At 45.1% G+C, this 57,671-nt stretch carries 49 protein-coding genes and 1 tRNA gene (1 of these 50 running past the window's edge); 42 read left to right on the top strand and 8 right to left on the bottom strand.

The features are described from left to right. Nucleotides 1–151 precede the first annotated feature (151 nt). The 17 genes from glnA to LGT40_RS10670 all read left to right on the top strand — a co-directional run bounded on the left by glnA (nucleotide 152) and on the right by LGT40_RS10670 (nucleotide 17,472). Entirely contained in the window at nucleotides 152–1,561 is a 1,410-nt protein-coding gene (gene glnA / locus LGT40_RS10590) for a glutamate--ammonia ligase (protein ID WP_226074125.1), read from the top strand. A 96-nt stretch (nucleotides 1,562–1,657) separates the two neighbouring features. Continuing rightward, nucleotides 1,658–2,296: a DUF4124 domain-containing protein gene (locus LGT40_RS10595; RefSeq protein ID WP_226074117.1), complete on the top strand. Its 639-nt coding sequence runs from the start codon at nucleotides 1,658–1,660 to the stop codon at nucleotides 2,294–2,296. A gap of 191 nt (nucleotides 2,297–2,487) precedes the next feature. Next, on the top strand, nucleotides 2,488–3,561 hold the full coding sequence (glnL, locus tag LGT40_RS10600) for a nitrogen regulation protein NR(II) (RefSeq protein ID WP_226074115.1): 1,074 nt from the start codon (nucleotides 2,488–2,490) through the stop codon (nucleotides 3,559–3,561). Further along, nucleotides 3,551–4,954 carry a nitrogen regulation protein NR(I) gene (gene ntrC / locus LGT40_RS10605; protein WP_226074113.1) on the top strand — a complete coding sequence of 468 codons (1,404 nt, stop codon included), beginning with the start codon at nucleotides 3,551–3,553 and terminating at the stop codon, nucleotides 4,952–4,954. Before glnL ends, ntrC begins: the two co-directional genes overlap by 11 nt. 54 nt (nucleotides 4,955–5,008) lie before the next feature. Then, a tRNA-Met gene (locus tag LGT40_RS10610) sits at nucleotides 5,009–5,085 on the top strand. A gap of 92 nt (nucleotides 5,086–5,177) precedes the next feature. Next, the gene (rimP, locus tag LGT40_RS10615) at nucleotides 5,178–5,624 is read left to right on the top strand and encodes a ribosome maturation factor RimP (protein WP_226074111.1); all 447 of its coding nucleotides are present in this window, start codon (nucleotides 5,178–5,180) and stop codon (nucleotides 5,622–5,624) included. A gap of 75 nt (nucleotides 5,625–5,699) precedes the next feature. Next, a complete protein-coding gene (gene nusA / locus LGT40_RS10620; protein WP_226074109.1) occupies nucleotides 5,700–7,214 on the top strand; it encodes a transcription termination factor NusA in 1,515 nt (504 codons plus the stop codon). 3 nt (nucleotides 7,215–7,217) lie between these two features. Then, nucleotides 7,218–10,019, top strand: coding sequence for a translation initiation factor IF-2 (infB, locus tag LGT40_RS10625; protein WP_226074107.1), 2,802 nt, complete (start codon nucleotides 7,218–7,220; stop codon nucleotides 10,017–10,019). Next, nucleotides 10,019–10,420 carry a 30S ribosome-binding factor RbfA gene (gene rbfA / locus LGT40_RS10630; protein WP_226074105.1) on the top strand — a complete coding sequence of 134 codons (402 nt, stop codon included), beginning with the start codon at nucleotides 10,019–10,021 and terminating at the stop codon, nucleotides 10,418–10,420. Before infB ends, rbfA begins: the two co-directional genes overlap by 1 nt. Nucleotides 10,421–10,429: 9 nt before the next feature. Then, nucleotides 10,430–11,359, top strand: a complete 930-nt coding sequence (gene truB / locus LGT40_RS10635) for a tRNA pseudouridine(55) synthase TruB (RefSeq protein WP_226074102.1) — start codon at nucleotides 10,430–10,432, stop codon at nucleotides 11,357–11,359. Between the two features lie 129 nt (nucleotides 11,360–11,488). Then, on the top strand, nucleotides 11,489–11,758 hold the full coding sequence (gene rpsO, locus LGT40_RS10640; protein WP_226074100.1) for a 30S ribosomal protein S15: 270 nt from the start codon (nucleotides 11,489–11,491) through the stop codon (nucleotides 11,756–11,758). A gap of 191 nt (nucleotides 11,759–11,949) precedes the next feature. Continuing rightward, nucleotides 11,950–14,043 carry a polyribonucleotide nucleotidyltransferase gene (gene pnp, locus LGT40_RS10645; protein WP_226074098.1) on the top strand — a complete coding sequence of 698 codons (2,094 nt, stop codon included), beginning with the start codon at nucleotides 11,950–11,952 and terminating at the stop codon, nucleotides 14,041–14,043. Nucleotides 14,044–14,321: 278 nt separating this feature from the next. Beyond that, a complete protein-coding gene (locus LGT40_RS10650) occupies nucleotides 14,322–15,014 on the top strand; it encodes a MotA/TolQ/ExbB proton channel family protein (RefSeq protein ID WP_226074097.1) in 693 nt (230 codons plus the stop codon). 7 nt (nucleotides 15,015–15,021) lie between these two features. Then, nucleotides 15,022–15,402 carry an ExbD/TolR family protein gene (locus tag LGT40_RS10655; protein ID WP_226074095.1) on the top strand — a complete coding sequence of 127 codons (381 nt, stop codon included), beginning with the start codon at nucleotides 15,022–15,024 and terminating at the stop codon, nucleotides 15,400–15,402. Then, nucleotides 15,399–15,830, top strand: coding sequence for an ExbD/TolR family protein (locus LGT40_RS10660; RefSeq protein ID WP_226074093.1), 432 nt, complete (start codon nucleotides 15,399–15,401; stop codon nucleotides 15,828–15,830). Before LGT40_RS10655 ends, LGT40_RS10660 begins: the two co-directional genes overlap by 4 nt. After that, nucleotides 15,823–16,644 carry an energy transducer TonB family protein gene (locus tag LGT40_RS10665; protein ID WP_226074091.1) on the top strand — a complete coding sequence of 274 codons (822 nt, stop codon included), beginning with the start codon at nucleotides 15,823–15,825 and terminating at the stop codon, nucleotides 16,642–16,644. Before LGT40_RS10660 ends, LGT40_RS10665 begins: the two co-directional genes overlap by 8 nt. Nucleotides 16,645–16,704: 60 nt before the next feature. Then, the gene (locus LGT40_RS10670) at nucleotides 16,705–17,472 is read left to right on the top strand and encodes an ATP-binding protein (RefSeq protein ID WP_226074090.1); all 768 of its coding nucleotides are present in this window, start codon (nucleotides 16,705–16,707) and stop codon (nucleotides 17,470–17,472) included. Here the strand turns inward: LGT40_RS10670 and LGT40_RS10675 are convergent. From LGT40_RS10675 to LGT40_RS10705, 7 genes are all read right to left on the bottom strand, one after another. Then, nucleotides 17,469–18,764: a sensor histidine kinase gene (locus tag LGT40_RS10675; RefSeq protein ID WP_226074088.1), complete on the bottom strand. Its 1,296-nt coding sequence runs from the start codon at nucleotides 18,762–18,764 to the stop codon at nucleotides 17,469–17,471. The genes LGT40_RS10670 and LGT40_RS10675 overlap by 4 nt on opposite strands. Next, nucleotides 18,754–19,431: a response regulator transcription factor gene (locus tag LGT40_RS10680; RefSeq protein WP_226074080.1), complete on the bottom strand. Its 678-nt coding sequence runs from the start codon at nucleotides 19,429–19,431 to the stop codon at nucleotides 18,754–18,756. Before LGT40_RS10680 ends, LGT40_RS10675 begins: the two co-directional genes overlap by 11 nt. Continuing rightward, complete coding sequence (locus LGT40_RS10685) at nucleotides 19,428–22,583, bottom strand: efflux RND transporter permease subunit (protein ID WP_226074078.1); 3,156 nt, start codon at nucleotides 22,581–22,583, stop codon at nucleotides 19,428–19,430. Before LGT40_RS10685 ends, LGT40_RS10680 begins: the two co-directional genes overlap by 4 nt. Further along, on the bottom strand, nucleotides 22,576–23,745 hold the full coding sequence (locus LGT40_RS10690; RefSeq protein WP_226074076.1) for an efflux RND transporter periplasmic adaptor subunit: 1,170 nt from the start codon (nucleotides 23,743–23,745) through the stop codon (nucleotides 22,576–22,578). The genes LGT40_RS10685 and LGT40_RS10690 overlap by 8 nt, the downstream gene beginning before the upstream one ends. Beyond that, on the bottom strand, nucleotides 23,742–25,112 hold the full coding sequence (locus LGT40_RS10695; RefSeq protein WP_226074074.1) for a TolC family protein: 1,371 nt from the start codon (nucleotides 25,110–25,112) through the stop codon (nucleotides 23,742–23,744). The genes LGT40_RS10690 and LGT40_RS10695 overlap by 4 nt, the downstream gene beginning before the upstream one ends. A 72-nt stretch (nucleotides 25,113–25,184) precedes the next feature. Continuing rightward, the gene (locus LGT40_RS10700) at nucleotides 25,185–26,417 is read right to left on the bottom strand and encodes a multidrug effflux MFS transporter (protein WP_226074072.1); all 1,233 of its coding nucleotides are present in this window, start codon (nucleotides 26,415–26,417) and stop codon (nucleotides 25,185–25,187) included. Between the two features lie 47 nt (nucleotides 26,418–26,464). Next, nucleotides 26,465–27,760, bottom strand: coding sequence for a mechanosensitive ion channel family protein (locus LGT40_RS10705; protein WP_226074064.1), 1,296 nt, complete (start codon nucleotides 27,758–27,760; stop codon nucleotides 26,465–26,467). A gap of 357 nt (nucleotides 27,761–28,117) precedes the next feature. On the opposite strand from LGT40_RS10705, the gene LGT40_RS10710 reads away from it, so the two are divergent. The 6 genes from LGT40_RS10710 (at nucleotide 28,118) to LGT40_RS10735 (ending at nucleotide 35,177) form a co-directional block, all read left to right on the top strand. Beyond that, nucleotides 28,118–29,608 (top strand): SulP family inorganic anion transporter, encoded by a 1,491-nt coding sequence (locus LGT40_RS10710; RefSeq protein ID WP_226074062.1) that lies wholly within the window; start codon nucleotides 28,118–28,120, stop codon nucleotides 29,606–29,608. A gap of 48 nt (nucleotides 29,609–29,656) precedes the next feature. Then, the gene (locus LGT40_RS10715) at nucleotides 29,657–30,517 is read left to right on the top strand and encodes a universal stress protein (protein ID WP_226074060.1); all 861 of its coding nucleotides are present in this window, start codon (nucleotides 29,657–29,659) and stop codon (nucleotides 30,515–30,517) included. Between the two features lie 23 nt (nucleotides 30,518–30,540). After that, entirely contained in the window at nucleotides 30,541–30,870 is a 330-nt protein-coding gene (locus LGT40_RS10720; protein WP_432758077.1) for a TraR/DksA family transcriptional regulator, read from the top strand. A 73-nt stretch (nucleotides 30,871–30,943) separates the two neighbouring features. After that, nucleotides 30,944–33,001, top strand: a complete 2,058-nt coding sequence (locus tag LGT40_RS10725; protein WP_226074056.1) for a sensor domain-containing diguanylate cyclase — start codon at nucleotides 30,944–30,946, stop codon at nucleotides 32,999–33,001. A 77-nt stretch (nucleotides 33,002–33,078) separates the two neighbouring features. After that, nucleotides 33,079–34,662 (top strand): peptide chain release factor 3, encoded by a 1,584-nt coding sequence (locus LGT40_RS10730; protein WP_226074054.1) that lies wholly within the window; start codon nucleotides 33,079–33,081, stop codon nucleotides 34,660–34,662. A gap of 65 nt (nucleotides 34,663–34,727) precedes the next feature. Beyond that, nucleotides 34,728–35,177, top strand: a complete 450-nt coding sequence (locus LGT40_RS10735) for a CBS domain-containing protein (RefSeq protein ID WP_226074045.1) — start codon at nucleotides 34,728–34,730, stop codon at nucleotides 35,175–35,177. A gap of 71 nt (nucleotides 35,178–35,248) precedes the next feature. Here LGT40_RS10735 and LGT40_RS10740 read toward each other — a convergent pair whose 3' ends face one another. Next, the gene (locus LGT40_RS10740) at nucleotides 35,249–35,536 is read right to left on the bottom strand and encodes a DUF3579 domain-containing protein (RefSeq protein ID WP_226074044.1); all 288 of its coding nucleotides are present in this window, start codon (nucleotides 35,534–35,536) and stop codon (nucleotides 35,249–35,251) included. 170 nt (nucleotides 35,537–35,706) lie between these two features. Between LGT40_RS10740 and ileS the strand changes: the two genes are divergently transcribed. The 19 genes from ileS to LGT40_RS16380 all read left to right on the top strand — a co-directional run. Further along, nucleotides 35,707–38,508, top strand: a complete 2,802-nt coding sequence (ileS, locus tag LGT40_RS10745) for an isoleucine--tRNA ligase (protein WP_226074042.1) — start codon at nucleotides 35,707–35,709, stop codon at nucleotides 38,506–38,508. Between the two features lie 10 nt (nucleotides 38,509–38,518). After that, a complete protein-coding gene (lspA, locus tag LGT40_RS10750; RefSeq protein WP_226074040.1) occupies nucleotides 38,519–38,986 on the top strand; it encodes a signal peptidase II in 468 nt (155 codons plus the stop codon). Further along, nucleotides 38,983–40,080, top strand: a complete 1,098-nt coding sequence (gene hisC, locus LGT40_RS10755; RefSeq protein ID WP_226074038.1) for a histidinol-phosphate transaminase — start codon at nucleotides 38,983–38,985, stop codon at nucleotides 40,078–40,080. Before lspA ends, hisC begins: the two co-directional genes overlap by 4 nt. Continuing rightward, entirely contained in the window at nucleotides 40,077–40,964 is an 888-nt protein-coding gene (locus LGT40_RS10760) for a prephenate dehydrogenase (RefSeq protein ID WP_226074036.1), read from the top strand. The genes hisC and LGT40_RS10760 overlap by 4 nt, the downstream gene beginning before the upstream one ends. Continuing rightward, the gene (gene aroA, locus LGT40_RS10765) at nucleotides 40,965–42,302 is read left to right on the top strand and encodes a 3-phosphoshikimate 1-carboxyvinyltransferase (protein WP_264177878.1); all 1,338 of its coding nucleotides are present in this window, start codon (nucleotides 40,965–40,967) and stop codon (nucleotides 42,300–42,302) included. After that, the gene (cmk, locus tag LGT40_RS10770; RefSeq protein WP_226074032.1) at nucleotides 42,295–42,957 is read left to right on the top strand and encodes a (d)CMP kinase; all 663 of its coding nucleotides are present in this window, start codon (nucleotides 42,295–42,297) and stop codon (nucleotides 42,955–42,957) included. Before aroA ends, cmk begins: the two co-directional genes overlap by 8 nt. Nucleotides 42,958–43,066: 109 nt before the next feature. Then, nucleotides 43,067–44,740, top strand: coding sequence for a 30S ribosomal protein S1 (rpsA, locus tag LGT40_RS10775; RefSeq protein WP_226074023.1), 1,674 nt, complete (start codon nucleotides 43,067–43,069; stop codon nucleotides 44,738–44,740). Between the two features lie 113 nt (nucleotides 44,741–44,853). Further along, nucleotides 44,854–45,144, top strand: a complete 291-nt coding sequence (locus LGT40_RS10780) for an integration host factor subunit beta (RefSeq protein WP_069296502.1) — start codon at nucleotides 44,854–44,856, stop codon at nucleotides 45,142–45,144. Between the two features lie 6 nt (nucleotides 45,145–45,150). Next, a complete protein-coding gene (locus tag LGT40_RS10785) occupies nucleotides 45,151–45,537 on the top strand; it encodes an Mth938-like domain-containing protein (protein WP_226074021.1) in 387 nt (128 codons plus the stop codon). A gap of 396 nt (nucleotides 45,538–45,933) precedes the next feature. Beyond that, on the top strand, nucleotides 45,934–47,355 hold the full coding sequence (gene ccoN / locus LGT40_RS10790; RefSeq protein WP_226074019.1) for a cytochrome-c oxidase, cbb3-type subunit I: 1,422 nt from the start codon (nucleotides 45,934–45,936) through the stop codon (nucleotides 47,353–47,355). A 10-nt stretch (nucleotides 47,356–47,365) separates the two neighbouring features. Further along, nucleotides 47,366–48,043, top strand: a complete 678-nt coding sequence (gene ccoO / locus LGT40_RS10795) for a cytochrome-c oxidase, cbb3-type subunit II (RefSeq protein WP_226074016.1) — start codon at nucleotides 47,366–47,368, stop codon at nucleotides 48,041–48,043. Nucleotides 48,044–48,077: 34 nt separating this feature from the next. Beyond that, nucleotides 48,078–48,245 carry a cbb3-type cytochrome oxidase subunit 3 gene (locus LGT40_RS10800; RefSeq protein ID WP_226074138.1) on the top strand — a complete coding sequence of 56 codons (168 nt, stop codon included), beginning with the start codon at nucleotides 48,078–48,080 and terminating at the stop codon, nucleotides 48,243–48,245. Beyond that, complete coding sequence (ccoP, locus tag LGT40_RS10805) at nucleotides 48,235–49,170, top strand: cytochrome-c oxidase, cbb3-type subunit III (protein WP_226074009.1); 936 nt, start codon at nucleotides 48,235–48,237, stop codon at nucleotides 49,168–49,170. Before LGT40_RS10800 ends, ccoP begins: the two co-directional genes overlap by 11 nt. A gap of 297 nt (nucleotides 49,171–49,467) precedes the next feature. Continuing rightward, entirely contained in the window at nucleotides 49,468–50,889 is a 1,422-nt protein-coding gene (ccoG, locus tag LGT40_RS10810) for a cytochrome c oxidase accessory protein CcoG (RefSeq protein WP_226074007.1), read from the top strand. Continuing rightward, nucleotides 50,886–51,392, top strand: coding sequence for a FixH family protein (locus tag LGT40_RS10815; RefSeq protein ID WP_226074005.1), 507 nt, complete (start codon nucleotides 50,886–50,888; stop codon nucleotides 51,390–51,392). The genes ccoG and LGT40_RS10815 overlap by 4 nt, the downstream gene beginning before the upstream one ends. Before the next feature lie 29 nt (nucleotides 51,393–51,421). After that, complete coding sequence (locus LGT40_RS10820; protein ID WP_226074003.1) at nucleotides 51,422–53,878, top strand: heavy metal translocating P-type ATPase; 2,457 nt, start codon at nucleotides 51,422–51,424, stop codon at nucleotides 53,876–53,878. Between the two features lie 3 nt (nucleotides 53,879–53,881). Beyond that, nucleotides 53,882–54,094: a cbb3-type cytochrome oxidase assembly protein CcoS gene (gene ccoS, locus LGT40_RS10825; protein WP_226074002.1), complete on the top strand. Its 213-nt coding sequence runs from the start codon at nucleotides 53,882–53,884 to the stop codon at nucleotides 54,092–54,094. After that, entirely contained in the window at nucleotides 54,075–55,250 is a 1,176-nt protein-coding gene (locus LGT40_RS10830; protein WP_226074001.1) for an ABC transporter substrate-binding protein, read from the top strand. The genes ccoS and LGT40_RS10830 overlap by 20 nt, the downstream gene beginning before the upstream one ends. Before the next feature lie 23 nt (nucleotides 55,251–55,273). Next, nucleotides 55,274–57,671: the 5' portion of an EAL domain-containing protein gene (locus tag LGT40_RS16380; RefSeq protein ID WP_319000266.1), read on the top strand. 959 nt of this gene lie beyond the right edge of the window; 2,398 of the gene's 3,357 nt are visible here — the first part of the coding sequence; it begins with the start codon at nucleotides 55,274–55,276; the stop codon falls past the right edge of the window.

Below are 57,671 nucleotides of genomic sequence, written 5' to 3' on the forward strand. Positions count from 1 at the left end.
TTTTTTTTGCACCAAAATGTTACGTTGGATATTTATGCCTGCACTCAAATGGTTGATTTTACGGGGTCAATGAGTTGGCAAGGTTTGTGCTGTAAATGCGAGTGAGTTTTTTTGCACCAAGGTGTGCAGTTTTTTAATTTGGAGATTATAAATGTCAGTCGAAAATGTGCTTCAGATAATTAAGGACGAGGACGTTAAATTCCTTGATTTCCGTTTCACCGACACGCGTGGTAAAGAGCAGCACGTTTCTTACCCTGCCCATTCAATTGATGAAGATACCTTCTCTGAAGGCGTCATGTTTGATGGTTCATCTGTTGCAGGCTGGAAAGGTATTAACGAATCAGACATGATTCTGATGCCTGATGCATCGACTGCTGTTTTAGATCCATTTATGGACGATACAACATTAATCGTTCGTTGCGACATCGTTGAACCTGCAACCATGCAAGGTTATGAACGTGACCCTCGCAGCGTTGCAAAACGTGCAGAAGCTTATCTCGCTTCTACCGGTCTGGCCGATACCGCTTTTTTTGGTCCTGAGCCAGAATTCTTCATTTTGGATGATGTCCGTTGGGGTAGTGATATCTCGGGTTCGTTCTACAAAATCGATTCCAATGAATCTTCATGGAATACTGAAAAAGTCTTCCCAGATGGTAACAAAGGTCACCGTCCTAGTGTAAAAGGCGGTTATTTCCCAGTACCACCTGTCGATTCCCTGCAGGATATTCGTTCTGCAATGTGTTTAACCATGGAAGAAATGGGCTTGGTAACTGAAGTTCATCACCATGAAGTTGCCACTGCGGGTCAGTGCGAAATTGGTACTAAATTTAATACCCTGGTCAAAAAAGCTGACGAAGTTCAAATCCTGAAGTATGTCGTACAAAACGTGGCGCATGCCTATGGTAAAACGGCGACCTTCATGCCAAAACCATTAGTTGGTGATAACGGTAGCGGTATGCATGTTCACCAATCATTAGCGAAAGATGGTGAAAACCTGTTCTCTGGTAATAAATACGGTGGCCTGTCTGAAACAGCTTTGTTTTACATCGGCGGCATTATCAAACATGCCAAAGCATTGAACGCATTTACTAACCCGGGCACCAACAGCTACAAACGTCTGGTCCCTGGCTTTGAAGCTCCTGTTATGTTGGCTTATTCAGCACGTAACCGTAGTGCCTCTATCCGTATTCCTTTTGTCAGTAATCCAAAAGGTCGTCGTATTGAAGTACGTTTCCCTGATCCATCAGCCAACCCATACCTGGCATTTAGTGCCATGATGATGGCGGGTCTGGATGGTATTAAAAACAAAATTCATCCCGGTGATGCGATGGATAAAGATTTATATGATTTACCTCCAGAAGAAGATGCAGCGATTCCAAAAGTATGTCATGCACTTGATCAAGCATTGGCTGAACTGGACAAAGATCGTGCCTTCTTAACCGAAGGTGGTGTATTTACTGATGATATGATCGATGGATATATAGCGTTGAAAATGGAAGAAGTCACTCGTCTGCGTATGGAAACACATCCTGCTGAGTTTGATTTGTACTACAGTCTGTAATTTTTTTGATTGCAGTCACAAAACGCCTCCCTTGTGGAGGCGTTTTTTTATCTTTGGCTGTTGCACATTAGTGAGGCCTAACCTATATTCATAGGCATGAAATTCATTCTTATCATGTTGCTTGGTCTCGGCACAGCTGTTGCAGCTGATATCTATCGCTGGGTTGATAAGAATGGCAATCCGGTTTATTCCGATCAGCCTACCGAAAATGCTGAAAAGATAGAATTACTTCAGCCAATGACCTACACACCTGTACAAGTTCCCGAAGATACCAGTTCTAATGATGCTGAAGACGAACAACAAACAACTGACGAGGAGTCAGTGGCGATACCGAATTATCGGGTGACTATTGTCTCACCGGAGAATGACGCGGGGATTCGGGTTAATAACGGCAATGTCACGGTGAATCTGCAAGTTATCCCTGCCTTGGTTGCCGAGCGCGGTGATTTGGTACAGCTGTATCTGAATGGTTTACCGGCGGGTGTACCAATGCCTCAGTTGAGCTTCACGCTGGAAAATCTGGATAGAGGGACGCATACTTTATCAGCCAACGTCATTAATGCTTCTGGAGAAGTCTTGGCGCAAAGTGAAACGATTACTTTCCACCTGCAACGAACCAGTCTGCAACAACCCGCACGCCAAAATGATCAGACGGGGGCTGGAGCACCAAGCATTCAAGGTTTTCCAACTACTCCCGGCATACCTACCTTTCCCAACACACCGAGTCCTGATTAATTTTATCGACTCGCTACGTGCACCAAAATGAAGCTTACAATAGCTTAATTTGCTGTTATCCAGAGTCAAAACCGTTGTTAATAGTTAAGTAAAGCTAAGCGAAAATATTTTAATTCTATTGTAATCAGAATGTTAAATTGAATGTTTCATTCAATGCATACAAATGGAGCGTTTTTTGCAAATGGCATGCCATGAACCTAAATGACAAACTCATTAATATAGAACAGTTATCCAGTAATGATGTGCTGGAGAGTTTAACGACAGCGATATTGGTACTCGACACTAATTTACGTGTTTGTTACATCAATACCGCGACCGAGGTCATGTTCGAAATCAGTCAACGTCAAGCGGAGCATATTCCGTTTCAAACCCTGTTACCAGGCGAAACCCATTTACTCAGCTCATTGCATCGGGTCATCAGCAATGGACAAGCCTTAATTGAGCGTGAAATTCAATTATTTCTTCCTGCTGCTGGAGAAATCATCGTCGATTGTTCGATCAAAATGCTGGATGTGTCAGAACCCCACCTGTTAGTGGAACTGGCGCAGTTGGATTATCAACAACGTGTTAATCGAGATGAGAATTTACACACTCAGCAACAGGTGGTTCGAGGGTTAGCCCATGAAATTAAAAATCCACTTGGCGGATTGAGAGGGGCGGCTCAATTACTGGAGCGGCAACTGGATTCAGACGATTTGAAAGAGTATACCCGCATCATTATTAACGAAGCTGACAGGCTGCAAAACCTGATGACACGAATGCTGGGCCCTTATCAGCAGTCTGAGAAACATTATTTGAATATCCACGAGGTGTTACAGCGGGTACGTCAGTTGGTGGATATTGAGGTCGACGAGAGGCTTAAGTTTATTGCCGATTATGATCCAAGCATTCCTGATTTAAATGCAGATTTTGATCAGTTGATTCAGATTTTTTTAAATATTGTCCGTAACGCCGTTCAGGCCATGCATGGGACTGGCGTCATTCGTTTAAGAACTCGAATCCAACGTAATTTAACTATTGAAAAACGGTTTTATAAGTTAGGCGTGCTGATTGAGATCGAAGACAATGGCCCAGGTATCCCCAAGCAACTGCAGGACAGCCTGTTTTATCCATTAGTGACTGGGCGTGCTGATGGAACCGGACTGGGACTTTATCTGGTGCAAAACCTGGTACAGCGAAATGCGGGCACAGTCAGTTGCACCAGCCATGCCGGGCAAACCATATTTTCAATTATTTTCCCTTTGGAGTTAAATCGTGAGCGCTAAAGCGATAGCATGGATTGTTGATGATGACCGATCGATTCGATGGGTATTACAGAAGGCATTGGAAGCCGTAGACATCACTGTCAAAGCATTTGAGAGTGGAGATTTGGTTTTAGAACAGTTAAAACGAGGTACGGATAATCCGCCCGATGTTCTGGTAAGTGATATTCGTATGCCAGGTCTAGATGGTCTGCAACTGCTTTCGGAGATCCAGCGAACACAACCGGATTTGCCGGTTATTATCATGACAGCCTATTCAGACTTGGACAGTGCTGTTTCTGTTTATGAAGGGGGTGCTTTTGAATATCTGCCAAAACCCTTTGATGTGGATGAAGCAGTTGATTTAGTTCAGCGAGCTATAACGCACCATCACCAACAACATAACAATCCGGCAGGTGAAATTAACATTGGCAGTGAAATTATTGGTGAAGCCCCTGCTATGCAGGAAGTGTTTCGTGCTATTGGACGCTTGGCGCGTTCCAATATTACCGTGCTGATCAATGGTGAATCCGGGACAGGTAAAGAGTTGGTGGCTCATGCTTTACATAAACACAGCCCACGTCGGCAAAATCCTTTTATTGCATTGAACATGGCGGCCATTCCACGAGAATTGCTGGAATCTGAATTATTTGGTCATGAAAAAGGCGCCTTTACCGGTGCGCATGTGCAACGTAAAGGACGTTTTGAGCAAGCCGATGGTGGTACGTTATTCCTTGATGAAATTGGGGATATGCCGCTGGAACTGCAAACGCGTCTTTTAAGAGTCTTATCGGATGGTGAGTTTTTCAGGGTTGGCGGACATAGTGCTGTAAAGGCGGATGTGAGAATTATCGCTGCGACCCACCAGAACCTTGAACAACAGGTTGAGCGGGGCGATTTTCGTGAAGATTTGTTTCATCGCTTGAATGTGATACGTATTCATATCCCATCACTGCGAGAAAGACGGGAGGATATTCCTGCGTTAGTGGGTTATTTTCTGAATAAAGCTGCCCGAGAGCTGAATATGGGGGTGAAAAGTGTATCCCCCGAAGTTGAGCGCTATTTGTCACAGCTACCCTGGCCGGGAAATGTCAGGCAACTAGAGAATACATCTCGTTGGCTTACAGTGATGTCTCCGGGGCAGGTTGTGCAAATGGATGATTTGCCAATGGAGCTGACAGCTGAAGCAGGGAGCGATTCGATTCGTAATGGAGGGGATTGGCAACAACAGTTTCGTCAGTGGGCTGCAAACAAAGCATTAAGCGGTCAGGAAGGTGTATTAGCCGATGTCGTACCAATGATTGAACACCTGCTCATGGAGGTAGCTTTGGAGAAAACAGCGGGCAAACGTCAGGAAGCAGCGAAATTATTGGGTTGGGGGCGTAATACGCTCACTCGTAAACTGAAAGAGAATTAATAAACAGGCTTGCGACAAAGCGGCTATCCGTGTATAGTATGCCACTTAGTCAGGTGCGGGGTGGAGCAGCCTGGTAGCTCGTCGGGCTCATAACCCGAAGGTCGTTGGTTCAAATCCAGCCCCCGCTACCAATAATAATGTTAAGACAGGACCCCTAATTGGGGTTTTTGTTTTTGTGGAGTTAAAATTGGGCCAATGGCCCTTTTTTTTTATTTGTTAGCCTATGGCCGTATCTGATCAAATTGAAAAACTAATTGAAGCACCGATTGAGTCGCTGGGTTACCAGCTGGTCGGTGTGGAATACATTCAGGGGGGGCAAAACCCACTCCTTAGAATCTATATTGATGCAGATCAAGGCATTGGTATTGAAGACTGTGAGCGTGTCAGTCATCAGGTCAGCGGCATTCTCGATGTTGAAGACCCCATCAAAAAAGCCTATTCACTTGAAATTTCCTCTCCTGGATTCGATCGTCCTTTATTTAAAGAGCGTGACTTCATCCGTTTTACTGGCTCGCCAGCAAAAATTACCACTAAATTACCTGTGGAAGGTCGACGGAACTTTACCGGTGTGCTGCAGGGCTTTGAAAATGGTGAAATATTAATTGAAGTAGATGGCGAGGTTTACGCCTTACCATTGGCAAAGTTGTCAAAAGCACGACTGGTTGCCTGAAAAAGCGTATTATTTGCTGTTAATGAAAAAACTTAGTTTTGGATCAATCGCTTGCATCGATCCACTGGGGGCGTGATGAATAATAAAGAAATTTTGCTGGTTGTTGATGCCATGTCTAATGAAAAAGGCGTGGGGAAAGAAGTTATATTTCAGGCGATTGAAGCGGCGTTGGCTATGGCCACTCGCAAACGTTATGAAATGGAAATTGATGCACATGTGGCGATTGATCGTCTTACTGGCAACTACGAAACTTTCCGTCAATGGTTAATTGTTGACGACAATGACGACGCCTTTGAGTCTCCGGAAACCCAGATCAAATTATCCGATGCATTAGAAAAACAGGCTGATGCCAAGGTAGGCGGTTATATCCGTGAACCAATGGAATCAGTTGAGTTTGGCCGTATCGCCGCGCAAACAGCTAAACAGGTTATTGTGCAAAAAGTCCGCGAAGCCGAGCGTGCTCAAGTCGTCGATATGTATCGTGAAAAACTGGGTCAGATGATTCATGGCACAGTGAAGCGTGTAGAACGTGGCAATGTGACTTTGGACCTTGGTGGTAATGCAGAGGCGTTATTGCCTCGCGAGGAGATGATTCCACGGGAGAACTTCCGTAGTGGTGACCGGGTTCGTGGTTATTTAAAAGAAATTCGTTCAGAAACACGGGGACCTCAACTAATTGTGAGCCGTGTTGCTCCCGAGTTATTAATTGAGCTCTTCAGTCTTGAAGTACCGGAAATCGGTGATGGCATGATTGAAATCAAAGGCGCAGCCCGCGACCCTGGTTTGCGAGCCAAGATTGCTGTGCTGGCGCATGAACCAAGAATTGACCCAGTTGGCGCTTGTGTGGGTATGCGTGGTTCACGGGTGCAAGCTGTCACAAATGAATTGGCCGGTGAACGAGTGGATATCATCCTCTGGGATGAAGAGCCAGCCCGATTTGCCATTAATGCGATGGCCCCTGCAGAAGTATTATCCATCGTCGTTGACGAAGATGCTCATAGCATGGATATCGCTGTAGAAGATGGACAGTTATCTCAGGCTATTGGCCGTGGTGGCCAAAATGTACGTTTAGCCAGCCAGTTAACCGGTTGGGAGTTAAATGTCATGTCTGCTTCGGATGCCGATCAAAAAGCGGAAACAGAAATCAGCTCTTTGATTCAGACATTTATGGCTGATTTGGATGTAGATGAGGATGTCGCATTAATTCTGGCTCAGGAAGGCTTTTCTTCACTGGAAGAAGTGGCTTATGTTCCTGAACAGGAGATGCTTGATATCGAAGAGTTCGATGCGGATATCGTTAATGAATTACGTTCGCGCGCCAGAGATGTATTGTTAACACGTGCCATTGCAAGTGAAGAACAAATTGAAAATGCATCTCCTGCAGAAACAATACAAGATTTGCCTGGTATGACCGCTGAATTAGCTGCGAAGTTGACAAGTCAGGGTGTTATCACCATCGATGACCTTGCAGATCAGTCCGTGGATGAATTGGTTGAAGCCGGTGGTATTGATGAAAAACAAGCCGCCGCATTTATCATGAAAGCACGTGAATCATGGTTTGCCGACGAACAAACTGAAACAGGGGAGTAACCAATGAGTGACATGAAGGTTAAGGACCTGGCCGACACAGTCGGTATCACACCTGAACGATTAGTAGATCAGCTCAATGAAGCTGGTATTAAAGTGTCGAAGCCTGACGATCTGATTACTGAGGATCAAAAGCAAAGCCTGTTAAAGTTTTTGCAACAAAGACATGGCAAAATGGCAAGCGAAAATGATGCGTCACCAAAAAAAATCACATTGAAACGTAAATCGGTCAGTGAGATTAAATTAGGTGGTGGCACCTCGCGCCAAGCGGGAAAAAGTGTCAGCGTTGAAGTTCGCAAAAAACGCACTTTTGTTAAACGAAGTGATGCTGAAACGGCAGCACCGCCAACCCCTGAAGCTCCAGCGGCAGCCCCTACCCAAGCTCAGATCCTTGCAGAAGAAGTGTCGCGTCAAGAACAACTTCGGTTGCAGGAAATGGCTCGTAAGCAGCAGGAACAAGCCAGTCTTGAGCAGGAAGAGTCCGCTAGAGAAGCTGCTGCAGTAGCCGCGGCAATCGAAGCCGAGAGATTGGCGGATGAAGAAGCTCGATTAGCGGCTGAAGAAGAACAAAAAGCGTTGGCCGAGGAAGCTAAGATTAAAGAGCAAAAACAAGCTGAACCGGTTAAAAAACAACAGGCAAAACCTGAATTGACCGCTTCTCAACTAGCCCATAAAAAACTTGAAGAAGCTGATGCCAAGCGCCGCGCGGCTAATTTAGCTCGAATTGATGCTGAAAAAGCGCTGGAAGCTCGTAAAAAAGCGCGTGAAGAAGAAGAAGCTTTAGAAAAAGCGAAAGAGGAAGCCCGTTTAGCAGCCGCTGAAGCGCAAGCTAAAGAACAAAAACCGGATCGTAAAGAGGCTGATGCAAAACATGTAGCCAATAAGGATAAGCCAGCACGTCGTGGCCGTTTCCAACGCGACGATGAATTTGAACGTAAAGAACTTCATGTAAGCGAAGGCAAAGGTCGTCGCAAGAAGAAAAAAGGCGTTTCACAAAAATCAGCAACCGTTGAAACCACTACAGAACATGGTTTCTCCCGACCTACTGCTCCAGTAGTTCGTGAAGTGAGTGTGCCAGATACTATTTCGGTTTCCGATTTAGCTCAGCGTATGTCAGTTAAAGCGGCTGAAGTAATTAAAACATTGATGGGTATGGGTACGATGGCCACCATCAATCAAGTTCTGGATCAAGATACTGCTGTTATTTTGGTTGAAGAAATGGGCCACGTTGCCAAACCGGTTCAAGAAAATGAAGTTGAACAAGCTTTGGAAACCTCAATTGAAATTACGGGTGAAGCACTTCCTCGTGCTCCGGTTGTGACGGTAATGGGTCATGTCGATCATGGTAAAACGTCGCTGTTGGATTATATTCGTCGTACCAAAGTGACTTCTGGTGAAGCCGGTGGTATCACCCAGCATATCGGTGCCTATAAAGTTGAAACCAGTCGTGGCGAAGTTACATTCCTTGATACCCCTGGCCATGCTGCGTTCACTGAAATGCGTTCACGTGGCGCCAAGGTTACCGATATCGTGGTATTGGTGGTTGCAGCTGATGATGGCGTGATGCCGCAGACGATAGAAGCTGTTCAACATGCCAAGGCTGCAGGATCCACATTGATTGTCGCTGTGAATAAAATGGATAAACCCGATGCTAGTCCTGATCGGGTCAAGCAAGAACTAACCAATCATGAGGTTGTTCCGGAAGATTGGGGTGGTGATGTACAGTTTGTCCCGGTATCTGCATTAACGGGTATGGGCGTAGATGACTTGTTGGATGCTATTTCTCTGCAAGCCGAAGTCATGGAATTAACCGCACCGGTTAAAGGTCCTGCTCACGGTACAGTAGTTGAATCACGTCTAGATAAAGGTCGCGGTACGGTGGTTACTGTACTGGTACAACGTGGCACATTGAGAAAAGGTGACATCGTTGTAGTAGGTCAGGAATTTGGACGTGTCCGAGCTTTGTTTAACGAAAACGGCCAGCAGATGGATGAAGCAGGTCCCTCAACTCCCGTTGAATTATTGGGACTGTCAGGTACCCCTGCCTCAGGTGATGAATTACAAGTTGCCCCAGATGATCGCACGGCAAGAGAGATTGCCAACTTCCGTCAGACCAAAGCACGTGAACTGAAGATGGCTCAACAGCAAGCAGCCAAGTTGGATGATATGTTCAACAAAATGGAAGCGGGCGATCTGAAGACCTTGAATGTAGTTATCAAAGGCGACGTTCATGGTTCAGTCGAAGCGGTAAGCCAGGGTCTGCAGAAATTATCGACAGATATGGTACAGGTTCGGGTTGTCGGTTCAGGTGTCGGTGGTATTAACGAAACTGATGCACAATTAGCTGCCGCTTCTGATGCAATTTTGATCGGCTTTAATGTTCGTGCTGATAATACTGCCCGTAAAGTTATCGCTGAGAAAGGTCTTGATGTTCAATATTTCAGCATCATTTACGATTTGCTGGATGTGGTCACCAAAGCCATGACGGGTATGCTTGAACCTGTATACAAAGACGAAATCATTGGTCTGGCACGTGTTGATGATGTCTTTAGCTCACCGAAATTCGGTGATATTGCGGGTTGTTTGGTACTTGAAGGTAGTGTTAAACGCAACAATCCGATTCGTGTTTTACGTGATAACGTTGTTATTTACGAAGGTGAACTTGAATCGTTACGTCGTTTCAAAGATGATGTGAATGAAGTCAATGCCGGTACTGAATGTGGTATTGGTGTGAAAAACTACAAAGACGTCAAGCCAGGCGATCAAATTGAAGTATTTGAACGTGTTCTGATGAAACCGAGTCTTTAATGGCAAGAGAATTTAGTCGCACAAATCGAATCAGCGAGGTCATGATGCGTGAATTGGCTTTGCTGATTCAGCATGATCTGGCTGATCCGCGTGTCAGTATGGTAACGGTGTCACATGTTGATGTGACATCTGATCTGAAGTATGCGCGTATTTATGTCACTCGGCTTAGTGGTTTTGACTCCGCAGAAGCGGCCAAAGAATGTCTGGCAGGGTTAAACAACGCGGCAGGTTTTCTTCGCCGTGCGCTGGCGAAACGTGTGAAGCTGCGGATCATGCCTGAATTACAATTCCGCTATGACACCACACTGGAACATGGCTTTTATATGGATGAGTTAATATCTAAAGCCAACGCCGATATCAAAGACGATCAGGATCCCGATCCAGAAACTGATAAAGATTGAGTTTCGCCAATGGCAAAACGCAATAAAAAAGGTCGTGATATTACCGGTATCGTGATTGTCGATAAACCGACCGGGATGAGTTCAAATCATGTCCTGCAGCGTGTAAAGCGTCTATACAATGCGAATAAGGCGGGTCACACTGGCAGTCTTGATCCACTGGCAACCGGGGTTTTACCCATTTGTCTGGGCGAAGCCACGAAACTTTCCACTTATTTACTGGATGCTGACAAACAATATCAAGTTCGTTGTCAGTTGGGCATTCTGACCGATAGTGGCGATAGTGACGGCGCAGTCATCGCTCAGCAAGACATTCCGGAGTTTACAGCTGAACAACTGCAAAATATTTTGCTGAACTTTACCGGTGAACAGCAACAGATCCCTCCCATGTTTTCTGCTTTGAAACATCAGGGACAGCCACTTTATAAGTTGGCGCGCCAAGGAATTGAAATTGAACGAAAATCCCGCCTTATTACCATCTATAGCATTGAGCTATTGGCTTACGATATCGATAGTTTTACGTTGCAGGTTGCCTGTAGCAAAGGTACTTATATTCGGACTTTAGTACAGGATATTGCGGCGGAGCTGGGTGGTTATGGACATGTCACCATGCTACGGCGGACCAATGCCGCCGGATATACACTGGAGCAAGCGTTTTCACTTGATGATCTGCAACATTCTGTTGAAGTGAATGGGGTGGAGGCTCTTGATGCCCAACTATTACCAGCACATGAAGCCTTACCTGACTGGCCATTAATCAAACTGGATTCTGTGATGTCGGATGATATGCGATACGGTAGAGCGGTCAAAACCGATGTGTTGGGTAAAAGCGCAAAAATTCGTTTATTTGATTATCAGGATCAATTTATTGGTCTTGGCGAATTGGCGCTGGATGGCACTGTTTCAGCAAAACGTTTGTTTGTTACCGGCGATGCGGTTTAACTCGCTTGTGAATAGCGGATAAAACCGGTAAAATTCGCCACTCTTAAAAGGTTGGGTAATCTGGTTTTGTTGGCTGGGTTATTGCAGAATTTAACTCATAGCCAGAGGCTATAAAAAGTTGGAGTTTTTATGTCAATTAGTGCAGAACAAAAGCAAGAAATCATCAAAAAATACGCTCGCACAGAAGGCGACACCGGATCTGCTGAAGTTCAGGTGGCTTTACTGACTGCGCGTATTACGAATCTTTCAGACCATTTTAAAAATAACATTCATGACCACCATTCGCGTCAAGGGTTGTTAAAAATGGTTAGTGGTCGTCGTAAAATGCTCGACTACCTGAAAAAAACTGACATTACCCGTTACCGTGATTTGATTGCTGACTTAGGTCTGCGTCGCTAAATTACCATACGTGGTCTGTAAAACATCTCATCGAGCCTACGCCAATAGCATTGGCAGAAGGTTGATGCGTTGACTGATATGCCCCTGAAATCCCCTGCGATTTCAGGGGCATATTCATTTATACGTTTATCGTTTTTTAAATCAGTCATGAAAAGGTTTGTGACTGGTGTAGTCAAGAGAAGGAAATACTAGTGAATTCAGTAAAAAAGACAGTTCAGTTCGGTGAGCATATCCTCAGCCTGGAAACCGGAAAAATTGCACGTCAGGCCGGTGGTTCCATTATTGCCAGTCTGGGTGAAACATCAGTTCTGGTAACTGTAGTGGGCAAGAAAAATGTTAATCCAGGACAGGATTTCTTTCCATTAACCGTCAATTATCAAGAACGTACCTATGCGGCAGGTAAAATTCCGGGTGGTTTTTTCAAGCGAGAAGGTCGTCCCTCAGAGAAAGAAACCCTGACCTCACGACTGATCGATCGTCCGCTGCGTCCATTGTTTCCTAAAGGTTTTATCAACGAAGTTCAGGTCATTGCCACGGTTATGGCATTGGATCCTGAAATCGATCCGGATATTCCGGCGATGATTGGTGCTTCTGCTGCTTTGGCTGTCTCTGGTATTCCATTTAATGGTCCCTTAGGCGCGGCTCGGGTAGGTTATGTTGATGGTAACTACCTTTTGAATCCATCAAAGAAACAATTGGCCAACAGCTCATTGGATTTGGTCGTAGCCGGTACCGTCAGTGCGGTATTGATGGTCGAATCAGAGGCCTCCGAATTACCTGAAGAAGTGATGCTAGGTTCTGTCATGTATGGTCATCAGCAAATGCAGACAGCCATAAAATTGATTGAAGAACTGAAAGCTGAAGCAGGTAAACCAGCCTGGGAATGGACTGCTCCTGAAAAAGATGATCGTTTGTACAATGCTGTCAAAGAGCAAGCATTTGAAGGTATCAAGAACGCCTATGCGATTAGCGACAAAATGCAGCGCCAGGATCAATTGGCTGAAATTCGTCTAGCCGCTGTTGAAGCCTTAGTCAGTGAAGATGGCGAATGGTCTGAAGATGAAGTCAAAGGTTTATTTGGCAAATTGGAAAAAGAACTGGTTCGTGGCCGTATTATTGCCGGTGAGCCACGTATCGATGGCCGTGATACCAAAACTGTCCGTCCCGTGTTTGTTGAAACCACTGTATTGCCACGCGTTCATGGTTCTGCCTTGTTTACCCGTGGTGAAACGCAGGCAATCGTTGTTGCAACCTTGGGCGCTGAGCGTGATGCACAGATGATTGATGCGGTAGAAGGTGAGTACCGTGATCGTTTTATGCTGCATTACAATTTTCCGCCATTCTGTGTCGGTGAAACCGGTTTTGTTGGTTCGCCGAAGCGCCGTGAAATTGGTCATGGCAAGTTAGCCAAACGTGGTATTCAGGCTGTTATGCCAAGTGCTGAAGAATTCCCGTATGTGGTTCGTGTGGTATCAGAAATCACTGAATCCAATGGGTCGAGCTCCATGGCTTCTGTATGTGGTACGTCATTGGCATTAATGGATGCCGGTGTACCAATTAAAGCACCTGTTGCCGGTATTGCGATGGGGCTGATTAAAGAACCGGATGCCTATGCGGTATTGACTGATATTTTAGGTGACGAAGATCACCTGGGCGATATGGACTTTAAAGTAGCGGGTACCGAAAAAGGTGTGACCGCATTGCAGATGGATATCAAGATTGAAGGCATCAACGAAGAAATCATGCGTACTGCACTGGCGCAAGCCCGTGATGGTCGTCTGCATATTCTGGAAAAAATGAATGCTGTGATTTCGACTCATCGTCAGGAAATGTCCGAATTTGCCCCACGCATTATCACTGTGAAAATTCATGCTGATAAGATCCGTGATGTAATCGGTAAAGGTGGTGCCACCATTCGTGCAATTACCGAAGAAACCGGTGCAACCATTGATATTCAGGATGATGGCACCGTGATGATTTTCTCGTCGGATTATAATGCGGGTCAGGATGCCCTGCACCGTATAGAGCAAATCACCGCTGAAGTCGAAGTTGGCAAAGTTTATCAGGGCCGTGTTGCCAAACTGATGGATTTCGGCGCATTTGTTACTATCCTGCCGGGTAAAGATGGTCTGGTGCATATTTCACAAATTTCAGATGAGCGCGTGGAAAATGTCAGCGATAAATTATCTGAAGGCGATATGATTGAAGTGAAAGTTCTGGAGGTTGATCGTCAGGGCCGTATTCGTTTGAGTATGAAAGCTGTTCATGAAACGGCTGCCGAATAAAAAGTCGATATAACTACAAGTTTAAGCCCCGCAATGCGGGGCTTTTTTTTGCGTATGACAAGTAACCATTGCCATAGTGATAGATCGCATTTTTAAGTTTTTATCTGCATTTAATTTCTGATCACTATGCAACTGATTATCAAATAAAAAAATGCGTTAACGAAGAAGATTTCTTTGCAAAGCTTAATGATAACCATTATCATTAATGTGGATAGATTAAGGAGCTTTCATGGTTAACGCATGCATTTGGATAATGTCAATTCGGGCATGGCCTACTTATGAATGATGTTGAAGCCTCTACATTTTTAACTCTTTTAGAAGAATTGATTGAGATTGGTGGTCCCGTTGTATGGATATTACTGGGATTTTCGATCATTGCCGTCAGTATCGTGTTAATCAAAATATGGCAAATAGTGTTGTTAGCACCAGAATCGGCAAGCAACGCGAAAAAAGCACTCGCACTATGGAAATTAAATGAACCGGAGAGAGCACTTGCTGTATTGAAAATAACCAAACCCGTGGATGAATTACTGGCCATCAGTATGGAAGGACTCAGACAGGCAGAGATTTCTCAAGATTTGCTCAAGGAAGAGCTACAGCGAGTGGCCACATTACGCATCAATCAATTGCGAAGTTATTTACGTCCTCTTGAAGTTATCGCTAGTTTAAGTCCTTTACTGGGGTTATTTGGCACGGTGCTGGGGATGATCCTGGCGTTTCAGCAGATGGAACTGGCTGGCAATCAGGTAGACCCTTCAGTGCTCTCAGGCGGAATATGGCAAGCGTTATTAACTACTGCTGTGGGACTTGGCGTTGCGATACCTGCAGTTTTGGCACATAACTGGTTAGAACGTAAAACAGAACGTGTCGCAGCGCTCATCAATGATAGTGTCACCCAGGTTTTTACCCATGCGCCTATGAAGGAAAACACAGTAAATAAATCTGTTGATCACTTTAAAAATGTTGCTTGAACAACCCATGGCAGCAAAACGACGGTACATTAGCCTGACACCATTAATTGATGTGGTGTTTATTCTATTATTGTTTTTTATGTTGTCTTCGGGATTTACTCAATGGCGACAAATGGATATTACCGCGGCTAGTGAATCCTATAACGCGGATAAAATACAGACTCAACATACGCTGATATTAAATGCGGCGGATGAGTACGAATTTGAACACAGGCATTATCCTGTTACAAAGCTTATGCCCATAAAACAGAAATTGACCAAGAGCTCTCCGGGAATTTTTGTGGTAGCCGTTGCTGAAGGAGTTACAACACAGCAACTGATTGATTTTATTGATCAATTAAAAACCATTGGTGTTGTAAACGTCAGTCTGGCCGGACTAGCCTTATGATAGTGGTCTCTTCGCATACGTCACGAAAAAACCAACTTGATGACAATATGATTCCATTAATCAATATTGTTTTTTTAATGCTGATTTTCTTTATGATTGCTGGTCAGATAAGCTCCAGTGAGTTACTAAAAATTCAACCACCAACATCAGAACAGCGATTAGCCTTGGAAGAACATGATGCCATTTTGCTGGTGTCTGAAGATGGAAAGCTGGCATTTAATAATCAATGGATAAAATCCGATACCTTGACCGAGAGCTTGCAGCAGTCAATAACCGAGAGTAAAGACGTCCAGGCTTTCAAACTTTTGGTAAAAACGGATGCTATCTTACCCGCTAACGAGCTAATGGATTTACTCCAACAAGTCCGTGCTGCCGGTATATTGAAGGTTTCACTGGCAACTCAAACCAAAACCAAACGCCATGATTAAATTTCGTTATTGGTTTTTAGCTATTTTAAGCGCCATGTCTATCCATGTGTTTGCCTTTGGTATGTATACTTTAAAACACCCACATCAACTAAAGCCGGTTCCTGCAGTTGATGAAGCCGGTATCGAAATTGATATCAGTATGTTGGATGCTACTACGCTAGAGAAACAACAAGCTTCTTCAGCCGCAGAGCCTTTGGCCAAGATGGATGATGAATCCACAGTTACAGCGGTGCGTCATCCCAATAATGATCCCATTGATGTTGACTCCACAACCACACCCAGTGAAATGGTCACACCATTACAGCAAACAAAAATAAAAAAGGCTGTGCATAATGCTCCCGTTGTTGATGCACTGGAACCGGAGACCCGCTCTTCAGAGGACCTTGCGGCCACTGCAGAACCGGCGGCAAAAGATGCAACAAATGCTGTAGCGCAGTTGGAAAACACACAGATAGCCGAGCAGGGGGAAGCGACAGAGAACGCTTCCTCCTCCAGTCAAGCCGCGGCGGCTCTGCAACAGACAGCACAACAAAACTATTTCAATTTACTGGCCAGAACACTGGCTGAAAAGAAACGTTATCCGGGTATCTCCAGACGGCGGGGTGAACAAGGAACAGTACAGTTATTTTTTATTATTACCCGTGAAGGCAAAATCAGCGAGTCACGCATAGAAATCAGTTCGGGCTACCAGCGGTTGGATCAGGCGGTCATGGAAATGCTGGAAAACGCTCAACCATTACCTGCTTTTCCTGAGGAAATGTCGCAGCAAAAACTGGAAGTGAAAGTACCCATTGCCTTTGAATTAAGCAGTTGACAATCTTCAAAGTCGAACACCATGATAGGGGCTTTTTCTGAGCTCTCGGGAGTACAGCAGATGAACAATCTGGACTGGCATCAAATCCATGCCGCCGTATGGCGGGCGCATAGCCAAAAACTCAAAGCAATCAGCCGACTGGATCCGGTCCGGCTGGATCAACTGATTGGTATTGATACTCAAAAGCAGCAGCTGGTTGAAAATACCCGTCGATTTGTGGCGGGCGAAACCAGTAATCATGCGTTGTTATGGGGCGCAAGGGGAACCGGGAAATCGTCACTAATTAAAGCCGTATTAAATGAGTTTGCAGATCAGGGATTACGTATTTTACAGATTGATAAGGCTGAACTGGGTTGGTTACCGGAAATTCTGGATGATCTGGAAGATAGACCATTTCGGTTTGTAATTTTTTGTGATGATTTATCGTTTGAGCCGGGGGATGATGGTTTTAAACCGCTTAAAAGTCTGCTTGAAGGCGGTCTGGAATTACCGCCGGAGCATGTGCGGATTTACGCCACATCCAACCGACGACATTTGATGCCGGAGCAGCAATCAGAAAATCAGGCAAGCCGGGTAGTTGATGGGGAAGTACACTACACCGACAGTCTGGAAGATAAATTGTCACTATCTGATCGTTTTGGTCTGTGGCTGTCGTTTTACCCACCCAGCTGGGATACCTATCTGAATATGGTCGATACTTTGTTTGTGAATGTCGCCGTTGATCGGGATTTTTTACATGAACAAGCCAAACAATTTGCCATGCGTCGAGCCAGTCATAGTGGCCGTACCGCTGAACAATTTTATCGGCAGTTTTTGAACAGCCCCTAATCTGATTGTTCAGGCTGGAGGTCAATAATCACATCATGACCATTATCGTTGGCAATATTCTGATAAGACCACCCGAGTTTATCAGTCAGTTGCGCGGTCAGTTGTAGGCCGAGACCAAAGCCAAGCTCGGTAGGTGAAACATCCATATCATTGCTGTACTGTCGATTTATAATACTGATACGGGAGCCCTGCTGGTTAATAATGACCTGACCTTCCCACGTATGTTGGAAGGCATTACGAATCAGGTTGCCTAGAACGATTTTTGCTGCCACAACACTTATCGCGCAGGTGTACGGATGAGTTTGCATAACCAGCTCAACCGTTTTATCACGCAGCAAATAACGTAATTCTTCAGTAATCTCAAATAGTAACTGCGCTATATCAACGTTTGATTCAGGCAGTTTTTCGTTATCCTCACGACTTAACCATAGTAGCGTTTCAGTCAGGTGTTGCATGGTAAGACTGGCACGATCAATTCTATCGGCAATGTCCTGTTGCATTGGATTCAAAGTCGAAGCAGTCTGCTGTAAGACTTTATATTGCAATTCAATATTGTTACGAATGACACTGATAGGTGTCCTGAGTTCATGACTGGTATAACGCAGGAAACGGTGTTCACGATCCAGACTGCGTTGCACAGATGACAGACTGTTCTGGATAAGTTTTGCCATCTCATTCAGTTCCGGGTACATAAAATCCGGTGCTGGCTGAGAGAGATTTTCGGGAGTCAGGGATTGCGTCCAACTATGTAAACGACCAACTGGAGCTGAGATACTGCGCATTAACCCCCAGGTTATCAGCATTAACGAGACGGCGATTAACGCACTGACACCTAATAGTAGACGCATGCTGTCGGCCATATTACGGCTCATCAAGCTGGAAACATTTTCTCGAGACAGAACCCGGCTGATGTAGACCGACTGATCTGCCAAATCTACTTTAAGCGCAAAATATACTTTATCGGGTCGTTCTAACCAATGTGAATCATCTTGTTTTACCAGTGTGCCGCTTTGTAATGGCGGTCCATTAAAAACCTGACGAATCTCCAAGGGTTGTGCGTCCCATTGTCTGGAAAGCTGACTGCCACGGAAATTGACCAGCTCATCCTCTGCCAATGGTTGGTTGCTGGCCAGATAGGTCAACGCTGCATTTTCCATTCCGCCCGTAACAATATTATCCATACCCCGAAAAAACAGATGGGCACTGAGCAGGGAATAGCCCAGTACAATGGTACCGCCGAATGCTAAAAAGCTAACAGTAATAAGGCGTTTAAGCGTTATATTAACTTTCATTGTCAGCTCTTATGGCAATACCCACCCCTGGCAAGGTGTGTAATAGTGTTGTTTCAAAACCACCATCAATGGTTTTACGCAAATGATGCAGATGCACTTTCAAACTGTCGCTGTCTGGTACTTCCTCGCCCCAGATAGCTATCTCCAGACGTTGGCGGCTAACCACATTGGGGGATTCGCGTAAAAGCAATTCCAACATTCGCCAGCCGATAGGGGATAAATGCAAATTTATATCTGCCCGGCTTAATTGACGTTGTTGCAGATTCATTTGCAGATCACCGCAACGTAACAGTTGCGTCTGACCACTGCGTCTTCGCGATAATGCATCAATGCGCATCACCAATTCTTTCAGCTCAAAAGGCTTTACCAGATAATCATCTGTACCAGCAGCAAAACCAGCTTGTTTATCAGTCAATTGATCTCGTGCGGTCAGCATTAATACCGGGATATCGGAACCGTCATTACGCAAACGCTCACATACGGTTAACCCGTCAATACGGGGCAGATTCAGATCCAGCAGTAACACATCATAATAATTCTGCTGTAACAAATTTAATCCCGCGGCACCATTACTGGCATGATCACAGCTGATCGCTTCCAGTTGCAGATAATCCATCACGGTTTGTGCAAGATCGAGATCATCTTCAATCAGTAATACACTAATCATCGGGATGGTCCTTGTTCGGTTGCCGGAAGGATCACTTTGCTTCCTCGATGAAAATACTGCATCACATCATGTTGAATCATTAACAACAACGGAATCAATATCAGTGTTATAAATGTTGCAAACATAATGCCGTAAGCCAATGACACAGCCGCCGGAATCAGAAACTGTGCCTGTCTTGAAGTTTCACCTAACAGCGGCATCAATCCAGCAAAAGTGGTGAAGGATGTCAGCAAAACTGCCCTCAACCGATCTCTGGCCGACAACAGGATAGCTTGCTTCACATCTGTATATTCCTGTTTTAAATCATTAAATCTCGATACCAGTAGTAAACTGTCATTCACCACCACACCACTCAGCGCAATGATGCCATTGAGTGAAAGAATACCCAACGACAGATCATTCATCCAGTGACCCAGCAAGGCGCCGACAATACCAAAGGGGATAGCCGTCATAATCAATACCGGTTGAATATACGATTTCAACGGAATGGCCAGCAGCATATAAATACCCAGCATGGCCAACAAAAAGAGCTTTAGCATGGAAGATTGAGTTTCTTCCTGTTCGGCCGCCTCACCGGCAAAATATATTGTCAGACCGGGATATTTGGCTTCCAGTTGGGGCACCACATCACGTTTTAACTGAGCGACAAATTCTGTGACGGACAGTAAGTCCTTATCCACATCGGCGGATAGGTAAATGGCTCGTTTGGCATCTATCCGGGTAATACTGTCACGGGTAAAACCATAGCTGACATCGGCGACACTGGATAGCGGGATAACCGTGCCATCTTCAAGGCGAACTCTGGAGTTCAATACATCCGCAGGGTTTTGTCGATCGGCTTCAGGATATCGAACCTTCACCTCGATCTCATCACTGTTACGTTGGTAGCGCTGCACAACTTGTCCTGAAAAGCCCTGCAGGATTTGCCTGGCAAGCTCATCCGTGCTCAATCCCAATGCGCGTCCCTGTTGATTAAGCTTAAGTTGTAATTGTGGCTGACCCGGTTGCAAATTATCTTCTAAGCCAATGATGCCCGGCATCGGTTCCAGTAATTTGTATAGTTCGGCACCTGCCAGAGTCAGCACATCATCATCGTTAGAGCGTAGCTCCACTCGCAAAGCATCATCTGCCTGACGTCCACTTTGAATGCGCAAGCTGCGAACGGCTTCCGGCATGCCAACACGCTTTTCCCATTCGCGACGGAATTCCACCAAATCATAGGGAGAATCTGCAGCTAATTCTACGGTTACCCCACCACTATGATCCGCTTGCGAAAGCAATTGAAGATTGGCGATACCGCTTTTTTGAGAATCAGTTTCTGTCCGCAAAGCTTTATCAGTTTCATAGGCAGTACTTTCAAGCAGCATCAGCGTTTCATGGGTACGACCAAAGCTGACATCTTTATGCATGGCGATGTTGGCTCGTACGGTATCTCCTGGAATGGACGGAAAAAAGCTCATCCGAATACTGCCATTAAATGGCATGGAGAAAACGATGATAAATATCATGATAAATACCATCACCAAGCCATAACGAAACCGTAAACCAAATTCTATGGCTGGCTGATAAATTTTTTCAGCAAACCACTGCAATCCGTTATCCGCTCCATACTGTACTTTTCGCCATCCACTGGCGAGAATATTTTGTGATGGTGTTTTATGAGTATTTAAATGCGCTAAATGCGCCGGTAGAATCAGCTTGGATTCAATCAGCGACATTATTAGTGCTATCGCTACGACTGCTGCAAACTGCGAATAGAGCTCACCCAGTCGACCTTCAATTTGTGACAGGGCAAAAAAAGCTACCACGGTGGTAAATACGCCAAACATGGTCGGTACAGCGACTCGCATAGTGCCTTTGATAGTATTACGTAAAGTATCCCCTTCGCTGGAGCGGACACTGTAGATACTTTCTCCCACCACCACGGCATCATCAACAATAATGCCCAGCGCCATCAGAAACCCGAAAGTGGTAAACGAGTTGAGTGATAAACCTGCATAGGAATCACCCATAAAAAATAACGTCCCGAGAAACACAAAAGGCAGTCCCATAGCGACCCAGAATGCCACCGTCAGATTTAAAAACACTGCAAGTAATACAAAAACCAGCACGATGCCGGTCAGAGCATTTTTAATCAATAAGTTCAAGCGATCCATGATGCTGGTACTGCGGTCATACCAGGTTGCCAGTTCAACTTGATCTGGCAGTCTATGGCTGTTTTGCCAGACTTCCACAACGTCATAGGCATCTGCCACAGAATCAGCGATATCATCGAGGCCAGTGGTCACCACCTGCACTCCGATACTTTCTTTCGCCTGAAATCTTGACAATATGGACGTGTCATCATCAAAGCTGTCAAGAATTGTCGCCACATCACCCAGTAAGATCTGTTGCCCGTTAGCACCTGTAACTAAAGGGATCTTTGCAAAATCTTCTTTCAGATAGGCTTGTTCGGATGCATTGAGTTGCAGATAAATATTTTCATTGCGTAGTACCGCAGTTAACGGTGTCGAGGAATTGGTGTTAATGGCATTTTCAACGTCCGTTAATGACAGGCCATAGGATTGCAAACGGCCGTCATCAATTTCGATCATCATCATCGGATCCAGCCAACCGGAAATGGTGACTCGGTTAATAGTTGACTTGGTCAGTAAATCTGCTTTCAATGATTCGGCAAGTTGCTGAAGTGTATGGCGATCTGTGTCACCATAAAGTTGCAACCAGATGGCATGCTCTTCACGTTCAGCTTTACTGATGACCGGGTTTTTTGCTTCGGTTGGAAAGGTGGAAATCGCGTCTACCTGTGCTTTTACATCGCGCATCAAGGTATCAAGATCATAACCGCTTTGCATTTCAACTGTGACGGTCACCCCACTGCGAGTCGACTCACTGGTAATGGTTTTGATGCCAATGATGCCTTCCAACTGCTCTTCAATTTTGATTGCCAGACCTTCCTCTGATAATTTTGCCGAGCCGCTATCATAAGAAACTGAAATGGTCAGGCTGTCTGGCTCACTGCTTGGAAAGGCTTCTTTACGTAGATCTCCCACGGACATTAATCCAAGGATAATCACCACCAGCATTAATAAGTTTGCTGCGACCGGGTTGGTGGCAAACCAGCCAATCACTCCGCTACGACCAGTCTTACTCATCGTTGCCCACCTCAATAGGGGTCACAGTCATGCCTTCTACATAGCTGCTGATAGGTTGTAACAAAATTTGTTGCGGCAGATCACTCAGTTCTTCCGGTGGATTAATATAGATGTGGTTTTCGTCACTGAAGACCGGTGAGGCTGAAAATTTCGCCAGATTATTTTCACCGCTGACATACCATATCTCACCGCGTTGACTGAGACTGGTGGGGGGAACCTGCCAGAGATTATCCATCTCACGCCCGCCCAGACTGACTTTGACAAAGACACCAGGATAAATAGCAGGCTGCTTATCTAACGGTTTTTCCACCCCGACGATTAATGAACGTTGGCGTGTTGTGCCATCAAGATGTTGCTCAACACGCAAGACTTCACCTTGCCAAGAGGCAGAGCCTTCAACTGCAGATAAACTGACTGGCCATTCACCCGTTAACAACACGTTGGCATCAGGAAGGCTCTGCCACTCACGATCTGACAGCGAGACTTTTACTTCAACCCAGTCCGTGCTGTACAACGAAGCAACCTGGGTTCCGGTTTGCAGATAACTGCCAGGCGATACATCACGGGTAATAACTAATGCGTCAAAAGGTGCACTGATAATGCTTTGTTGCAGATCTTTTTCAGCACTTGCTAATAGCGCCTCAGCGTTTGCAACACTGGCTTCGGCGCTGGCCAGTTGTGGCACACGTAATACCAGTTCCGAGTCAGGCTCTCCATCCAGACCAGAGGCAAGCCATTCTGCTTGCGCCTGCAAGCCCTGACGTTCTTCTTGCATCAAGGCAAGTCTCGCCTCTGCCAATTGCTGTTTGGCCGCCGCGACGGCGGCACGATAATCGCTGTTTTCCAGCCGCAGCATTTGTTCACCTTTTTTGAGGCGAAAGCCTGTTTCAAACTGTGGTGATATTTGTTCGACTTGTCCTGCTACCTGGGTTGTCAGAGCTATCGAGTAATGAGGTTCTGTAGCACCGAACGCACTAATGCGGGATTGATAGCGACCAGGGGTGACCGTTTTTACGGAAACTTCCGGACTGATGATCTGGACTTGTTTGATGGGCAATGGTCTGTTGGCATAAGTGTCGATCATCTGTTGTATTATCAGATAAACAGCTATTAATCCAATCACCGAGCAAATAAAGACAATCCATTGAAAACGCTTGGTCATGCTTTTGCCTCCAGCCCCAATGCCAGACCTAAGGAAATTCGATTGAGCAAACGTTGATAAATCAGATCATCTAACTGTGCTTGCAAATCGTAGGTCTGTTGTTGAACGGTTAACAGGTCAAGAATATTCAGCAGCCCACTTCGATAATTGGCCTGATATTGCTGCAAATTATTTTCAGCGCTGGCAAGTGCCGTTTCAATATGTTGCTGACGTTTCACCAGGGCCTGCTCTTGACTGATTGCCTGCTCAACTTCCGTCACCGCGTTGAGTAACGTGTCACGATATTGCTGATAGAGAATAGCGGTGTCCAATTCACTGATTTCTGCTGCAGCGCGTAATTGTCCGCCCTGATACAACGGTGCTGTTAATTGTCCCAGTAAACTCCAGACAGGAGCGGTAAATAAACTTGCGCGAGGAGAGCTGCCCACATCTTCCAGAACCGCTTGTAAACTCAGACTGGGTAACAAATCTTTGTAGGCGACCTCGGTTCGTGCACTGGAAGCTTCAATAGCTGCATACGCAGCGAGCAGATCCGGACGACGATTTAAAGTTTGCAGGGGCAGATCAATTTCGGGAATAGCGACCTCTGGATATTCTGTTGGTAGCTCAAATTCCGGATTATCAACCTGTCCAATCAGAGTTTTGAGCTGGATATATTGTTGACGATAAACTTCCTTCAAACTTTCAATGCTGGCCGACGAGGTCGCGACAGCACTTCGGGCACTGTCAAGGTCCTCTAACGTCCCCAAGCCTTGCCGATAACGTTGCACAATAAAGCTTTCAGTTTGCTGCAAACTGGCATTACGCTGTTGTTCTATGTCAATGGCTCTCTGTTGGGCGATGAGGGTTAACCATACTTGCATCACTTCAGCAGCCAAGGTATCACGGGCAGATTGATACAAAAGGCTTTGTTCAGTGATATCCAGATCTGCAGCTCGTTCGTTATCTGCCAGTTTTCCCCATAAATCAGCTTGCCAGCTGACACTGACATCAGCCCCAAAACTGGCTTCATTGTCACGGCTATTGAGTGCTGAAATGCCGGCACTGATAAAAGGCCGTTTTTCGCCCGCAGCTTGTACCAGCTGAGATTGACGAATTTGCAGGGTTAACAGTGTTTGCTGCAAGCCGGGGTTGGATTGCATGGCGATCTGCAGCAAGTCCTCAAACATATCGCTATCTACCAGATCATTTAGATATGCCACATTAGTTTGTTGTGAGAGTGTTTGCCATTCTGGCACCTGCTGTTGTTCAGCAGTTATCAATCTATCGTAATCGGGTTGCTCTGGCGTCATGCTGCATGCCGTAAGCAACAGTAATGGCAGAATCGTCAGTGTTTTGAGGCTTCTATCTGGCTTGGTCACGTTCACCTGGTATCACGCTCCCTAATAAATGGGTGTCTATGTGACAGCCAATTTAGTGACCAGAGGGTTAAAACAAGGTTAACAGCCAGTTTTATTTGCTGGAAAGTGTTTGCAGCTATGCAAAATAAGTGTTTTTAATGTCAGGCCGGCAATTGCACAGCCAGTCATTACAGTGATCATTGGCCATAAACTGCCATCGCCAAGAGAACTGACCAGTAGACCACTGGCGGCACCGGATAAAAATCCAAAAGAACCAAGCACTGCGGTGGCGGTGGCACTGCTGCGTGGAAAGAACTCCACGGTGCTGGCGATGGCGTTCGATACGATAAGTGCTTGTGAACTAATAAATACCATGATGCCCATCACAATCATACTTAATGCCGGAGCGGGGCTGATCACAATATAAAACAGCATCATCAATCCGGTAACTACCTGCAGGATTTGTCCCAGTCTTAACAAACAAGGCGGATCGTAATAATGTAAAAGCCGAACATTAATACGATTCACCACAATCATCATTAATACATTAATGCCAAACAAAAATGGATAAACCGACGCAGACACATCAAAATACACCATATATACCGAGGGTGAAGCTGTAATAAAGCTGAACAAGCCACCATAAGTGAAACTCTGTGCCGCGAGATAGGCCAACGCTTTACGATGTGAAAGAACTTCATAGTAGCGCCGTAGTGCAGAGGTCTTATGTGTCGATATTTGTCGCGTTTCTGGTAATAAGCGATGCAGCAGTAGCCCAATCAGTAAAGCATAGACGAACAAAACAATAAAAATGGAATGCCAACCGGCGAGGTATAAACAAAGTGTTCCGATAAGCGGAGCGATTAGTGGGGCAATCATCATGATAATTGCCATATGCGACAGATAGCGGGCACTGTCACGGCCGCTGCTAATATCCCGAATTACCGCTGAGGAATTCACTATTGCCATACCCCCACCAATAGCCTGAACTACTCGCCATCCCCACAAACCATGCAATGTATGACTGAGCACAATGCCCATACTGGCAATACAAAATAAGATCAGACCCACAAAGATGATACGTCTGCGCCCGAAGTGATCGGACAAAGGGCCACCGGTTAACTGTCCAACGGCAAAACCGGCTAAAAATAAACTTAGTGATAATTCAATATCATGAATGCTGACAGCAAACTCCGAGGCCATTAATGGCATGGCCGGCAAGTAAGCATCAATAGCCAAGGGGGCAATCGCCGTTAATCCTGCCAGTAACAGGATAAGCTGTGCCACATTATGGCTGATGGTAGCTGCTTGTTTCTCTATATTTTCAGCCAATATTTTTCCTTTGGTTGTAAGCCAATCAGAGATATCGCCTTATGACTTTAGGGGGTATCTTTGCTTGTGTCACCAAGTGCCGGACTAATCGAAACGTCAGGCTTGGGTAAAGGCTGGGGTCTCAATTCACGCATATCAAACCCATTTGGTTGTTGGAACACTCTTAAACCAAACTCCGGCAAGATGGCCAGCAGGTGATCAAAAATATCTGAGGCTATGCCTTCGTATTCAATCCAATTAGTGGTATTGGTAAAACAATAAATCTCTAAAGGCAGACCATTTGCTGTCGGCTCTAGTTGCCGTGACATCAAAGTATAGTTCTGATGAATGCTGGGATGATTTTTCAGATAGTTATTCACATAAGCACGGAAACTTCCAATATTCGTGATACGACGGGTGTTCACCGGCTCTTTGCCCCATTCGGCTAATTGTTGGTTCCACTCATCAATATCTTTTTGCTTCTGCTTTAAATAATCATCCATCAAACTGAAACGGTGCAGTTTTTTCCGTTCATCATCTGCTAAAAAATGAATACTTTGCTGGTCGATTAAAATACTGCGTTTAATCCGGCGTCCCCCCGATTCCTGCATACCGCGCCAATTCTTGAAAGGATCAGTCAGAAAACGTTTGGTGGGGATCACACTGATAGTTTTGTCCCAGTTTTGTACTTTAACGGTATGCAATGCAATATCAATGACATCCCCATCAGCATTAAGCGGGGGCATTTCAATCCAGTCGCCGACACGAATCAGATCATTTGAGCTGATTTGCACACTGGCTACCAGTGATAGCAAAGTGTCCTGAAAAATCAGCAATAACACGGCGGCCATTGCACCCAATCCAGATAAGAGGATTAAGGGAGATCGATCAATAAGTGAGGCAATCATCAGGATGGTGGCAATCGCAAATATCGCAATCTTGATAACCTGAATATAGCCTTTGATAGGTTTCAGATGAGCATCGGGACGTTTACTGTATGCATCGTTAACAATGGTTAACAAGCTGCCAAGACCCAATGCAATGGTCAATACAATAAAAGCTGAAGTGACATTCTGGACCACCGCAATAGCCGTATCCGAGATGTTCGGGATAATGACGATTCCCGTCGACAGGATTATGGCTGGAACAATGTTTGCCATCCGTCTGATAAACGGCGAGTCTGCTAAGGATGAATAACGGCCCAGCTGGCTGGTTTTGAGTATTCGATAGACCCCACGAACCAGAATACGTTTGACCACCCAGTTTGCGACCCAGGAAACCAGTAATAATATGCTCAGGCCAATGAGCGTATAGAGATGAGGATAATTCTCCAACCAGTCGGTTATAAGGTAGTAGCTTTCCACAGTGCGCTCCACAGCTTTGTATCAGGTGGCAGATTGTAGCATTCAAACGATTATGAAATCTGACTGATAATGCGGTGTTTTACAGGCGAATATTTCCGTAAAGTTTTGAAGATAGAGCAAATTCCTGTATATTGGCCGGTTTTTCAAATAAGCCAAAATATCATTGTGAAGTTAAATCCACCCTAGCATATTACTTCCTCAGGATCTGATCTGATCCTTGATGTTTAACACATCACCTCTGCCAACAAAGTGGTTGTGAAAATCATAACCATCGCGAGTTAACTCGAGTGGACATCACCATGTCCTTAAGCCTGGCAATACTCTGTCTCTGAAAATTATGAACACAGGAAGAAACTAATGTTGCAAAACCTTAAACGAGATTGGTTTTCCAATATCCGTGGCGATCTGATCGCCGGAATTGTCGTGGCCTTGGCATTGATCCCGGAAGCCATTGCCTTTTCCATCATTGCTGGCGTCGATCCCAAAGTCGGCTTGTATGCTTCATTTTGTATTGCTGTGATTATCTCAATTGTCGGTGGACGGCCGGGCATGATTTCAGCGGCCACAGCCGCCATGGCGGTGCTGATGGTAACTTTGGTTAAGGAACACGGACTGGAATATCTTTTAGCCGCAACGTTACTTACCGGTGTTATTCAGATTGTGATGGGATATTTGAAACTGGGTAATCTGATGCGGTTTGTCTCACGTTCAGTGGTAACGGGCTTCGTGAACGCCTTGGCTATATTGATTTTCATGGCACAGCTGCCAGAGTTAACTAACGTGACCTGGCATGTCTATGCGATGACTGCGGCAGGCTTGGGCATTATCTATCTATTCCCGTACATCCCGACTATCGGTCGTTTATTGCCTTCTCCGCTGGTCACCATCATCGTGCTGACGGTCGTGGCGGTGCTGTTCAATATCGATATTCGCACGGTTGGGGATATGGGCGAATTACCGGATACATTACCGATATTTTTATGGCCGGATGTACCTCTTAATTTGGAAACATTGTCGATTATTTTCCCATATGCCATCGCCCTGGCCGTGGTCGGACTGCTGGAATCGATGATGACAGCCACGATTGTGGATGATTTAACCGATACTGCAAGTGATAAAAATCGTGAATGTAAAGGTCAGGGTGTGGCTAACATAGGTTCGGGTTTATTGGGTGGTATGGCTGGCTGTGCGATGATTGGTCAGTCGATTATCAATATAAAATCAGGTGGCCGAGGCCGTTTATCGACCATGACAGCCGGCTTGTTCCTTTTATTCATGGTATTGGTTCTGGATGATTTACTGGTACAGATCCCCATGGCCGCTTTGGTGGCAGTAATGATTATGGTGTCTATCGGCACATTTTCATGGGCCTCAATCCGTGATCTGAAGAAACATCCCCTGTCGACCAATATCGTTATGGTGGTGACGGTGGCCGTTGTGGTGTTTACCCATAATCTTGCGCTTGGCGTCTTTGTCGGGGTATTGCTGGCCGCCTTATTCTTTGCCAACAAAGTGGCCCATTTCATGGTGGTAAAAAGCGAGCTGAGTGAACATGATACGAAACGACGTTATGAAGTCAGAGGGCAGATATTTTTTGCCTCATCTGACAAATTTTCTGCAGCATTTGATTTTAAAGAAGCTTTAGAAAAAGTCGAAATTGATTTGAGCCATGCTCACTTCTGGGATATTACGTCGGTTTCAGCATTGGACAAGGTGGTGATCAAATTCCGTCGTGAAGGAACCGAAGTTGAGCTGGTTGGAATGAATGCGGCTACCGCAACAATAGTGGATAGATTTGGTGTACATGATAAGCCGGAAGAAGTCGAAAAAATACTCGCCGATCATTAGTGTTATTTATCGTTAATATCACTAATTAAAAGTTCAAAGGAGAGAGAAATGACAAAAATAATTGCCTGTATCGATGGTTCAATTACTTCACCGGCTGTTTGTAAAGCTGCCGCTTGGACCAGTCAACGTTTAACAGCGCCATTGGATTTATTGCATGTGCTGGATAAAACGGAATACCCCAAACCCGAAAACAGTAAAAATCTGTCCGGCAATATTGGTTTGGGAAGCCATGAGCATTTGCTGCAAGAACTAATTGAGTTAGATGAAAAACGCGGGCGATTGGCTTTAGAACATGGCAAAAACATTTTGCAGGAGGCCAGAGCGTTAGCCCAGCAACACGGCGCGATTGAAGTGACGACACATCAAAGACACGGCAGCCTAATGGAAACCTTGTCAGACTTGCAGGAGGATACGCGACTGCTGGTATTGGGGCGTCAAGGACAAGCGCATGAAAATGAAACACATAGTCTGGGAAGTCATCTGGAAAATGTTATTCGTGCTTTGAATAAACCTATTCTCATAACCTTACCGGAATTTACCATTCCACAACGTTTTATGATTGCTTATGATGGGAGTGCCACAGCAACCAAAGCATTGGAGAAAGTTGCTGAAAGTGAGCTGTTGAAAGGAATGCCATGTCATATCGTCATGGTGGCTGAAGACGATACCAGTCATCAGTCCAAACTTAATTCCGCATTGCAACATCTTCAATCTGCAGGTTTTGATGTCACATCTGCTTTATTACAAGGAGCAGTAGAACCGGCATTACATCAATATCAACGTGATAATGAAATTGAATTGATGGTGATGGGCGCATATGGCCACTCGCGGATCCGTCAGTTTCTGGTTGGCAGTAACACGGCAAAAATGGTGCGGATGAGTGACATTCCGTTATTACTACTGCGTTAATCAGGATACAACCCTTGAATCAGATGAATATTGTGCAGTTGGAAAACTATCGACAAAAGTTACTGCAGCTTAAACTGGCATTGTTGACGGATAATGAAGCCGATACGCTGAGTATGGTTGAAATACACCCTGCACAATTGGACGGCTTATCCTTTCGTCAGCAAATTCAACAGCAGGAAGCATTGAAGTTTAAACAAGCGCAATTACAGGCAATCGATGGCGCATTGCGACGTATCGAACAGGATGATTTTGGCTTTTGTTTTGTGTGTGATCAGGCTATCAGTGAAGCACAGTTAAATTTCGATTTGACAGTGACTCGCTGTATAAAATGTGCAGATACTGCGTTCGATTGATTTTCAGTTTTTTTACACTATTAAGACTACAATTACTTCGCATTACGGTATCTGATATTAATTGGAATCATTCTTGGCAATTACTTTTGAAACTCAACATTCTGCAGTGAATCGAATTGAAGCCATTCAATCATTCGGCTGTCTTATCCGTTTTGATGAGAAATTACAGAAAATTTTGCAAGTCAGTACAAATTTGCAAGAAAATCTGGGTATTTCCGTCGAAACGGCGTTGAGTTCTTCCCCCAAGGATATTCTGGGCAGTAAACTCCATCAGCGTTTACTGCAAGCTCTTTCTGCAAGCACTCGCTTAGCCTCGGCGTTAATGATAAATCGTCAGGTGGCTGGTTCTTATCAACGTTTTTACGTGATGGCTTACCGCAGTAATGCCTCAATAGTTGTTGAGTTTGAACCCCTTTCACGCTCGGGTGAGCAGCGTTTAATGCCAATCGTTAATGAGTGGTTAAGTCGGTTGGCTCAGGTTCAGGAAATACAGTCTTTACAACAAATGCTAGTACAGAGTGTACAGGCGGTGACGGGGTATGATCGCGTATTGCTATGTCAGTTTGATTCACATTGGCACCGTACCGCGATTGCGGAAGTCTGTCGTGATGCTTCCCGCAGCTTATTGAATTACCGTTTTCCAGCGAGCGATATTCCTGCCGAGGTCAGAAATCGTTACTCCATTAACCCGATACGTTATGTCTCGGATGTAAATGCCGGAATAGTGCCTTTTGCTCCCACATCCACTGACATTGCTGTACCCCCATTGGATTTAACCGCTGGTATGTTGAGAGGGTTATCTCCGTTTCATCAACAATATCTGCGTGAAATTAAAGTTGATGCTTCGCTTTCCATCGCGATCACAGGTGAACAAAAACTGTGGGGAATACTGACCTGTCACCATTTTAAAGCAATGCAGATTTCTGCGGCAGAGCGGGATGCGGCATTTAATCTGGTACAAATGGCCACGCAGCGAATGTTTTTATTGCAGGCTCGTCAACAGGCGATGTTTTTGGAAAATGTTTTAAACAGCCGTGAATTATTGTCAGCAGAACGGGACAAAGTAGTTCAGCCAACCAGGTTACTCGACATTTATGGCCGGGACTGGATGCAACTGTTTAATTGTATCGGCATTGCCTTGTTATATCGTAATGAAGTCAGGTGTATCGGTGAAACGCTGGATACTTATGAAGTTGATATTGTCGGGCGATGGCTGTCCACGGCTATTGGAAATAAACCCTGCTGGGCTTGTGATCAATTGTCACAAAGCCCTCTGGATGAGCTGGTCAATTTACGAAACAGAGCAGGACTGCTTGCTGTGCCTTTACCAATAGAACAAAGCCATTCGGGTTGGTTATTGTTGTTCAGACGTGCGCAGAAGACCGAATATCGATGGGTTGCCAAAAAACATATTATTGAAACGATTACACAGAATCCGTTGCAGTCAGCCGAAGAGCGTGGTTACCCAATTTGGATTGAAACAGTAGAAAATGAAGCTCAGTGTTGGACGAGTAGTGAACAAAATGCGGCGCAGGATCTGGCAGAAGATCTGGCTGTGGCCATTACAGTGCATCAAATCAATCGCCTTAATACAGAATTACAGCGGGCAAACACCCAACTGAAAGAGATCGCACATACCGATACGTTGACCAAAATATGGAATCGGTATCGAATGGAGCTGGCAATCGATACTGAACTTGCCGCTGCAGAACGTTATGGTCACCCTTGTTCAATCTTGCTATTCGACGTGGATCATTTTAAGCAGGTCAATGATACCTACGGGCATGATGTGGGTGATCAAGTGCTGACAGGTTTAGCCGATCAGGTTCAGGCCAAGCTCCGTGCCAGCGATTTTTTCGGCCGATGGGGCGGTGAAGAGTTTATTGTTCTGACATCGCATAATGGTCTGGATGAGGCGATGGGGTTGGCAGAACGATTGCGCAAACACATTGAATCAGTGGTTTTCGAAACGGTGGGAAATATTACCATCAGCATCGGTGTTGCCGAAGCGTTGTTAGGCAAAGAAACACGTAAACAACTGATAGAACGGGCAGACAAGGCCATGTATCAAGCAAAACAAACCGGCCGTAATCAAATCAAAGCCGCCACAGCTGAATTGTCGGATTCCTGATTATCATCCAAAATACTCGCATTCATGCGTGTGCTGCCAATGTGGATTGGCTTCTATCTATCTAAAACTGAGTTACTATGTCCGAAAGCCCGTTACAAAAACAAGTTTCCAAACGACGCACCTTTGCCATTATTTCGCATCCAGATGCCGGTAAAACGACACTGACGGAAAAATTACTCCTATTCGGCGGTGCTATTCAGATGGCTGGAAGTGTTAAGTCTCGTAAAACCGATAGACATGCTACTTCTGACTGGATGGAGATGGAGAAGGAACGGGGAATTTCCGTTACTTCTTCGGTAATGCAGTTTCCGTATAAAGATCGCATCGTTAATCTGCTCGATACACCCGGCCATGCGGACTTTTCTGAAGATACCTACCGTACCTTAACGGCAGTTGATTCGGCATTAATGGTCATTGACAGCGCCAAAGGTGTTGAGGAACGCACTATTAAACTGATGGAAGTCTGTCGGTTACGTGATACGCCAATTCTGACTTTCATTAACAAGCTGGATCGGGAAGGTCGGGATCCTCTGGACTTACTCAGTGAAGTTGAGAATATTCTGAATATCCGTTGTGCTCCAATCACCTGGCCAATTGGTATGGGCAAAGGTTTTAAAGGCATTTTCCATCTCTACAATGACAATATTCGACTATTTGAAGCGCATGGTGGTAAAGAGGCGGGAGAGTTGATTCAGGGCTTGGATAACCCACGCCTGGATGAATTATTCGGTTCTATGGCGCAAGAGTTACGTGAAGAAATTGATCTGGTGCGTGGCGCCAGCGATGAATTTGATTTGGATGCCTTTTTATCCGGACAAATGACTCCGGTATTTTTTGGCTCGGCAATGAATAATTTTGGTGTGACCGAGTTGATGGATGCCTATGTAGAGTATGCCCCCGCCCCTCAGCCTCGTGAAACCAAAACCCGTAATGTTGTCGCCGATGAAGACAATTTCAGCGGTTTTGTATTTAAAATTCAGGCAAATATGGATCCCAAGCATCGCGATCGGATTGCGTTTATGCGCGTTTGCAGCGGACACTACACCAAAGGCATGAAGTTACGTCAAACCCGGATTGGTAAAGATGTCACCATTGCTAATGCGGTGACATTTATGGCTGCAGAACGCGAACAGGCAGAAGAAGCCTGGCCAGGTGATATTTTGGGGTTACATAATCACGGCACTATCCAAATCGGTGATACTTTTACCCAGGGTGAAGATCTGCAGTTTACCGGCATTCCTTATTTTGCTCCTGAGCTATTCCGTCGAGTCCGTTTAAAAGATCCTTTGAAAAACAAAGCATTATTAAAAGGCTTACAACAGTTGAGCGAAGAGGGCGCCACCCAGTTATTTCGGCCATTGGATAATAATGATTTGATTCTCGGCGCCGTCGGAGTATTGCAATTCGATGTAGTCGTACACCGTCTTAAAGGAGAGTATGGCGTTGAGTGCGCCTATGAGCCAGTTCAGGTGCACACCGCAAGGTGGGTTTATTGTGATGATGTGAAAAAGCTTGAAGAATTCAAACGTAAGGCCTCAATGAATCTGGCGCTTGATGGGGCAGATAACCTGACCTATATCGCGCCGACACGTGTCAATCTGGACCTGACCATTGAGCGCTGGCCGGAAATTGAGTTCCGTTCAACTCGAGAGCATCTTTAAAAGGCTTGCCAGTGAGATGAGTTCTCAAGCAGAATGAATTTTCCATTTCGTTGCCGGAGAGAGAGATGAAAGTCAGACTCATTACCAAAAACAAAGGTAAGCCGGTTATCGGCCTGACACCAACTGATTCCCTGGACAAAGCTGTCCAGCTGATGATGGAACATCGCATTGGTTCATTAGTGGTGACGGACAATGGGGCTTTGGTCGGCATTTTGTCAGAACGTGATTTGCTGAACGTTCTGCACCAGAAACATGCGATGTGGGAGCCGAAAACGGCCGCAGACGCCATGACACCGAATCCCTATACCTGTGACCCGGATAATACACTGGAAGAAGTGATGAATATAATGGTTGAACATAATATTCGTCATTTACCGGTGGTTTACAAAGGACATCTTGAAGGGATGCTATCGATTACGGATATTGTGGAAGAGCTGCTGAAAAAAGCGAAGTTTGAAAACAAACTGTTGAAAAACTACATACAAAACTGGCCGGACGCCGAACACGAGGATTAGATCCTGCCTAGGGTTTATATTTCTCGCATCCGTGAGAGGGCAAGCGGAGCGGCGATGAAAAAATGCTGGCTCTATGACTCAGGCAAATGAGCCACTTTTTCAACTTGCAATTGGTTATCTTCGGCAAACTCGAGGAGAAACTCGAACAGCATGATATCGTCTTCTTCAAGCTGCGCATCAATGACGACACATTTTATTCCTTCCAGTGACGCCAATTTTACCTGAGGGTGAAAAATAATTCTTCTTCCCGGACCATAACTGGCCACCGCACCACATAGTCGTTCTGCCCAGTCACTTGGACGAAATTTACCGCCGTCTTTGGTGATGCCTTTAATGATCACTTTTTCCGTTGCAGTCATCGAATTAGGAGCTCTTAAATTGACAAAATGGATATTGGTTGAACATTTTACTGCAATTCAGCCCGTTCGCATCGGGCAAAGCCCAAACAAACCTTATTTCAGTGATTTAGGTCAGCGCGAAAAACCCGTATAATCGAGCGCTTTATTATTTGACGACAACGAGACGTTTTGTGGCCGACTACAAACACACTTTAAACCTTCCTGCGACCGACTTTCCGATGAAAGCCGGTTTGCCCAATCGCGAACCCGAGATTTTAAAGCGTTGGCAGGAGCAAGACCTGTATCAACAGTTGCGACAAAAAAATCAGGCTAAAGCCAAATTTATTCTGCATGATGGACCTCCATATGCCAATGGGGATATCCATATCGGTCACGCCGTCAATAAAATTCTCAAAGATATTATTCTGAAGTCCAAGACTCTTAGTGGTTTTAACACACCTTATGTTCCCGGTTGGGATTGTCATGGTTTACCTATCGAATTAAATGTCGAGAAAAAGGTAGGCAAGCCGGGCGTTAAAGTCTCTCCGGCTGAGTTTCGTCAGGCTTGTCGTGATTATGCGGCCAAGCAGGTTGATGGACAGCGTGAAGATTTCAAACGTTTAGGTGTTTTGGCGGATTGGGATAATCCCTACCTGACGATGGATTTTCAGTTTGAAGCGGATATCATCCGTACCTTGGGTGAAATCATTGAAAATGGTCATCTGCACAAAGGCGTCAAGCCTGTTCACTGGTGCGTCGATTGTGGATCTGCTCTGGCAGAAGCTGAAGTCGAATATGAAGACAAAACCTCACCTGCAATAGATGTACGTTTTCAACTGGTGGATGCTGCTGCATTTGATAAAGCCTGTCCAAATGAAGGCAAAGGTTCAATCAGTATTGCCATCTGGACCACTACACCATGGACTTTGCCTGCCAATCAGGCCGTATGTCTGCATCCTGAATTGGATTATGTGGTAGTGCAATGCGTTAATGAGCGTTTGGTGTTAGCAGAAGCGCTCTACGAAAAAGCCCTTGAGCGTTACCAGTTAACAGGCGAAGTCATTGCTCGCTGTAAAGGTGCAATGTTGGAAGGTTTGCAGCTACAGCATCCATTTTATGATCGTAAAGTTCCGGTTATTCTGGGTGAGCACGTGACAACCGATGCCGGTACCGGTGCGGTTCACACTGCTCCCGGTCATGGCCAGGATGACTATATTGTAGGTTTGAAATATAAACTGGAAGTCGATAATCCGGTAGCAGGTAATGGGGTCTTTTTACCTGATACTCCTGTGTTTGCCGGTGAATCGGTGTTTAAAGCCAACCCTCAGGTTATCGAATTATTAAAAGAAAAATCGTCATTACTCTGTCATGTGGATATCCGTCACAGCTATCCACATTGCTGGCGGCATAAAACACCAATTATTTTCCGTGCGACACCACAATGGTTTGTCAGCATGAATCAGAATGGTCTACGTGATCAGGCGATGCAGGCCATTGCTGCGACCAAATGGATGCCAGATTGGGGCCAGAAGCGTATTGAAAATATGGTGTCAGGCCGCCCCGACTGGTGTATTTCACGTCAGCGGACCTGGGGTGTGCCCATTCCATTATTTGTCCATCAGCAGAGTGGGGAATTACATCCTGAATCTCAAGCTTTAATCGAGAAAGTCGCTTTGGCTGTTGAACAAAAGGGTATTGATGCCTGGTTTGATATGGATGCCAGTGAGCTGATTGGTGGCGATGCCGACGATTATTACAAAGTCACTGATACGCTGGATGTATGGTTTGATTCCGGTGTGTCACATGCCTGCGTGTTAACCCGTCGTGACGGTTTGCAGCGCCCTGCCGATTTGTATCTTGAAGGTAGTGATCAACATCGTGGTTGGTTTCAGTCTTCATTACTGACCTCAGTTGCCACCACCGGAAAAGCACCCTACAAAGCTGTGCTGACTCACGGCTTTACCGTGGATGCCGAAGGCAAGAAAATGTCCAAATCGAAGGGCAACACAGTATCACCGCAAAAAGTGGTCAATAACCTCGGTGCCGATATTATCCGCCTCTGGGTGGCGGCCACAGATTACAGTGCTGAAATGACGGTATCGGATGAAATTCTGAAGCGTACTGCGGATTCTTATCGCCGGATTCGTAATACTGCACGGTATTTATTATCGAATCTGAATGATTTTGATCCAGCCTCCCATCTGGTGACAACCGAAAAGCTATTGCCACTGGATCGCTGGGTGCTGGACCGGGCTTACCATTTACAGCTGGAAATCCTGGCTGCTTACGAAAGTTATCAGTTTCATCTGATTTATCAGAAGGTACATAATTTCTGTGCCAATGAGCTGGGCAGTGCTTATCTGGATATCACTAAAGATCGCCAATACACTATGCCGGCCGATAGTCTTGGACGTCGCTCTTCACAAACGGCGATGTACCATATTCTGGAAGCCTTAACCCGCTGGATTGCACCGATTCTGAGTTTTACTGCGGATGAGCTGTGGGAATTTATTCCAGGACAACGTAATGCCTCCGTATTGTTGAATGAGTGGTATCCCTTGTTGGAGCCATTAGCAGTAGACAGTGTTCTGTCGTTGGCAGATTGGCAACAGTTGTTTTCTGTACGTGAGGCTGTAGCGAAAGAGCTGGAAAATAAACGCAATCAGGGTGAAGTCAAAGGTGGCCTGACCGCGGATATCAATCTTTATGCAGAAGACGAGTTGCTGAAAGTGCTGAATAAAGTGGGTGACGAATTGAGATTTGTTTTGATCACATCCTCTGCCAAACGTTTTGCCATAGGAGAGAAACCTGCAACGGCCATTAATACGAGCCTGTCAGGTCTGGCTGTTGATATTCATGCTTCTGCCAATGCTCGTTGTGAACGTTGCTGGCATCAAACAGAAGATGTTGGTAACCATACTGATCATCCCGAATTATGTGGTCGATGTGTTAAAAATATTGAGGGCGACGGCGAATCACGCCGTTTTGCCTGAGGCCAGGATTATGTTGAAGTGGTTATGGCTAAGTGCGTTGATCATTACCCTGGATCAAGTGACCAAAGTTATTATGTCGAATTGGCTGGATCTCTACGAAACCGTCGCAGTGATGCCGTATTTCAATTTCACACTGGCACATAACAGTGGGGCCGCGTTCAGTTTTCTGGCCGGCGCAGGCGGCTGGCAGCGCTGGTTTTTCATTGGCCTGGCTGTCTCTGTTTCCATCGCATTGATCATCTGGCTCTCACGGTTAAAAAATCAGGCTAAAGTTGAAGCCGCGGCTATTGCATTGATTATTGGCGGTGCGATTGGCAATGTGATCGATCGGTTTATTCATGGGTATGTTATTGATTTTATAGATGTGTATGTAGGGACATATCATTGGCCAGCCTTTAATGTCGCTGATGCGGCCATCTGTATTGGTGCTGTGTTATTGATTGTGGACAGTTTCAGAAAACCCGCGGAGCAAAAATGAATCTGTGTGATATAGCGGTAGAAAGTGTTATGGGTTTGCAGCCTTATGTGCCTGGAAAGCCCATTGAAGAATTGCAGCGTCAATATGGCGTAAGAGATGTCATCAAACTGGCTTCTAATGAAAGTCCGATCGGCCCCTCACAAGCTTCATTAGCGGCGATTGCTCTGGCAACACGTGATTTAACCCGTTACCCCGATGGCAATGGCTTTTCGTTGAAACAGGCGTTAGCTGAGAAATTTCAGGTAGATGCAGCGCAGATTACGCTGGGTAATGGTTCTAACGATATTCTAGAACTGATTGCTCGCTGTTTTGCCACAGCAGAAGATGAAGTTATGTTTGCTCAGCATGCCTTTGCCGTCTATCCGTTGGTGGCTCAGGCGATAGGTGCAAAGCTGTTGGAAGTACCTGCCAAAGACTATGGTCATGATCTCTCCGCTATGCAACATGCAATCACAGCCAATACAAAGCTGATTTTTATTGCCAATCCCAACAATCCGACTGGAACTTACTTACCGGCAAAAGAAGTTCATAGCTTTCTAAAAGCCGTTCCTCACAATGTCATAGTGGTGCTGGATGAGGCCTACGTGGAATATGGTGATGAAGAAGTAAACAGCATTGACTGGTTATCTGATTTTCCTAATTTAATTATTTGTCGGACATTTTCTAAAGCGTATGGTCTGGCTGGTCTGCGTGTTGGGTTTGCTTTATCGAGTTCCGAGATTGCGGATCTGCTAAATCGTTTGCGCCAACCCTTTAACGTGAATCATTTGGCAATGTGTGCAGCAATAGCAGCTTTGGGTGATGAAGACTATTTGCAACGGGCCAGGCAGGTAAATCAGCAGGGCATGCAACAATATATCGATGGTTTTAACGAACTGGGCCTGAATTATATTCCTTCAAAGGCCAACTTTATTTGTGTTGATGTTGCCACCAACGCAGCAGACATTTATGAAAAGCTGTTACAACAAGGGGTGATTGTTCGACCGGTTGCAGGTTATGGTTTGCCAACACATTTACGCATCAGTATCGGTCTCGAGCATGAAAATCAGCGCTGTCTGGAAGCATTGGCTAATAGTCTGTCCGAGGCAAAATGATCAAGCATCTGGCAATTATCGGCGTGGGTCTGATTGGTGGTTCACTGGCACTGGCATTAAAAAAAGCCGGACTGGTGGAGCAAGTCACAGGATATTCGCGTTCCAAGACTGCACGTGATGAGGCATTGACACTTGGCATTATTGATTGTGCGGCAGAATCTCTGGCCGAGGCTGTTGCAGATGCTGATATGGTCTTTGTGGCAGTACCTATGGGCGCGATGCAATCCGTGTTTGAACAAATAACACCACATCTCAAGTCTCAGGCAATTATCACTGATGGCGGCAGTGCCAAACAGCAGGTAGTCGATGCGGCTCGTCAGGCTTTGGGGGATAAATTTGACCGGTTTGTCCCGGGACATCCGATAGCCGGCACTGAGAAAAGCGGGCCATCAGCTGCTTTTGCTGAACTTTACCAACAACACCGCGTAGTGTTAACGCCTGTAGCTGAGACAGATAGTTCTGCGTTACAACAAGTGCGCCAAATGTGGCAACAGGCCGGTGCAGATGTATTTGAAATGGAGGTTGAACATCACGATGTTGTGCTGGCAGCTACCAGTCATTTACCGCATGTCTTAGCCTTTAATCTTGTGGGGATGTTAGCCCAACGTGAAGACTGCGATGAAGTGTTACGTTACGCCGCCGGTGGCTTTCGTGATTTTTCGCGTATAGCCTCAAGTGATGCCGTGATGTGGCGGGATATTTGTTTAGGCAACCGCAACGCAATTTTAGAGTTGTTACAACAATATCGTCACGGTCTCGATAAAATAGAACAGGCGATTCGGCAAGATGATGGTGAGTACCTTATCGATATTTTTGGCCGGGCTAAGCGGGCCAGAGATACCCGTTTTGCCGATCCTGATCTGCAAGACAATAGTGAAGTGTAAATGGGAGTGAACAGCAGCGTGAGCGGGCAACAAGATCGTAAATTTGTGGTACAGGCCGGTGGTCAGTTAACGGGTAGTTTCCGTGTACCGGGTGATAAGTCCATCTCGCATCGTTCAATCATGCTGGGTTCCCTGGCTGAAGGTATTACACAAGTGACCGGTTTTTTGGAGGGAGAGGATGCCCTCGCGACATTAGCCGCTTTCCGGGCGATGGGCGTCAAGATTGAAGGTCCCGTCAATGGTGAAGTTACTGTGCATGGAGTGGGTATGCATGGACTTAAAGCCCCCGAAAATGATTTGTATGTGGGTAACTCGGGTACCTCAATACGTCTATTAAGCGGCTTACTGGCAGGGCAATCCTTCGATGTGACAATGAGCGGTGATAAGTCCTTATCCGTTAGACCCATGCGCCGAGTGACCGATCCTCTGACACTGATGGGGGCCCGGATTGATACTACAGATGGTAAACCTCCATTAACGATTCATGGTGGGAACAAACTTACCGCGATTGAGTACGATTTACCGATGGCCAGTGCGCAGGTGAAATCCTGTCTGTTATTAGCGGGTATGTATGCAGAAGGAACCACTAGCGTCACCGAGCCAGCACCAACACGTGATCATACTGAACGCATGTTGCAGGGTATGGGATATCCTGTCCAAGTAAAGGGTAACCGGATCAGTATTCAAGGTGGCGGTAAATTAACAGCAACACAGATTGATGTTCCCGCAGATATTTCATCGGCAACCTTTTTCATGGTTGGTGCGGCGATTGCGCCTGGATCGGATATAACGTTGCAACATGTCGGGATAAACCCGACACGAATTGGCGTCATCAATATACTGAAACAAATGGGTGCAGATATCAGTCTGAGCAATCAAACCGTGACCGGAGGCGAGCCAGTCGCCGATATTCGGGTGCGTTATTCTCCATTAACCGGTATTGAAATTCCGGCAGACCAGGTACCACTGGCGATTGATGAGTTTCCGGCAATATTCATTGCCGCAGCATGCGCGGAAGGTCGGACGGTTTTAACCGATGCTGAAGAATTACGGGTTAAGGAAAGTGATCGTATTCAGGTTATGGCAGATGGATTACAAGCCCTTGGAATCAACGCGCAGCCTACAGCAGATGGCATAGTGATCGAAGGCGGGGTTATTGGCAGCGGAGAAGTGGATAGTCATGGTGACCACCGTATTGCCATGTCATTTGCTATGGCAGCATTACAGGCTGGTGGTACCATACAGATTAATGATTGTGCCAATGTTGCCACTTCATTCCCGAATTTTGTCGAATTAGCGACTGATTGCGGTTTACAGATTGATGCTTTTGATGTCTGAGGTACGTGTTTTAACGATTGATGGTCCCAGCGGATCAGGAAAAGGGACCTTAGCTCAACGTATGGCCGAAAAACTCGGTTGGCATTATCTGGACAGCGGTGCGCTTTATCGTGTTTTAGCGCAAGCCGCACTCAAACACCACATTGATTTAGCTGATGAAAAGGCACTTTCAGAATTAGCCGAGCAATTAGATGTAACGTTTTTGTTAAATCAGGGGCAGTTACAGGTGAATCTGGAAGGTGAAGATGTTTCACTGCTGATTCGTTCAGAACAGGCTGGTAATGCGGCGTCAAAAGTTGCCGCATTTCCAGCCGTTCGCACAGCTTTATTACAACGACAACGTGATTTTCGTCAGCCTCCCGGTTTGGTAACGGACGGCCGCGATATGGGAACGGTAGTGTTTCCTGACGCGGCATTTAAAGTCTTTTTGACAGCCAGTGCCGAGGTTAGGGCGGAGAGGCGATATAAGCAGTTGAAAGAGAAAGGAATTGATAGTAACCTTTCCGATCTCGTAGCTGAAATATCCGAACGTGATGAACGGGATATGCAACGTGAGGTAGCGCCACTACGGCCTGCCGCTGATGCCGTTATTCTGGATTCAACACAACTCGGAATTGAAGCTGTTTTAGAAAAAGTCAGTGCATTAATTGACTGATTTATTAGGGTACTTATTTGGGTGTTCCAGATAAGTTTTTTGTTAATTTCCTGCACATGCAGGTCTAACGGGCGATTCTGTTATTAATACAGGATCAAGGATATTTATAATGAGCGAAAGCTTTGCTGATCTCTTTGAAGAGAGTCTAAACGCAACCCCAATGCAACCAGGCAAAATTGTTACCGGTACGGTAGTCAATGTCGGTCCTGATGTTGTTATGGTTAATGCAGGTCTGAAATCTGAAGGCGCTATCCCGGTTGCCGAATTCATGAACGAAAAAGGTGAAATCACCGTTTCTGTTGGTGATTTGGTCGATGTTTCTCTGGAAACACTCGAAGACGGATTTGGTGCGACACAATTATCCCGTGAAAAAGCCAAAGCGGCTGAAGCATGGATCAGATTGGAACACGCATTTGAAGCCAACGAAACCGTTCTGGGGATTATCTCTGGTAAAGTCAAAGGTGGTTTCACTGTTGATCTGGAAAACATTCGTGCTTTCCTGCCAGGTTCACTGGTTGATGTACGCCCTATTCGTGATACTTCACACCTCGAAGGCAAAGAGCTTGAGTTCAAACTAATTAAGCTGGATCGCCCACGCAATAATATCGTAGTTTCTCGCCGTGCCATTATGGAAGCTGAGAACAGTGTTGAACGCGAAGCACTTCTGGAAACACTGGAAGAAGGCAAAGTGGTTAAAGGTATCGTTAAGAACCTGACAGATTACGGCGCGTTTGTTGACCTTGGTGGTATTGATGGTCTGTTGCATATCACTGATATGGCTTGGAAACGTGTTAAACATCCTTCAGAAGTCGTTGCTATCGGTGATGAAATCGATGTTCAGGTTCTGAAGTTTGATAAAGAACGTGAACGTGTATCGTTAGGCCTGAAACAGCTGGGTGATGATCCATGGAAAGATATCGCGCGCCGTTATCCAAACAGCACTCGTATCCAAGGTAAAGTTACCAACATCGCAGATTACGGTTGCTTTGTTGAAATCGAAGATGGCGTTGAAGGTCTGGTTCATATGTCCGAAATGGACTGGACCAACAAAAACGTTCACCCATCCAAGCTGGTTACTTTGGGTGACGAAGTTGAAGTGATGGTTCTGGATATTGACGCTGAACGTCGTCGTATCTCACTGGGTATTAAACAGTGCCAGACCAACCCATGGGAAGAGTTCTCAATGACTCATAATAAAGGTGACAAAGTCAGCGGTGCTATCAAATCCATCACTGATTTCGGTATCTTCATTGGTCTGGACGGTGGCATTGACGGTCTGATTCACTTGTCAGATATCTCATGGGAAGAAGAAAACGAAGAATTGATTCGTGACTTCAAAAAAGGCGATGAAGTTGAAGCCGTTGTATTGGCTATCGACCCTGAGCGTGAACGCATTTCCCTGGGTATCAAACAATTGCAGGATGACCCATTCTCAGCTTATTTGTCTGAACACCCACGTGGTACGGTTGTGACCGGTAAAGTCACAGCAGTGGATGCTAAAGGTGCAACAGTAGAATTGGCTGAAGGTGTTGAAGGCTATGTCCGTGTGGCAGATATCTCACGTGAACGCATTGAAGATGCGAGCAAGGTGTTGAATATCGGAGATGAAGTGGAAGCTAAATTCACTGGAATGTCCCGCAAGGATCGCACGCTGACTTTGTCGATCAAAGCGAAAGATGATCAAGAAGAATCTGAAGCAGTGAAAGAGTACAGCAATGTTAGTTCCGGCAATACCACTTTAGGTGATTTGCTGAAAGAACAAATGAATCAGAAAGACAGTTAATCTGATCATTGATTAAGCATCCGGTGGTAAGCCGGATGCTTATTTTCTTGTTATACAGCTGCCTTAAGTATTAGGGCCTAACCCAAAGTCTACTGCCGGGAATCTAGGAAATTATGACCAAGTCTGATTTGATAGAAATACTATCCGAAAAACAATCTCTATTAAATTACCGAGACGTTGAACTAGCGGTAAAGTTAATTCTTGAACAGATGAGTGATTGTCTGTCACGTGGTGACCGTATTGAAATCAGAGGGTTTGGTAGTTTCACCTTACATCATCGTCCACCAAGAGTGGGACGTAATCCAAAAAGTGGTGAATCCGTTAAACTTGATGAAAAATATGTACCACATTTTAAACCCGGGAAAGAATTACGCGATCGCGTTAACAATGCCGCAGGTTTTTAACAAATAATGAAAATTAGTCAGGAAGCCGTTACTGACGCTCTCGTAATTAAAAGCTATGGCGACGGCTTTCTACTGATTCAAGCTCCAAATCAAACCCAGCAGCACATTACACACAATTGTGTATTATCTCCTGAAGGCGTATTTGATGCGCTGGATCTCAATAGTTTTGCCTCCGAGCAAAATCTCTCTGCCATAGAGCAGATCCAATCTTTTAATGCTGATGTTGTCATTTTGGTCAATGACGATGGCATTACAGCTCATTCTTTAAAACTCAGTCGTAAATTCGCAGAATATGGCATTTCACTCGAAATGATGTCCCTGGGGGCTGCTTGTCGAACCTATAACCTGCTACTCAATGAAGGTAGAAAGCCAATCGTACTTATTTACTTTTAAAGTTAGTGCGGATGAAAGCTTCGGATGGGTGATTTAAAAGATAAATACCCATATTAAACTTAGGGTTTAAGCCATTGTTTTTACGTTATTTATTAGTGATTGTAAAAACACGTTAAATGCTAAAGCTTGACCCCACCTGATGAAGTCAGGAAAATTCTCCTAGTTTGATTCCCGTTAAGTAAGGAAAAGACTTAGCGTAACTAGCAAACTGTGACAAAAGACTCAGCAAAGTCAGCAAACTTGATCTGGATCACGGATTTGAAATCATCAACAAAGTTGTTTTGCGGTAAAATTCACTGAGCTTGATTGTTAGGCAGTATGAAATTGGGTTCTGTTTCTGAAAATAATTAGATGAAGCAGTGAAAGAATTTTCATGAGAGAGAAGGTGTGATCGCTATGCAGGCGAAACAACAGTACAACTTTGAAGTAGTCAAATGGTTCGCCTATATGGCGTGTGTCTATTTGGTTGCTGGAACAGGCATGGGTGTATTTATTGCATCGCAACTAGCCTGGCCAGATCTAAATTTTGATAATCCTTATATTAGTTTTGGTCGTTTACGTCCATTGCATACCAACACAGTAATTTTTGCTTTTGGTGGTTCAACATTGATGGCAACAGCATTTTATGTTGTTCAGCGGACCTCTGGCGTAAGACTGTGGAGCGATAAACTGGCATGGTTCACCTTCTGGGGCTGGAACCTGATTATTCTTGGCGCAATCATCACTTTACCTTTAGGCTTAACGCAATCAAAAGAATACGCTGAACTGGAATGGCCGCTGGATATTTTAATTGCGGTGGTCTGGATAAGCTACATGTTCAATTTCATCATGACCTTATCCGTGCGTAAGGTTTCACACATCTATGTTGCCAACTGGTTCTTCCTGGCAATGATGATCATGATCACATATCTTCACGTCGTAAATAGCTTGTCTATTCCTGTCAGCATGTGGAAGTCATACTCCATCTTTTCCGGTGTTCAGGATGCGATGATTCAATGGTGGTGGGGTCATAACGCGGTGGGTTTCTTCCTGACAGCAGGCTTCTTAGGCATCATGTATTATTTCGTTCCTAAACAGGCAAACCGTCCGGTTTATTCATACCGCCTTTCAGTTATCCATTTTTGGGCACTGGTATTTGGTTATGTCTGGTTAGGAGCGCATCATCTTCAATATACCGCTTTGCCTGACTGGACTGGCTCGCTGGGTGCAGCCATTTCGCTTGCGATGATTATTCCTTCTTGGGGTGGAGCATTAAACGGTATGTTCACCTTGAGCGGCGCATGGGATAAATTACGTACTGACTATATCTTACGTTTCCTGATTGTTTCTCTGGCGTTTTATGCCATGTCGACCTTCGAAGGTCCAGTCATGGCATCGAAAACAGTTAATGCATTATCACATTACACTGACTGGACTATTGGTCACGTTCACTCTGGTGCGCTTGGCTGGGTGGCAATGGTGTCGGTAGGTGCGTTGTACCATATGGTAGAACGTATGTGGGGTACCACCATGTATTCGGTCAAACTGGTCAACCTGCATTTCTGGATGGCAACCATCGGTACAGCGATTTATATCACAGCAATGTGGGTATCAGGAATCATGCAAGGTTTGATGTGGCGTGCTTATGACGAGTATGGCAATTTGGCTTATACCTTTGTTGAATCAGTCGCACAGATGCACCCTTATTACGCAATGCGTGCGATTGGTGGACTGATCTTCTTCCTGGGTGCGGTCATCATGCTGTTTAACGTAACAGTGACTATTCGCCGCGCGATTGCAAAACCATCTGCCGAAATGGCAACTGCAGCGAATATTTGAGGGTATCAGCATGGCTAAAAAATCTAATAAACGCATTAGTTTTCAAGAGTGGGTAGAGCAAAATGTGTGGGGCCTGGTTTTGGCCACAGCATTAGTGGTATCGGTTGGTGGTATTGTGGAAATCGTCCCGTTATTTTATCTGGAGAATACATTTGAAGATGATGTTTATCCGGAATATGAAGAACTGCAGGGCGTACGTCCATATACAGCTTTAGAGTTGGCTGGTCGAGATATTTATCAGCGTGAAGGTTGTTATCTGTGTCATTCACAGATGGTTCGTCCCTTCCGTGACGAAAAAGATCGTTATGGTCACTACTCATTAGCTGTTGAGTCGAAATATGATCACCCATTCCAATGGGGATCAAAACGTACCGGTCCGGATTTGGCGCGTGTGGGTGGGAAATACTCCGATGCTTGGCATATTCAACATTTACGCGATCCTCGTTCTGTTGTACCAGAGTCAGTTATGCCTCGTTATCCATGGTTAGATGAATCTACTATTGATGGTGAAGGTATGGAGAAACGCCTTAAAGCAATGAAAGTACTGGGTGTGCCATATAGCGATGAAGAAATTCTGGGTGCAGCAGAAGCGGTAGAAGGCAAAACAGAAATGCAGGCTTTAGTTGCTTATTTGCAAGTGCTCGGCACGATGATTCAATTTGAACCAGGCAGAGATTACCGTGAGTGATTTTCTGTCTTATTTCGAGACAAATTGGTCTGCGATGACCGTAAGCGATTGGGTAGGAACGATACTGACGGTCATTATTTTCTTACTAATGTTTGGGATGTATTTCTGGGCCTTGAGACCTAAAAATAAAAAAAAGCTTGAATCGCATCGTGACTTGCCACTAAGAGATGACGATATAAATTCGGAGAAAAATGATGGCTGATAACAATAAAAATCCGCATGACTGCCCTGATACTGGTCATGAATGGGATGGCATCAGAGAGTTAACCAATCCACCTCCACGCTGGTGGACAATAGCCTTATACCTGAGTGGTTTGTTAGTTCTGGTCTATTTTATTTTGTATCCATCACTGCCTTTAGTGACGGGCAATACAAAAGGTGTTTTGGGATGGACCCAAATTAATGAATACAAAGAGGATATGGAAAAAATTGAGGCAAAGCGTGCTCCGTTTGAAGATCGTATTGAAGCTATGTCAGCGGCTGAAGTTCTTGAAGATGATGAGTTACTTCGCTATGCAGTAGGTTCAAGCAAAGTGCTTTATGGAGATAATTGTGCCGCTTGTCACGGGGTAGGTGGTTATCCACAGCCAGGCTCTGGTTATCCGATTCTTGCTGATGACGATTGGTTATATGGTGGCACAGTAGAAAAAATCATTGAGACCCTGGCAAAAGGGCGTCAAGGTATGATGCCAGCCCATGCTGAATTGCTATCGGAAGCAGAAGTGGATGAACTGGTGCAGTTTGTAGTGAACAATTCCAATGGTGAAGCCACAGAAGCGCAATGGAAGCTCTATAACGAAAAAGGTTGTGTCGCTTGCCATGGTGCAGATGCGAAAGGTATTCAGCAACTTGGTTCTGCAAACTTAGCCGACAAGGTTTGGCGTTTCTCTGGTGAGCCAGATGAAATTCGACATACCATCCTGCATGGCGTTAATGCAGCAAATGACCCACAAACTCGTATTGCTGTCATGCCTGCCTGGAATGAAAAACTGGCTGTTCGTCTAGAAGCTGAAGAGTATGGTGATGACCCTGAAGAATATTATGAAGGTGATGAAACCGAACGACTCTCAGAAACCGAAATCAAAAAGCTGGCTATTTATGTCCATCAGTTGGGTGGTGGCGAATAAAGCGTAATATCCAACAGTAATTAAGGTTGGTTTAAATCGGGAGATTGATATGGGATTAGATGCAGTTGCCATTGGTGCGATTGTAAGCGTAGTAATGACAATCGTCGTTATCGCTGTGATTGCTTACAAAGTCATCAAAAACATGGAAGACAGTTCCAACGATAATTAAACTGAGAATTAATATTAAAAAAGGCCGATTGAATCGGCCTTTTTTGTAGGTCAAAAACTAAATTAGTAAATGCTTATGTGTGAAGGCATGATACAATTCCATCGGATAAGGTGTGTGAGGTTTAAACCGTGTCGGAACAACTAAAGTCAGCTGAACCCAATATTAATGACATCTATGATGAGGTCTCTGACTGGCATGTGAATGCCGGCGGCAGTAAAGTTGTAGCGAAACGTATGTCAGGTCGATTTAGACGACTTAAATGGTTTGGCATGTCCGTTTGGTTAATTTTCTTTATCGGACCTTACTTACGGTGGGATGGCAAGCAAGCTATTCTTTTCGATATCCCTAATCGTCAATTTAATTTTCTAGATATCACTATTTTTCCTCAAGATATCTGGATGCTATCACTGACCTTATTATTTTTTGCCATATTGCTGGCAGCGGTAACCAGTATTGCGGGTCGAGTATTTTGTGGTTATTTCTGTTTTCAAACAGTCTGGACAGATGTCTTTACATTCATCGAAACCCGGCTTGAGGGCGATACTCCACAAAAGGCGATGAAATTTAAAAATGCGCCGCTTTCAGTCAGTAAAATTTCCCGAATCACCTTAAAACACACTCTATGGTTGGCGATTGCCCTGTTAACCGGCGTAACCTTTGCAGCCTGGTTTACCGATGCATATCAGCTATGGCATGACTTTTTTACTCTTCAGGCCTCTTTGGCTGCCTGGATTGTGTTGGGCATGTTTACTGTCGGAACTTATGTGTTTGCTGGTTTTATGCGCGAACAGGTTTGTTTCTGGCTCTGCCCATACGCACGCCTGCAAGGAGTTATGTATGATCAGGATACAGTATTACCTGCTTATGATGCCGAGCGTGGAGAACCTCGCGGTAAACTTAAAAAAGGTGCTGTGGATTCAAGTAAGGGCAGCTGTATTGATTGCAAGGTTTGTGTTGCAGTATGCCCTACCGGCATTGATATCCGCAAAGGACAACAGGAAGGCTGTATTACCTGTGGCATGTGTATCGATGCCTGTGACAGTATTATGGATAAAACCAATCAGCCTCGCGGCTTGATTCGTTACGCGTCATACAAAGACTTACATCATAATGCGGCGCCCGCGGCTTTATATAAGCGGCCGAGAGTTTTAATTTATTCATTTATTTTAATGATTGCTTTGTCGGGCGTAGGTTATGGGTTTGCCACACTATCAACCACAGAGTTCCAGGTTATTCATAATCGCCAACCGGTGTTTGTTCAGCTAAGTGACGGCTCAATTCAGAATCGATATACCCTCAAAATGCTTAATAAAACACATGAGGCCATGGAAGTTAAATATGCTATCAGTGGATTAGACGGTGCAACTTTGCATGGTATTGATGAGAGCGTTATTATCGAACCAGGCAAAGTGATTCCCTTACAAGCTCTGGTTAGAATTCCTGATGATAAGCTCAACACAGAGCTGGAGCATCTTACCTTTATTGCGAATGTTGTCTCGAAACCAGATATTTCCGTGCAATACGAAAGCATTTTTATGGGGCCGAAATGATGGCTATTTCACAAGAAAATAAACAAGCATTAAAAAATCCATGGGTATTGGGCTTTTTAGTGTTTTTATGCACCTTTGTGACGATGAATATCATCTTTGTGTATCTGGCGTTTAAATCGCCACCGAATCTGGTCGTTGATGATTATTACGAACGTGGAAAGACCTATGCACAAAAAGAACTGCAAATTGAACAGGAAAAAAAACTGGGCTGGAATGGCGTCATCATGGCTCCGCCAAATAGCCGAGTGAATCAGCGTCAAGCATATGAAGTACTTATCCAAGGTAAAAATTCGACCGCGGTGGAATTGGATTCGGTTACCTTATTTGCCTATCGCCCATCGGATATGCGTGAAGACTTTTCAGTTGAGATGAATCCGATAGGCCTTGGTCGTTACGGAGTTGATATCGAATTCGGTCTGCCAGGGAATTGGGATATTATCGTTGAAGCAAAACGTGGTGAAGATGAATTTATGATCACCCGGCGTATTTATATCGATCCCTAAATCGACGCTAAAGAGTAAGTTGAAAACCTTTGTCTGAAACTACCACGCAAGTAAAAACCTGCGATTGTTTTCATTGTGGGCTTCCTGTTCAAAAGCCAGGCGAATTTGCTGCACAAATTCAATCGGTTTCACATCAGTTCTGTTGTCATGGCTGCATGATGGCTTGTCAGACAATTTATGCCGCTGGGTTACAAAGTTTTTACAATAAAACGCCGGAGGGGGAATTACTTGCTCCACCCCCAGAAACAGCCAATGACTTCCAAGCTTATGACATTGATGAAATTCAGGCAGATTATGTCGATCAACTGGATGATAAACGCACAATCTTTCTGTTAATTGAGGGGATACATTGCGCTGCCTGCGTCTGGTTAATTGAGCATGCACTTTATAAATTGCCGGGCGTTCTAGCGGTCGATGTCAATTTGACGGCAAAACGCTGCCGTCTTCGTTGGGATAATCGCGAAACCTCTTTATCCATTTTAATGCAGCATTTAGCCAGGCTTGGGTATGCGGCGGTTCCATTCGACCCGGAAACTGCAGAGGGTGCATTAGCCAAACGTCACCGTGGATTGCTTTACCGCATGGCTTTTGCCGGTTTCGCCATGATGAATCTGATGTGGGTATCCATAGCCCTTTATTCCGGGGCCGCAGAAGATGAATTTCGCGAATTGTTCCACTGGGTGGGATTTTTTATCGCTACACCAACCTTACTTTATTCCGGTTATCCTTTTTTTCGTAATGCGATTATCGGACTGCGCAGTCGCTACCTGACAATGGATTTGCCAATAGCTATCGGTGCTACAGCAACATTTTTGTATTCAACCTACATTACAGTTACCGGCTCGCTGGATGGCGAAGTTTTTTTTGATACAGTGGTTAACTTTATTTTTGTTATTTTGATTGGACGATATTTAGAAGCGCTTTCCAAACGAAATGCATTATCGGCCACGCGCAGAATGCTTGAGCTTCAACCAAAGCTGGCAACAGTCATCGATGCGGGAATCCAACAGACAAAGCCCATTCGTTCAGTCAAGGTTGGTGATCTGGTGTTGGTGCGGCCAGGCGAAAATATCCCTGTTGATGGTGTAGTCACAGAAGGTGAGAGTGCCGTCGATGAGTCTATGCTTACCGGTGAGTCACAACCGGTTCGTAAACAACGTGATGATACTGTTGTGGCGGGCAGTATCAATGGAGAAGGCGCCTTTGTTGTCAGGGCCCAACAAGTCTTGAGACATACTGCTTTAGCGAAAATCATTGCCTTGATGGATGAGGCACAAACCTCCAAGGCACCTATTCAAACTCTGGCAGATAGAATTGTTCCCTGGTTTGTTGTTATCACCCTGACACTCGCGACATTGACCTTTATGTTCTGGGTGGGAAGTGATTTTGAAAAAGCCTTGCTTGCTGCAGCTTCGGTGTTAGTTGTGACTTGTCCCTGTGCGTTTGGAATGGCCACTCCCATGTCAATTGCTGTGGCAAGTGGTGTAGGGGCGAGTAATGGAATTCTTATTAAGCAGGGCGAAGCGCTGGAATTCTTGTCACGAGTAACACATTACGTGTTTGATAAAACGGGAACGCTGACCGAGGGACGGTTAAAGTTGGTTGAATGCCAGGCTGTTGAGGGATCCACAGCACAATCTTTATTACAAATTGCCGCCTCAGCAGAGCAACAATCCGAACATGGTATTGCAAAAGCGATTATTTCTGCGGCTCAAGAAAAAGCTCTTGAGCTGTTGGAGATATCGGCCTTTCACGCTTCTCCTGGACGAGGTGTGGAAGCGGAAATTGCCGGGAGTAAAATTCTCGTTGGCACAGCGGAATGGATACGCTCACACCAGGTCGAGATGAATAGTGAATGGCAATCAAAAGTGAATCAATTAGAGCAACGTGGCATCAGCTGTGTGTTTGTGGTCAAGGATCAACAACTCATTGGCGTTTTGGGCTTATTCGATACATTACGTGCAGATGCCAAAAGCATGATTACAGCTATGCTTGCTCAGGGCTTAAAAGTGACAGTTCTTAGTGGAGATCGTCAGCAGGTTGTGAATTCAGTGACCGCAGAGTTGGGTAATATCCAGCGCATGGCAGAAGTCTTACCAGGCGATAAACGTCAGTTTATTCAACAACTCCAGCAACAGGGTGATTGTGTTGCAATGGTTGGAGATGGCATTAATGACTCCCCTGCATTAATCCAGGCTGATGTGGGTATTGCCTTGGCTTCCGGAACTGATGTGTCGATTGAAAGTGCCGATATTGTATTGTCGCATAATCAGTTGAGCCAAGTGGCATTAGCTCGGCAATTAGCAGCCCGCACCCTGCGCACGATTCATCAGAATATTGTATTATCGATTAGCTATAACGTGATTATGGTTCCATTGGCAATGATGGCATTAGTCAGTCCATTACTGGCGGCAATCACGATGCCGATAAGTTCGTTACTCGTCATTGGTAATGCTGCCAGGATTAGTCGAATATTTAAGAGGTAGGTCATGGAAGTCATATACGGACTATTACCTGGAATGTTATTGCTGGGTTTAGTAGGTGTGGTGGTTTTTTTCTGGGCTGTACGCAGCGGTCAATATGACGATATGGAAGGTGCTGCCAATCGAGTTTTGATGGATGACGATGAGCATCCAAAAGAAAATGGCACAGCATCAGAGTCAGAAAATAACGAAGATAATAATGAAACAAAATCTGATTAGGATTTTTTTACTATCCTGTATCAGTCTTCTATTCACTGAAAATGTGCTAGCGGCAGAAGTCCGTATTGGCATGAGTAGTGCATTAACTGGCCCATTATCCGAGATGGGGTTGTCAATGCAGGCCGGAATAAATGCCTATTTTTCCAAAGTAAATCAGCGCGGTGGTATTCAAGGGCAAACACTTGAACTACTGGCTTTGGATGATGCCTATGAACCGGAAAAAGCCGCAGCCAATATGCGGCAATTGATTCATCAGCATCAAGTCGTGGCGGTTATGGGAAATGTTGGCACGCCAACGGCTGTTGTGACGGTACCCATAGCTGAACAATACCAGGTTGCATTGGTGGGTGCTTTTTCTGGTGGTGAAGTTTTAAGGCGTGAACCACCCAGTCTATATGTCATTAATTATCGACCGGGTTACCGTCAAGAAGTTGAGACTTTGATAAATGGTTTATTGGAGGTGGGGATTAAACCCGATGAAATTGCGTTTTTTACCCAGCAGGACAGCTATGGAAATGCCGTTTATCAGGCGGCAGTGAGTGCGTTAAAGGCCCAGGGGGTTTATCAGGTAGATTTTCTGACACATGCCTATTACTCACGTAATACTCTCAATGTGGAAAGAGCCGTTGCGACGATATTAAAAGCAAAAAAAGCGCCCAAAGTCATTTTGATGGGCGGCAGTTACGCTCCATCGGCCAAATTTATCAAACTGTTACATACTGATAGACCCGATTTGTGGTTTGTAAATGTTTCTTTTGTGGGCAGTCATGCTTTGGAAAAGTCCTTAAAGGGAATCAAAGCAAATGTATTGGTCAGTCAGGTGGTCCCGGAAACGGATACCGATTTACCGCTAGTGAGAGAGTATCGTCAGGCTTTATATGAATATGATGAGCAACTGCTGCCGAATACAGTGTCTTTGGAGGGGTACATTGTTGCAAAAGTATTCTGTCAGGCTTTGCAGAGCATTAATGGACCTATCGATCGGGAATCGGTGATTAATGCATTAGTTGAGCTCAATGATTTAGATATTGGTCTGGGCAGTAATATTGAGCTTTCAAACCATCAACAGCCCGCAAGTAACAAGGTCTGGTTAAGCAAGTTACAAAATGGGGTATTTCAGTCATTCGAATGGCATGCGCTTGAGTTGCCACAATAGCTTCATTAACAGGATGTAACAATATGAACAGGGAAAAAATGTTTAAGAATTGGAGCATCCGTAGTCTTTTGCATTTCTGGGCTGTGATTACAGTTTTAATGGTATTGGTGATGGCAGCGATCACGTTATTCAGTCATCATCATTACACTAAAAGTCAGTTACAGCTTACTGAACAAGTATTTCCACTGGTTGATAATGCAAGACAGATTAGTACCAGCGCTGCCGCCTTTATTTCCAGACAAAAACAGATTATCAGTGTCCGAAATGCGGATGAACTGGCTAATGTTCCGCCTCGTGCGCCGTTGGAAGCGGCATTTGAACATTCATGGCAACGACTATTAAAAAGTGTGCAGCAACTGGACATTGCGCCAGAGTTAACCACGGTATTGAGTGATTATTATCAGCAATTTCTTGTAACGGACAGCTTGTTACTGGAACAGATGCAGTTCCAACATCAATTGTCAGAACAGCTCGAACAACGAGCTAAAAGTGTGTCTTTGTTGGCAGAAGAGATTCAGGGATTAGCCGAGGCCATTACTGGAAAAATTGATTTAACCTTGACTCGGCAAATGCAATCGCTTCGTGCTCTTGAGCCGTCAACTCAGTCTGAGACAGCCAATCTAATACAGCAATACAGTGAAGTTGAACGAAGCAGTTACTCATTAATGCTCAATGTGTTGCGTATATCGCAATTAAGTCAGCAGATTCGCGAGGCAGAAAATTCTGACTTACTGCTCAGCCTGCGTGAAAATGATATCCGCGAGCTGGAATCGATATTGCGAAATGATATTGTGCTGATTAAACAGCACTTACAGAACTACCCGGATTTATTGTCTTTAGCTGATAAGTTACAGCAAGAGATAGATAATTTTATCCGGCAGGTAGTCGATGATACTAACTCCGTCTATCAACTACGGACACAGCAGATCGAAACCTATGACAAATCCAGGCTGGTGCAACAGCAGGGATTAAATATTCTAGAAGTGCTCATGCTGAACCTGAATAATCTCTCGGCCAGAGTTGGAGAGAAGGGGTTAAGCAGAGCACAGGAGTCGGCCAATCTGGCAAAAACAGCAAGATGGTGGATGATTATCAGCTGTCTCGTGATTGCATTAGGAATAACCTGGTTTGTTCTTACAATGATGGCGCGTATTAATCAGCCGATGCAGCGCTTGCGTAAAGCAATGCACGACTTATCTGCACAAAAGTTTGATACGCGTATGTTAACTAACGATGGCCGCAATGAATTTAATTTATTGGCCAATGATTTCAATGTTTTTGCGGCACAAACTCAAACATTGATCGCAAAACTGGATGAGACCAAACATTCGTTGGAAATACGGGAAGCGCGGATCCGTGCCATTTTAAATGGTGTGCCAGAAGCGATTCTGGCATTACAGGCCGATGGCGCCATCAGTTCTTGTAATCCCGCTGCCGAAAAAATATTGCAGGCGACCAAAAGCCAGCTGAAAGGCCAGAATTTATTACATTTTTTTGCGCCATCCGAGACGATTATCTCACTGAGTGATATCGCAGAAACACAAAAAGATAATCGGGAGTTTGAAGGGCAAAACTGGTTCGGTGAAACCTTTTCCATGTGGTTATCGCTCAGCCCGTTATCTGAGTTTGACGATGATATCTGGGTGTGTGTTATTTCAGATATAAGTGCCTGGAAACGGACCAAACTGGCATTAGTACAAACCAGTAATGAATTAAATGCCATTCTCGAAAATGCCATGGTGGGCATCGCTTTCATCAAAAATCGTCAGATCATTCGGGTCAATAATAAATTCGAACAACTGTTTTTGTTTTCCAGGGAAGATATTGAAGGCCAAAGCACCCTTTGTCTGCACCCAAGCGAAGAAGCATTTGAGCGATTTGGTGAACAAGCCTATACCGCACTTGCAGAAGCCATAAATTTTGAAGCCCAAGTAGAAATGGTGCGTGCTAATGGAGAGAAATTCTGGTGCGCCGTTGCCGGACAGGTGATTGATCCGGAAAATCCCTTAGAAGGTGCTATCTGGCTCTATGAAGATGTTACCTATCAACGACAGAATGAAGAGCGGCTGACACGTCTGGCCAGCAGCGATATTTTGACCGGATTACCCAATCGCGGTGTCTTCAAGGATCGACTTGAGCACGCTATTCATAAAGCACAACGTCAAAATGGCCGTCTGGCCGTCTTTTTCCTCGATTTGGACCACTTCAAGCACATAAACGACTCGCTAGGTCATAAAGCCGGCGATATTTTGTTATGTGAGGTGGGACGTCGAATTCGCTCCTGTGTTCGTGAGAGTGATACGGTTGCCAGATTGGGAGGGGATGAATTTACCGTGATCCTCGAAGAAATTCACTCGGCCCAATATGTCGGGAAAATTGCTGAAAAAATTCTGAGCACAACCTCACTGCCATATATGCTGG

Origin of the sequence: Methylophaga pinxianii (assembly GCF_020447225.1) — a bacterium.
Classification (GTDB): Bacteria; Pseudomonadota; Gammaproteobacteria; order Nitrosococcales; family Methylophagaceae; genus Methylophaga; species Methylophaga pinxianii.

Bases quoted from the DNA above. Each gene is read 5' to 3' on its own strand.
- glnA (WP_226074125.1), top strand. From the start codon at position 152: ATGTCAGTCGAAAATGTGCTTCAGATAATTAAGGACGAGGACGTTAAA.
- LGT40_RS10595 (WP_226074117.1), top strand. From the start codon at position 1,658: ATGAAATTCATTCTTATCATGTTGCTTGGTCTCGGCACAGCTGTTGCA.
- glnL (WP_226074115.1), top strand. From the start codon at position 2,488: ATGAACCTAAATGACAAACTCATTAATATAGAACAGTTATCCAGTAAT.
- rimP (WP_226074111.1), top strand. From the start codon at position 5,178: ATGGCCGTATCTGATCAAATTGAAAAACTAATTGAAGCACCGATTGAG.
- nusA (WP_226074109.1), top strand. From the start codon at position 5,700: ATGAATAATAAAGAAATTTTGCTGGTTGTTGATGCCATGTCTAATGAA.
- infB (WP_226074107.1), top strand. From the start codon at position 7,218: ATGAGTGACATGAAGGTTAAGGACCTGGCCGACACAGTCGGTATCACA.
- rbfA (WP_226074105.1), top strand. From the start codon at position 10,019: ATGGCAAGAGAATTTAGTCGCACAAATCGAATCAGCGAGGTCATGATG.
- truB (WP_226074102.1), top strand. From the start codon at position 10,430: ATGGCAAAACGCAATAAAAAAGGTCGTGATATTACCGGTATCGTGATT.
- rpsO (WP_226074100.1), top strand. From the start codon at position 11,489: ATGTCAATTAGTGCAGAACAAAAGCAAGAAATCATCAAAAAATACGCT.
- LGT40_RS10650 (WP_226074097.1), top strand. From the start codon at position 14,322: ATGAATGATGTTGAAGCCTCTACATTTTTAACTCTTTTAGAAGAATTG.
- LGT40_RS10655 (WP_226074095.1), top strand. From the start codon at position 15,022: ATGGCAGCAAAACGACGGTACATTAGCCTGACACCATTAATTGATGTG.
- LGT40_RS10660 (WP_226074093.1), top strand. From the start codon at position 15,399: ATGATAGTGGTCTCTTCGCATACGTCACGAAAAAACCAACTTGATGAC.
- LGT40_RS10665 (WP_226074091.1), top strand. From the start codon at position 15,823: ATGATTAAATTTCGTTATTGGTTTTTAGCTATTTTAAGCGCCATGTCT.
- LGT40_RS10670 (WP_226074090.1), top strand. From the start codon at position 16,705: ATGAACAATCTGGACTGGCATCAAATCCATGCCGCCGTATGGCGGGCG.
- LGT40_RS10675 (WP_226074088.1), bottom strand. From the start codon at position 18,764: ATGAAAGTTAATATAACGCTTAAACGCCTTATTACTGTTAGCTTTTTA.
- LGT40_RS10680 (WP_226074080.1), bottom strand. From the start codon at position 19,431: ATGATTAGTGTATTACTGATTGAAGATGATCTCGATCTTGCACAAACC.
- LGT40_RS10685 (WP_226074078.1), bottom strand. From the start codon at position 22,583: ATGAGTAAGACTGGTCGTAGCGGAGTGATTGGCTGGTTTGCCACCAAC.
- LGT40_RS10690 (WP_226074076.1), bottom strand. From the start codon at position 23,745: ATGACCAAGCGTTTTCAATGGATTGTCTTTATTTGCTCGGTGATTGGA.
- LGT40_RS10710 (WP_226074062.1), top strand. From the start codon at position 28,118: ATGTTGCAAAACCTTAAACGAGATTGGTTTTCCAATATCCGTGGCGAT.
- LGT40_RS10715 (WP_226074060.1), top strand. From the start codon at position 29,657: ATGACAAAAATAATTGCCTGTATCGATGGTTCAATTACTTCACCGGCT.
- LGT40_RS10720 (WP_432758077.1), top strand. From the start codon at position 30,541: ATGAATATTGTGCAGTTGGAAAACTATCGACAAAAGTTACTGCAGCTT.
- LGT40_RS10730 (WP_226074054.1), top strand. From the start codon at position 33,079: ATGTCCGAAAGCCCGTTACAAAAACAAGTTTCCAAACGACGCACCTTT.
- LGT40_RS10735 (WP_226074045.1), top strand. From the start codon at position 34,728: ATGAAAGTCAGACTCATTACCAAAAACAAAGGTAAGCCGGTTATCGGC.
- LGT40_RS10740 (WP_226074044.1), bottom strand. From the start codon at position 35,536: ATGACTGCAACGGAAAAAGTGATCATTAAAGGCATCACCAAAGACGGC.
- lspA (WP_226074040.1), top strand. From the start codon at position 38,519: ATGTTGAAGTGGTTATGGCTAAGTGCGTTGATCATTACCCTGGATCAA.
- hisC (WP_226074038.1), top strand. From the start codon at position 38,983: ATGAATCTGTGTGATATAGCGGTAGAAAGTGTTATGGGTTTGCAGCCT.
- LGT40_RS10760 (WP_226074036.1), top strand. From the start codon at position 40,077: ATGATCAAGCATCTGGCAATTATCGGCGTGGGTCTGATTGGTGGTTCA.
- aroA (WP_264177878.1), top strand. From the start codon at position 40,965: ATGGGAGTGAACAGCAGCGTGAGCGGGCAACAAGATCGTAAATTTGTG.
- cmk (WP_226074032.1), top strand. From the start codon at position 42,295: ATGTCTGAGGTACGTGTTTTAACGATTGATGGTCCCAGCGGATCAGGA.
- rpsA (WP_226074023.1), top strand. From the start codon at position 43,067: ATGAGCGAAAGCTTTGCTGATCTCTTTGAAGAGAGTCTAAACGCAACC.
- LGT40_RS10780 (WP_069296502.1), top strand. From the start codon at position 44,854: ATGACCAAGTCTGATTTGATAGAAATACTATCCGAAAAACAATCTCTA.
- LGT40_RS10785 (WP_226074021.1), top strand. From the start codon at position 45,151: ATGAAAATTAGTCAGGAAGCCGTTACTGACGCTCTCGTAATTAAAAGC.
- ccoN (WP_226074019.1), top strand. From the start codon at position 45,934: ATGCAGGCGAAACAACAGTACAACTTTGAAGTAGTCAAATGGTTCGCC.
- ccoO (WP_226074016.1), top strand. From the start codon at position 47,366: ATGGCTAAAAAATCTAATAAACGCATTAGTTTTCAAGAGTGGGTAGAG.
- LGT40_RS10800 (WP_226074138.1), top strand. From the start codon at position 48,078: ATGACCGTAAGCGATTGGGTAGGAACGATACTGACGGTCATTATTTTC.
- ccoP (WP_226074009.1), top strand. From the start codon at position 48,235: ATGATGGCTGATAACAATAAAAATCCGCATGACTGCCCTGATACTGGT.
- LGT40_RS10815 (WP_226074005.1), top strand. From the start codon at position 50,886: ATGATGGCTATTTCACAAGAAAATAAACAAGCATTAAAAAATCCATGG.
- ccoS (WP_226074002.1), top strand. From the start codon at position 53,882: ATGGAAGTCATATACGGACTATTACCTGGAATGTTATTGCTGGGTTTA.
- LGT40_RS10830 (WP_226074001.1), top strand. From the start codon at position 54,075: ATGAAACAAAATCTGATTAGGATTTTTTTACTATCCTGTATCAGTCTT.